General features: G+C 64.4%; 56 protein-coding genes (2 of these 56 cut by a window edge). 38 read left to right on the forward strand and 18 right to left on the reverse strand.

Annotated elements, in window-relative coordinates; all coding sequences use genetic code 11:
- The 5 genes in view from D0T21_RS01240 to ispF are tightly spaced (at most 33 nt apart) and all read left to right on the forward strand, a layout consistent with a single transcriptional unit that may run on beyond the window.
- A protein-coding gene (locus D0T21_RS01240; RefSeq protein WP_116988047.1) for a DUF2818 family protein crosses the window boundary here: on the forward strand, window positions 1–2 show a 2-nt sliver of it. 304 nt of this gene lie to the left of the window's left edge; just 2 of its 306 coding nucleotides fall inside the window; its start codon lies off the left edge, out of view; the stop codon is cut by the window's left edge — 2 of its three bases fall inside, at window positions 1–2.
- 33 nt (window positions 3–35) lie between these two features.
- A complete protein-coding gene (locus D0T21_RS01245; protein WP_116988048.1) occupies window positions 36–590 on the forward strand; it encodes an NUDIX domain-containing protein in 555 nt (184 codons plus the stop codon).
- A complete protein-coding gene (locus D0T21_RS01250) occupies window positions 587–1,279 on the forward strand; it encodes a hypothetical protein (RefSeq protein ID WP_116988049.1) in 693 nt (230 codons plus the stop codon). Before D0T21_RS01245 ends, D0T21_RS01250 begins: the two co-directional genes overlap by 4 nt.
- A gap of 9 nt (window positions 1,280–1,288) precedes the next feature.
- Window positions 1,289–2,002 (forward strand): 2-C-methyl-D-erythritol 4-phosphate cytidylyltransferase, encoded by a 714-nt coding sequence (gene ispD / locus D0T21_RS01255; protein ID WP_116994249.1) that lies wholly within the window; start codon window positions 1,289–1,291, stop codon window positions 2,000–2,002.
- Between the two features lie 14 nt (window positions 2,003–2,016).
- Entirely contained in the window at window positions 2,017–2,505 is a 489-nt protein-coding gene (ispF, locus tag D0T21_RS01260; protein WP_116988050.1) for a 2-C-methyl-D-erythritol 2,4-cyclodiphosphate synthase, read from the forward strand.
- Here ispF and D0T21_RS32155 read toward each other — a convergent pair.
- The 3 genes from D0T21_RS32155 to D0T21_RS01275 all read right to left on the reverse strand — a co-directional run bounded on the left by D0T21_RS32155 (window position 2,445) and on the right by D0T21_RS01275 (window position 4,015).
- Entirely contained in the window at window positions 2,445–2,948 is a 504-nt protein-coding gene (locus D0T21_RS32155) for a DUF433 domain-containing protein (protein ID WP_199538379.1), read from the reverse strand. The two genes, ispF and D0T21_RS32155, sit on opposite strands and share 61 nt — an antisense overlap.
- A complete protein-coding gene (locus D0T21_RS32825; protein WP_116988051.1) occupies window positions 2,872–3,147 on the reverse strand; it encodes a BrnT family toxin in 276 nt (91 codons plus the stop codon). Before D0T21_RS32825 ends, D0T21_RS32155 begins: the two co-directional genes overlap by 77 nt.
- A 109-nt stretch (window positions 3,148–3,256) precedes the next feature.
- Window positions 3,257–4,015: an SDR family oxidoreductase gene (locus D0T21_RS01275; protein ID WP_229211288.1), complete on the reverse strand. Its 759-nt coding sequence runs from the start codon at window positions 4,013–4,015 to the stop codon at window positions 3,257–3,259.
- A 108-nt stretch (window positions 4,016–4,123) separates the two neighbouring features.
- Between D0T21_RS01275 and D0T21_RS01280 the strand changes: the two genes are divergently transcribed.
- Together D0T21_RS01280 and D0T21_RS01285 are read left to right on the forward strand one after the other, a co-directional pair.
- Window positions 4,124–5,029 (forward strand): LysR family transcriptional regulator, encoded by a 906-nt coding sequence (locus D0T21_RS01280; protein ID WP_116988052.1) that lies wholly within the window; start codon window positions 4,124–4,126, stop codon window positions 5,027–5,029.
- Window positions 5,030–5,084: 55 nt separating this feature from the next.
- Complete coding sequence (locus D0T21_RS01285; RefSeq protein ID WP_116988053.1) at window positions 5,085–5,381, forward strand: hypothetical protein; 297 nt, start codon at window positions 5,085–5,087, stop codon at window positions 5,379–5,381.
- Here the strand turns inward: D0T21_RS01285 and D0T21_RS01290 are convergent, their stop codons facing one another.
- Entirely contained in the window at window positions 5,382–6,623 is a 1,242-nt protein-coding gene (locus D0T21_RS01290; protein ID WP_116988054.1) for an MFS transporter, read from the reverse strand.
- A gap of 103 nt (window positions 6,624–6,726) precedes the next feature.
- Here D0T21_RS01290 and D0T21_RS01295 point away from each other — a divergent pair, with 103 nt between their 5' ends.
- Together D0T21_RS01295 and D0T21_RS01300 are read left to right on the forward strand one after the other, a co-directional pair.
- Window positions 6,727–7,338: a TetR/AcrR family transcriptional regulator gene (locus D0T21_RS01295; protein WP_116988055.1), complete on the forward strand. Its 612-nt coding sequence runs from the start codon at window positions 6,727–6,729 to the stop codon at window positions 7,336–7,338.
- Between the two features lie 125 nt (window positions 7,339–7,463).
- Window positions 7,464–8,072: a choice-of-anchor C family PEP-CTERM protein gene (locus tag D0T21_RS01300; RefSeq protein ID WP_116988056.1), complete on the forward strand. Its 609-nt coding sequence runs from the start codon at window positions 7,464–7,466 to the stop codon at window positions 8,070–8,072.
- A gap of 165 nt (window positions 8,073–8,237) precedes the next feature.
- On the opposite strand, the gene D0T21_RS01305 is transcribed toward D0T21_RS01300, so the two are convergent.
- From D0T21_RS01305 to D0T21_RS01320, 4 genes are all read right to left on the reverse strand, one after another.
- Window positions 8,238–9,227, reverse strand: a complete 990-nt coding sequence (locus D0T21_RS01305; RefSeq protein WP_116988057.1) for an FHA domain-containing protein — start codon at window positions 9,225–9,227, stop codon at window positions 8,238–8,240.
- Window positions 9,224–10,657, reverse strand: coding sequence for a serine protease (locus D0T21_RS01310; RefSeq protein ID WP_116988058.1), 1,434 nt, complete (start codon window positions 10,655–10,657; stop codon window positions 9,224–9,226). Before D0T21_RS01310 ends, D0T21_RS01305 begins: the two co-directional genes overlap by 4 nt.
- A 33-nt stretch (window positions 10,658–10,690) precedes the next feature.
- On the reverse strand, window positions 10,691–11,344 hold the full coding sequence (ribA, locus tag D0T21_RS01315; RefSeq protein ID WP_116988059.1) for a GTP cyclohydrolase II: 654 nt from the start codon (window positions 11,342–11,344) through the stop codon (window positions 10,691–10,693).
- A 123-nt stretch (window positions 11,345–11,467) separates the two neighbouring features.
- Window positions 11,468–12,169, reverse strand: coding sequence for a pirin family protein (locus D0T21_RS01320; RefSeq protein ID WP_116988060.1), 702 nt, complete (start codon window positions 12,167–12,169; stop codon window positions 11,468–11,470).
- Between the two features lie 142 nt (window positions 12,170–12,311).
- Here D0T21_RS01320 and D0T21_RS01325 point away from each other — a divergent pair, with 142 nt between their 5' ends.
- The 9 genes from D0T21_RS01325 (at window position 12,312) to D0T21_RS01365 (ending at window position 20,790) form a co-directional block, all read left to right on the forward strand.
- Window positions 12,312–13,256, forward strand: coding sequence for a LysR substrate-binding domain-containing protein (locus D0T21_RS01325; RefSeq protein ID WP_116988061.1), 945 nt, complete (start codon window positions 12,312–12,314; stop codon window positions 13,254–13,256).
- Window positions 13,257–13,325: 69 nt separating this feature from the next.
- Window positions 13,326–14,330: an EAL and HDOD domain-containing protein gene (locus D0T21_RS01330; RefSeq protein WP_116988062.1), complete on the forward strand. Its 1,005-nt coding sequence runs from the start codon at window positions 13,326–13,328 to the stop codon at window positions 14,328–14,330.
- Window positions 14,323–16,485 carry a bifunctional diguanylate cyclase/phosphodiesterase gene (locus tag D0T21_RS01335; RefSeq protein WP_116988063.1) on the forward strand — a complete coding sequence of 721 codons (2,163 nt, stop codon included), beginning with the start codon at window positions 14,323–14,325 and terminating at the stop codon, window positions 16,483–16,485. The genes D0T21_RS01330 and D0T21_RS01335 overlap by 8 nt, the downstream gene beginning before the upstream one ends.
- A 78-nt stretch (window positions 16,486–16,563) precedes the next feature.
- On the forward strand, window positions 16,564–17,259 hold the full coding sequence (locus tag D0T21_RS01340) for a glutathione S-transferase N-terminal domain-containing protein (RefSeq protein WP_116988064.1): 696 nt from the start codon (window positions 16,564–16,566) through the stop codon (window positions 17,257–17,259).
- A 107-nt stretch (window positions 17,260–17,366) separates the two neighbouring features.
- Window positions 17,367–18,578, forward strand: coding sequence for a hypothetical protein (locus D0T21_RS01345; protein WP_229211289.1), 1,212 nt, complete (start codon window positions 17,367–17,369; stop codon window positions 18,576–18,578).
- Window positions 18,538–19,317, forward strand: a complete 780-nt coding sequence (locus D0T21_RS01350; RefSeq protein ID WP_147328014.1) for a hypothetical protein — start codon at window positions 18,538–18,540, stop codon at window positions 19,315–19,317. Before D0T21_RS01345 ends, D0T21_RS01350 begins: the two co-directional genes overlap by 41 nt.
- A 45-nt stretch (window positions 19,318–19,362) precedes the next feature.
- Window positions 19,363–19,950 carry a YSC84-related protein gene (locus tag D0T21_RS01355; RefSeq protein ID WP_116988066.1) on the forward strand — a complete coding sequence of 196 codons (588 nt, stop codon included), beginning with the start codon at window positions 19,363–19,365 and terminating at the stop codon, window positions 19,948–19,950.
- An 85-nt stretch (window positions 19,951–20,035) separates the two neighbouring features.
- A complete protein-coding gene (locus D0T21_RS01360) occupies window positions 20,036–20,401 on the forward strand; it encodes a glutaredoxin (protein WP_116988067.1) in 366 nt (121 codons plus the stop codon).
- Entirely contained in the window at window positions 20,401–20,790 is a 390-nt protein-coding gene (locus D0T21_RS01365) for a PPC domain-containing DNA-binding protein (protein WP_116988068.1), read from the forward strand. The genes D0T21_RS01360 and D0T21_RS01365 overlap by 1 nt, the downstream gene beginning before the upstream one ends.
- Here the strand turns inward: D0T21_RS01365 and D0T21_RS01370 are convergent.
- Both D0T21_RS01370 and D0T21_RS01375 read right to left on the reverse strand, forming a co-directional pair.
- Window positions 20,787–21,092: a protealysin inhibitor emfourin gene (locus D0T21_RS01370; RefSeq protein WP_199538380.1), complete on the reverse strand. Its 306-nt coding sequence runs from the start codon at window positions 21,090–21,092 to the stop codon at window positions 20,787–20,789. The two genes, D0T21_RS01365 and D0T21_RS01370, sit on opposite strands and share 4 nt — an antisense overlap.
- A 9-nt stretch (window positions 21,093–21,101) precedes the next feature.
- On the reverse strand, window positions 21,102–22,124 hold the full coding sequence (locus tag D0T21_RS01375) for a M4 family metallopeptidase (RefSeq protein WP_116988070.1): 1,023 nt from the start codon (window positions 22,122–22,124) through the stop codon (window positions 21,102–21,104).
- 184 nt (window positions 22,125–22,308) lie between these two features.
- Between D0T21_RS01375 and D0T21_RS01380 the strand changes: the two genes are divergently transcribed.
- Both D0T21_RS01380 and D0T21_RS01385 read left to right on the forward strand, forming a co-directional pair.
- On the forward strand, window positions 22,309–22,785 hold the full coding sequence (locus D0T21_RS01380) for a DUF4188 domain-containing protein (RefSeq protein ID WP_116988071.1): 477 nt from the start codon (window positions 22,309–22,311) through the stop codon (window positions 22,783–22,785).
- A 5-nt stretch (window positions 22,786–22,790) separates the two neighbouring features.
- Window positions 22,791–23,765: an alpha/beta hydrolase gene (locus D0T21_RS01385; protein WP_229211290.1), complete on the forward strand. Its 975-nt coding sequence runs from the start codon at window positions 22,791–22,793 to the stop codon at window positions 23,763–23,765.
- Window positions 23,766–23,772: 7 nt separating this feature from the next.
- Here the strand turns inward: D0T21_RS01385 and D0T21_RS01390 are convergent, their stop codons facing one another.
- Window positions 23,773–23,994: a DUF3820 family protein gene (locus D0T21_RS01390; protein ID WP_116988072.1), complete on the reverse strand. Its 222-nt coding sequence runs from the start codon at window positions 23,992–23,994 to the stop codon at window positions 23,773–23,775.
- Window positions 23,995–24,034: 40 nt separating this feature from the next.
- Between D0T21_RS01390 and D0T21_RS01395 the strand changes: the two genes are divergently transcribed.
- The 5 genes from D0T21_RS01395 to D0T21_RS01415 all read left to right on the forward strand — a co-directional run bounded on the left by D0T21_RS01395 (window position 24,035) and on the right by D0T21_RS01415 (window position 29,671).
- A complete protein-coding gene (locus D0T21_RS01395) occupies window positions 24,035–24,376 on the forward strand; it encodes a hypothetical protein (RefSeq protein WP_116988073.1) in 342 nt (113 codons plus the stop codon).
- A gap of 103 nt (window positions 24,377–24,479) precedes the next feature.
- Window positions 24,480–25,691: an MFS transporter gene (locus D0T21_RS01400; RefSeq protein WP_116988074.1), complete on the forward strand. Its 1,212-nt coding sequence runs from the start codon at window positions 24,480–24,482 to the stop codon at window positions 25,689–25,691.
- 73 nt (window positions 25,692–25,764) lie between these two features.
- Complete coding sequence (locus D0T21_RS01405; protein WP_116988075.1) at window positions 25,765–27,210, forward strand: sodium:solute symporter; 1,446 nt, start codon at window positions 25,765–25,767, stop codon at window positions 27,208–27,210.
- 51 nt (window positions 27,211–27,261) lie between these two features.
- Entirely contained in the window at window positions 27,262–29,133 is a 1,872-nt protein-coding gene (sppA, locus tag D0T21_RS01410; protein ID WP_116988076.1) for a signal peptide peptidase SppA, read from the forward strand.
- 1 nt (window position 29,134) lies between these two features.
- Window positions 29,135–29,671, forward strand: a complete 537-nt coding sequence (locus D0T21_RS01415) for an N-acetyltransferase (RefSeq protein WP_116988077.1) — start codon at window positions 29,135–29,137, stop codon at window positions 29,669–29,671.
- Here D0T21_RS01415 and D0T21_RS01420 read toward each other — a convergent pair.
- The 3 genes from D0T21_RS01420 to D0T21_RS01430 are packed head-to-tail and all read right to left on the reverse strand — an operon-like array spanning window position 29,640 to window position 32,165.
- Window positions 29,640–30,911, reverse strand: a complete 1,272-nt coding sequence (locus D0T21_RS01420) for a HAMP domain-containing sensor histidine kinase (protein ID WP_116988078.1) — start codon at window positions 30,909–30,911, stop codon at window positions 29,640–29,642. The genes D0T21_RS01415 and D0T21_RS01420 overlap by 32 nt on opposite strands.
- On the reverse strand, window positions 30,911–31,633 hold the full coding sequence (locus tag D0T21_RS01425; RefSeq protein ID WP_116988079.1) for a response regulator: 723 nt from the start codon (window positions 31,631–31,633) through the stop codon (window positions 30,911–30,913). Before D0T21_RS01425 ends, D0T21_RS01420 begins: the two co-directional genes overlap by 1 nt.
- Window positions 31,634–31,688: 55 nt before the next feature.
- The gene (locus D0T21_RS01430) at window positions 31,689–32,165 is read right to left on the reverse strand and encodes a Spy/CpxP family protein refolding chaperone (protein ID WP_116988080.1); all 477 of its coding nucleotides are present in this window, start codon (window positions 32,163–32,165) and stop codon (window positions 31,689–31,691) included.
- A 252-nt stretch (window positions 32,166–32,417) separates the two neighbouring features.
- Here D0T21_RS01430 and D0T21_RS01435 point away from each other — a divergent pair, with 252 nt between their 5' ends.
- The 6 genes from D0T21_RS01435 to D0T21_RS01460 all read left to right on the forward strand — a co-directional run bounded on the left by D0T21_RS01435 (window position 32,418) and on the right by D0T21_RS01460 (window position 46,147).
- Window positions 32,418–33,845, forward strand: a complete 1,428-nt coding sequence (locus tag D0T21_RS01435; RefSeq protein ID WP_116988081.1) for an efflux RND transporter periplasmic adaptor subunit — start codon at window positions 32,418–32,420, stop codon at window positions 33,843–33,845.
- Window positions 33,842–36,949 carry an efflux RND transporter permease subunit gene (locus D0T21_RS01440; protein WP_116988082.1) on the forward strand — a complete coding sequence of 1,036 codons (3,108 nt, stop codon included), beginning with the start codon at window positions 33,842–33,844 and terminating at the stop codon, window positions 36,947–36,949. Before D0T21_RS01435 ends, D0T21_RS01440 begins: the two co-directional genes overlap by 4 nt.
- Window positions 36,946–40,251, forward strand: a complete 3,306-nt coding sequence (locus D0T21_RS01445; RefSeq protein WP_116988083.1) for an efflux RND transporter permease subunit — start codon at window positions 36,946–36,948, stop codon at window positions 40,249–40,251. Before D0T21_RS01440 ends, D0T21_RS01445 begins: the two co-directional genes overlap by 4 nt.
- On the forward strand, window positions 40,248–41,675 hold the full coding sequence (locus tag D0T21_RS01450) for an efflux transporter outer membrane subunit (RefSeq protein WP_116988084.1): 1,428 nt from the start codon (window positions 40,248–40,250) through the stop codon (window positions 41,673–41,675). The genes D0T21_RS01445 and D0T21_RS01450 overlap by 4 nt, the downstream gene beginning before the upstream one ends.
- A 139-nt stretch (window positions 41,676–41,814) precedes the next feature.
- Window positions 41,815–44,394: a chemotaxis protein CheB gene (locus tag D0T21_RS01455; RefSeq protein ID WP_229211291.1), complete on the forward strand. Its 2,580-nt coding sequence runs from the start codon at window positions 41,815–41,817 to the stop codon at window positions 44,392–44,394.
- Between the two features lie 7 nt (window positions 44,395–44,401).
- Entirely contained in the window at window positions 44,402–46,147 is a 1,746-nt protein-coding gene (locus D0T21_RS01460) for a PAS domain-containing protein (RefSeq protein WP_116988085.1), read from the forward strand.
- A gap of 37 nt (window positions 46,148–46,184) precedes the next feature.
- On the opposite strand, the gene D0T21_RS01465 is transcribed toward D0T21_RS01460, so the two are convergent.
- Entirely contained in the window at window positions 46,185–46,616 is a 432-nt protein-coding gene (locus tag D0T21_RS01465; RefSeq protein WP_116988086.1) for a cupin domain-containing protein, read from the reverse strand.
- 30 nt (window positions 46,617–46,646) lie between these two features.
- On the reverse strand, window positions 46,647–47,681 hold the full coding sequence (locus D0T21_RS01470) for a porin (RefSeq protein WP_116988087.1): 1,035 nt from the start codon (window positions 47,679–47,681) through the stop codon (window positions 46,647–46,649).
- A 135-nt stretch (window positions 47,682–47,816) separates the two neighbouring features.
- Between D0T21_RS01470 and D0T21_RS01475 the strand changes: the two genes are divergently transcribed.
- Entirely contained in the window at window positions 47,817–49,262 is a 1,446-nt protein-coding gene (locus tag D0T21_RS01475; protein ID WP_116988088.1) for a PLP-dependent aminotransferase family protein, read from the forward strand.
- 39 nt (window positions 49,263–49,301) lie between these two features.
- Complete coding sequence (locus D0T21_RS01480; protein WP_116988089.1) at window positions 49,302–49,919, forward strand: DJ-1/PfpI family protein; 618 nt, start codon at window positions 49,302–49,304, stop codon at window positions 49,917–49,919.
- An 18-nt stretch (window positions 49,920–49,937) separates the two neighbouring features.
- Here D0T21_RS01480 and fos read toward each other — a convergent pair whose 3' ends face one another.
- Window positions 49,938–50,348, reverse strand: a complete 411-nt coding sequence (fos, locus tag D0T21_RS01485) for a fosfomycin resistance glutathione transferase (protein ID WP_116989315.1) — start codon at window positions 50,346–50,348, stop codon at window positions 49,938–49,940.
- Window positions 50,349–50,706: 358 nt separating this feature from the next.
- Between fos and D0T21_RS01490 the strand changes: the two genes are divergently transcribed.
- From D0T21_RS01490 to D0T21_RS01510, 5 genes are read left to right on the forward strand one after another with little or no spacing between them, the layout of a single operon-like run.
- Window positions 50,707–51,441, forward strand: a complete 735-nt coding sequence (locus tag D0T21_RS01490) for a CPBP family intramembrane glutamic endopeptidase (protein ID WP_158567945.1) — start codon at window positions 50,707–50,709, stop codon at window positions 51,439–51,441.
- Window positions 51,442–51,481: 40 nt separating this feature from the next.
- Complete coding sequence (locus D0T21_RS01495) at window positions 51,482–53,623, forward strand: S46 family peptidase (protein WP_373886645.1); 2,142 nt, start codon at window positions 51,482–51,484, stop codon at window positions 53,621–53,623.
- The gene (pnuC, locus tag D0T21_RS01500; protein WP_373886646.1) at window positions 53,623–54,270 is read left to right on the forward strand and encodes a nicotinamide riboside transporter PnuC; all 648 of its coding nucleotides are present in this window, start codon (window positions 53,623–53,625) and stop codon (window positions 54,268–54,270) included. The genes D0T21_RS01495 and pnuC overlap by 1 nt, the downstream gene beginning before the upstream one ends.
- On the forward strand, window positions 54,267–54,791 hold the full coding sequence (locus D0T21_RS01505) for an AAA family ATPase (protein ID WP_116988092.1): 525 nt from the start codon (window positions 54,267–54,269) through the stop codon (window positions 54,789–54,791). The genes pnuC and D0T21_RS01505 overlap by 4 nt, the downstream gene beginning before the upstream one ends.
- Window positions 54,788–55,513, forward strand: coding sequence for a hypothetical protein (locus D0T21_RS01510; RefSeq protein WP_116988093.1), 726 nt, complete (start codon window positions 54,788–54,790; stop codon window positions 55,511–55,513). The genes D0T21_RS01505 and D0T21_RS01510 overlap by 4 nt, the downstream gene beginning before the upstream one ends.
- Here D0T21_RS01510 and D0T21_RS01515 read toward each other — a convergent pair.
- On the reverse strand, window positions 55,510–55,761 hold the 3' portion of the coding sequence (locus tag D0T21_RS01515; protein WP_116988094.1) for a TonB-dependent siderophore receptor. Its footprint extends 1,905 nt past the window's final position; the window shows 252 of its 2,157 coding nt (coding positions 1,906–2,157); the start codon falls outside the window, past its right edge; the stop codon is at window positions 55,510–55,512. The genes D0T21_RS01510 and D0T21_RS01515 overlap by 4 nt on opposite strands.

Raw genomic sequence — 55,761 nt, forward strand, 5'->3', positions numbered from 1 at the left:
GATACACTATCGTTCTTCAACGACGTGGAACAGGCATGGACGAGCATCTGACAGAAACCCGTATCGACGGTGAATTGGTCTACAACGGCCACTTCCTCAAAGTCCAACGCGACACTATCTCACTCCCCGACGGCAAGCACACCGCGCGCGAATTCGTGCTGCACCCCGGCGCGGTGGTGATCCTGCCGTTGCTGGACGACGGCAGGGTGCTGATGGAACGCCAGTACCGCTATCCGCTGCATCAGGTGTTCATCGAATTCCCGGCCGGGAAAATCGATCACAATGAAGACCCGCTGGTCGCCGCCCACCGCGAACTGGAAGAGGAAACCGGCTACACCGCCACCGAGTGGCAGTTCGTCACCACTATCCACAACGCCATCGCCTATTCGGACGAGCACCTGGACCTGTACCTGGCGCGCGGCCTGAAGGCCGGCCCGCAGAAGCTGGACGACGGCGAGTTCCTCGAAACCTTCACCGCCACCATCGACGAACTGCTGCAATGGGTGCGCGAAGGGAAAGTCACCGACGTCAAAACCATCATCGGCATCTTCTGGCTGGACAAGCTGCGCGCGGGCGACTGGAAGCTATGAAGCTCGTCATCCTCGTCGGTCTGGGCCTGCTGGCCAGCGGCACGGCATACGCCGCCGCGCAGCGCACGCCGTTCCAGATCCGTTGCGAGGATACGATCGCGAAGACGGTGTCGGTGCTGTCGGCCAAACAGAACGGCTACACCATCAACAACCAGCTGCCTTACCGCGCGTTGACCGCGAAGTCCGGCAACATGGACAACAAGATGGTGACGCTGGGGCTGACCGTGACCAAGGGCCAGTATTCGGTCGACCTGGGCGGGCCGGTGTTGCAGGATCCGGTCAGCGGCTACGAATGCATCGCGCCGCGCGTGGACCTGAAGCTGAATTATTCGCCGGTGCTGATTTATGTCGGTAACGAGTTCGCGCCGGGCACCTGCGCGTACCAGGCGATCCTCGAACACGAACAGCGGCATCTGCAGGCCTACATGGAAAACCTGGCGCGTGTGGAGCAGGTGGTGCGCGAGGCCTTGAACAAACGCTTCGAAGCCAAGCCGCTGTACGCGCCGTCGGGCACGGCGATGTCGGCGCTGGAGCATGAGATCAACGGCACCTGGTTCCCCTTCATCCGCGATGAATTCGACAAGGGCAGGGCCAAACAGGCGGAGATCGATACGCCGGAAGAATACGCCCGCATGGGCAAGGTCTGCGACGGCGAGATCGCCGCCATCCTGCTGCGTCGCCATAAATAATTGAAGAATATGACTGCATCCAAACATACCCCGCGCTACTTTGCGCTGCTGCCCGCCGCCGGCGTCGGCGCGCGCATGGCGGCGGACGGACCCAAACAATACCTGACGGTAGGCGGCAAGCCGATGTTGCGCCATGCGGTCGACGCCTTCCGCGCCAGCGACCTGGTGGCGCATACCTACGTGGTGGTCAGCGCGGCCGACGGCCAGATCGACGGCGTGCTGCCGGCCGACCTGGACGGCGTGACGGTGCTGCGCTGCGGCGGCGCCACCCGCATGGACACGGTGCTCAACGCCCTGCGTGAGCTGCAGGGCGTGGTCGCCGGCGGCGACATGATCATGGTGCACGACGCCGCGCGTCCCGGCCTGACGCCGGCCCTGATCGCCAAGCTGATAGACGGCGTGGGCGACGACGCCGCAGGCGGCCTGCTGGCGCTGCCGGTGGTGGACACGGTCAAGCGCGCGACGGGCGTGGTGCCGGTGGCCGCGACGACGGTGTCGCGCAACGGCCTGTGGCTGGCGCAGACGCCGCAGATGTTCAGCTACGAGCTGCTGCTGCGCGCCTTGGGCAGCGCGCCGGACGCCAACGCCATCACCGACGACGCCAGCGCCGTCGAGATGCTGGGCCTGTCGCCGCGGCTGATTGAAGGCCATCCACGTAATTTGAAAGTCACGCTGCCGGCCGACATCCGCATCGCGGAAATGTATCTGGCCGCCGGCGAATAACACAGGATAGAAAAATGACCAAACTCCCATTCCGCATCGGCCAGGGCTATGATTGCCACGCACTGGTGGAAGGCCGCAAGCTGATTATCGGCGGCGTCGACATCCCGCATCATGTGGGCCTGCTGGGACACTCGGACGCCGACGTGCTGCTGCACGCGATCACCGATTCGATACTGGGCGCAGCGGCGCTGGGCGACATCGGCAAGCACTTCCCGGATACCGATCCGCAGTTCAAGGGCGCCGATTCGCGCACCCTGCTGAAGGAAGCCGCGCGGCGCGTGGTGGCCACCGGCTACAGCATCGGCAACATCGACGCCACCATCATCGCGCAGCGGCCGAAGATGGCGCCGCATATCGCCAGCATGTGCGCCAACATCGCGGAGGATTTGGGCGTGGCGGTCGGCCAGGTCAACATCAAGGCCAAGACCAACGAGAAGCTGGGTTACCTGGGCAGGGAAGAGGGGATCGCGGCCGAATCCATCGCCTTGCTGATATCTTCGTAAAATAAGGTCGTCGCGTTGTCCCTTACGCCGATGGCCATGTCTAGGGAAACCGACGGATAGTCTGCTAAAAAGTCATCCAGCGGTTTTCCCGCCAGCAGATAGTCGAACATCCGCTTGATTGGCACCTGTGTTCCTTTGAATACTGGTATGCCGCCCAGAACATCAGGCTCCATCTGTACCAGCGGCGTGATGGACTTCATATAGGCCAGCCATTCCGGGTCGAATGGATCTGTTGGCGATTTTCGGGGCGGAATAATCCTGCCCCTGAACTTATGCACGGGCTCGGTGAAGTATCTTGGATCGTATTCCGGTCCATCTTCGTCAATCACGATCTCGTCGTCATAGTCTGGCATTACATTTAGCCAGCTATCCGGGTCTTCTAAATATTTCGTTTGCTTCACGTTTCGTTGCTTTTCTAAATGAGATGATTCGTATTTCATCATTTTCCTCCGCGTAAGTGACGACAGCAGCATAAGTTTGGAAGTAGCTATATGCGTTATATCGACGTTCGCTGTATCGAAAGCGAACGTCCTCAACAGTGCTATACGCGCCCTCAATCACAGGCGGAGCATCGGCGAAATCCAGGCCATGCTTGCGCAGGTTGCTTAGGCGCTTGGTTTCGTCCCACGTGTACGTAGTCATTTCAGTTTAGTGGCTTAAAGATATCCTTCAAGCGCCACCAAATAAAAATACCAGTTCGCCAGGACATCGTTTCGATATCCTGTGCCTGGCATTCTCAACCGTCCTTCGATTAGATCAATAGTGCGCCGCCGTCGACGACGTGAACCTGGCCGGTGGCGTAGCCGCTGCTCATCAGGAACAGGTAGGCGGCGGCGACGTCTTCTGCTGAGCCTACGCGCCCGACCAGCAGCGCCTCACCGACGTCGGCAAACAACTGCTCGCGCTGCGCTTGCGGCATGTCCGCCCACAGATTCGTCGCGATCACCCCCGGCGATACTGCATTGACCCGCAGTGGCGCCAACTCCACCGCCAGCGCCCGCGTCAGCGCCTCCACCGCGCCGCACACGCTGGACATCAGCGACCATCCGCTCTGTGGACGCGCCGCCGCGATGCCGGTCGTGAAGGTGATCGAGCCACCAGCCCGGATATGGCGCGCGCCGTACTTGGCCGCCGCCAGCGCACCCCAGTAGCGCAAGTCAAACACCGAGCGCGCTGCCGCCAGGTCGAAGCCGGTCAAGGCGCCGATCGTGAGCGCGTCGCCCGCCGTATAAACCAGATGATCGAATTCGCCGGTGGTGGCGAAGAAGCGCTCGATGGCCCGTTCATCGTGCAGATCCAGCGCGCAACCCTGCGCCTTGCCGCCGAGGTATTCCAGCGCTTTCTCGACGCGCGAGATCTGGCTCGACACCACCAGCACCTCCGCCTGCTCGCGCAGGGCCTCGCGCGCCACCGCCAGCCCGATGCCCGAAGAAGCGCCGAGCACTATCACGCGTTGCCCAAGCAGGCGGCCGCCCGTGCCTGATTTAATTTCGTTCGTTGCATTCATCATGTTCTCCTTGAATAAGACGGAAAGTCCGCATGCAAGAATTCTGATGCAAAAACACTGATACTCCGATAGCATGGAACTCATATCATTCATGACAAATCGGCATACATCATGGCGTTCGACGAAAGGGTAGTAAATGGCATGCGCGTGCTGGCGGCGATCGTCGATGCCGGCAGTTTCGTGCGCGCGGGCGAGGCGTTGGAGATGTCGCAGTCCGGCGTCAGCCGCGCCATCGCCAAGCTGGAGGCGCGGCTCAACATCCGGCTGTTCGACCGCACCACGCGTAAGGTAACGTTGACGGACGAAGGCCGTCGCTTCTATGCGCAAATCGGGCCGCTGCTGGCAGGGCTGGAGGAGGCGGTGGCCTCGGCGGGAGAGGGGGCGGTCGTGGTGCGTGGGCGGCTGCGCGTCAACATCGAGCCGCTGCTGGCGCGGCTGCTGCTGGGCCCCAAACTGGGCGCCTTCCTGAAACGGCATCCGGAACTGGACCTGGACCTGGTGGCGCGCGACCAGTTGGGCGACATGGTGGGCGATGGCTTCGACCTGGCGATACGTTTCGGCGATCCGCAATCGTCATCGCTGATCGCCCGCAAGCTGATGGACACGCGCGTGCTGACCGTCGCCACACCGGCCTACCTGCGTCGCCACGGCGTGCCGAAGAAGCCGTCCGACCTGGAAGGCGAGGACCACACCTGCATCCACTTCCGCAATCCGGCGACGGGCCGGCCCTACGACTGGGAGTTCCATCGCGGCGGCAAAACCACGGTGGTCAACCCGCGCGGACAACTGACGCTGAACGACGCCGGCACCATGGAAAGCGTACTGCTGGCTGGCTACGGCCTGGCGCAGGTGATCGACCTGGCGGTGGAGCCGCTGCTGCGTTCAGGCGCGCTGACGCCGGTGTTGACGGCATGGCCTGACGAACGCTTCCCGATGTATGCCTACTACCCGTCGCGCTACCATCCGCCGGCGAAAACGCTGGCCTTCCTGGAGTTCGTTACTTCGCTGGTGGGATAGCCAGCATCGATAAACGATCTGCTACCATGGCGCTTTTGACGGCGAAGGATGGACGATGGCGCGTGATATCTACGCTTATCGGCAGGTGGCGGTGCATTCGGTGGAGCGCGCGGGCAGGGTGGAGATCCATCCGGTGCCGGGACAGGCCTTCTCGCCGGAGCTGCATGTGCAGTGTTCGCGCCGCATGAGCGACGAGTACCCGCTCGGCACCTGCTTCCTGCTCGATGCCAAGCTGACCGACCGCCTGGGCGGCACACCATATCTGTATGCCTGGCATGGCGATGAAATCACAGTGCTGTCAGCCAGGGAGACCAAGGCCTTCCTGGCTGAATTCAAACGCGGCCGGATCTGATCAGTGTACGGCGTGCAGCTTGGCCAGCGGCTTGCCGTCGTCCCGTGCCCACGCCGCGATGACGGCGGCCATCGCCAACGCAAACACGCCGCCAACCACCATCGCGCTCGACACGCCCAGATGGTCGACCGACACGCCGCCCACCAGCGCGCCGCTGGCCAGCGAGATCTGTGCGGTGGCGACGAATACTGCGCCGCCGCTTTCCATCGCATCCGGCGCGGCCTTGAACATCCAGGTCTGCACCGAGATCGGCATCATGCCGAAGGCCAGGCCCCAGATCACGATCAACACCGTTGCGCCGGCAGCCGTGGCGCCGAACAGCGGCATCGCCGCGGCGGACAGGCCCATGATCACACCGGTGGCGATCAGTGAATTCTTCACGCTTCGGGCCACCGCCCAGCCGCCGATCAGATTACCCACGAAACCCGCCGCGCCATAAATCAGCAGCAGCACGCTGATGGTCTTGGCGCTCAAGCCGGCGACCTGGCTCAGGAACGGCGTCACATAGGTGTAGGCGGCGAACTGGCCGATGAAGATCAGCAGCGTCGCCAGCATGCCCAGCCGCGCCTTCTGCACGCGCAGCAGCGCCGGCAGCTGGCCGAAGGTCAGGGCGGAGGTGGTCGGCAGCCGTGGCAGCAGCCACATTTGCGCCGCCAGCACCAGCAGCGACACCGCACTGGCTGTGAAGAAGGCCATGCGCCAGCCCACCATCTCACCGATCATCGCGCCGGCCGGTACGCCGGCCACGGTGCCCAGCGAGATGCCGGCAAAGATGATCGAGGTGGCGCGCGCGGCCGATGCCTCCGGCACCAGCCGGTTGCCCAGCGCTCCGCCGATGGCCCAGAAGCCGCCGACGCCTATGCCCAGCAGCGCGCGTCCGGCCAGCACCAGTGGATAGCTGTGCGACAGCGCGACGATCAGGTTGGAGGCGATCAGTGTGGCGGTCAGGCCCCAGATGACGTAGCGGCGGTCGGTCTTGCCGACGCCGATGGTGACCAGGATGGCGGCAAACGCGGCCACCAGGCCGGGGACGGTGACCATCATGCCGGCGATGCCTTCGGTCACGCCCAATTCGGCGGCGATGGACGGCAACAGGCCGACCGGCAGGAACTCCGTGGTCACCAGCGCGAACGAGCCGACGGCGACCGACAGCACGGCCAGCCAGGCGGCGCGGGTGGGTGTGGTAATGGGCGAGGGCGCGTCGTCGGGGAGGACGGCCTGGGCGTTGGTGTGGTTTTGCATATGAGTTATTCCCTATGAGCTGTAAAAATACTTGAGTTTTTTACTGATCGGTTCATAATGAAGTCCGCAAAGAACTTTGTCAATCAATTTTTAACCGATCGGTATGAAAGATATTTCTGCAACAGCTCGCAAGTCCGGCCGCCCGCGCACTTTTGACGCGGAGACGGCGCTGGACAAGGCCATGAAAGTGTTCTGGGAGAAGGGGTACGAAGGCAGCTCGCTGCCGGAGCTGACCGAGGCGATGGGCATGAACCGTCCCAGCCTGTACGCCGTGTTCGGCAACAAGGAAAACCTGTTCCGCTTGGCGCTGGAGCGCTACGGCGCTTCCCACGATCCGCTGTTCAATGCGGCGCTGGCGCAGCCGACCGCGCGCGCCGTGGTCGAGCATTTTTTGCGCGGCAATGCCGACGCCCAGACCGAATCCGAGAACCCGCATGGTTGCCTGGTGATCAACGGCGCGCTCGCTTGCAGCGACGATGCGTTGCCAATACGCGACTCTTTGATCGAACGCCGCGCCGCCAGCGAGGCCAAATTGCGCGCGCGCCTGGAGCGCGCCAAGGCCGACGGCGACCTGCCGGCCGACAGTTGCTCGGGCCAGATGGCGCGCTATGTGATGACGGTCTCCAATGGCATGGCAGTGCAGGCGGCGGCCGGCGCCACCCGCAAACAGCTACAGGAAGTGGTGGACCAGGTACTGCGCGGATGGCCTTCTTGAGGTTATGAAAATATTGCTTAAAAAATACATCTGATATTAAAATGAAATTTTAGTTGTGTCTTTGAAATTAGTCGGTAGAATAGCGTTATTGAGTCGCCGTTCCCCTCCTTTTTGAAAGTCATAACATGAAAATGTCCAAACTGATCCTGGCAGCAGCCATTGCCGCAGCAAGCGTTTCGGGCGCCGCATCGGCCGCCAACCTGATCCAGAACGGCGACTTTGAAATCGCCAGCGGCGTCAATCTGAACAACTACACCGTGGTGGGCGCAGGCGATGGCGCGATCGCCTACTGGACCGTCGGCGGTAACTCGGTCGACATCATCAACAACAGCTACAACGCGATTTCGGGCAACAGCATCGACATGCTGGGTTCGCCGGGTCCTGGCGTACTGTCGCAATCGTTCAACGCAGTTGTCGGCGCCACTTACACGCTGTCGTTCGACCTGACCCACAATCCAAACTCGCACGGCGCCGGCATGGATGTGTTCGTTGGTGGCAACCACTACGCGTTCGACGGCAGCACCCCGGTCACCAATTACACCTTCAACTTCACCGCCACCAGCGGTTCGCAAGCGCTGGTGTTCAGTAGTGTCGGTGGCGACGGCTGGTCGGGCGCCGTGCTGGACAATGTGTCCGTCACCGCCGCCGTACCTGAGCCGGAAACCTACGCCATGATGCTGGCCGGCCTGGGCCTGGTAGGCGTCATCGCCCGCCGCCGCAAAGCAGCCAAGTAACAGACAGCACGTAAAAAAGCCCGCCGGCACTGAGCGCATTCTTAAGCGCGTTCAGGCCGGCGGGCTTTTTTTATCCGGGGTCAGGTCTGACATTCGGACACGAGCTCTGCCGTAGCGCCTAGTACGGCAGAGCTCGTGTCCGAATGTCAGACCTGACCCCGGGGGTTATTCGTCGCCGTCGTCGTCGTCGGTTTCCGGCGTGCCGTCCTTGACCGCGCGGACGCGGGCGGCGTCGGCGCCGGTTTTGAGCTTGGCGGCATCGGCCATGAACTGGTCGACGCTGCGGTCGGGACTGTGCCGCACTTCCGGCGGCAGCAGCACCGACATGTACAGCTCATCCGAGGCGCGTCCCGTGCTTTGCAGATTGGTCATCAACATCAGGCCGGCGCCGCCCACCAGCATCACCCAGCAGCTGATCGCAAAGCGACGCGGATGGTGGGGCTTGATGGTGATCAGGTGGAAGAACAGCATGCCACAGGCGATCGCCAGCGTGACCAGGTTGCCGTAGCGGGTGAACGCTTCGGCCGACCACGCATACGCCAGCGCCGCGCCGCCGACCCGCCACACACCCAGCACGGCCAGGCCGCTGCCGAGGATGAACAAGTGCCGGCCCAGCCGCGCGTGGCTGCCGAACAGGCGGTTGGCCAGCGCCCACACGCCGCTCCACAGCAGGCCTGCGGCCAGGCTGCTTGCCAGCACCAGCAGGTAGCGTATCAACGCGAACGGTTCGACGTCGGACAGCCAGGTTTCCAAGCAGGTGCAGATGGCGATCAGCGCCAGGCCGATGGTGGCCGGCGCCGCGCCTTCCCAGCCGTGCATGGTGGTGTCCGCCACTTCGGCGGCGACCGGAAAGTCGGCCGCGCGCACCCGCAGCCGCGTGTGGCCCAGGCGCACCATGGTGTCGCCCTCCAGCACCACGCTGGTCTGGCGCTTGCCTTGCAGGTAGGTGCCGTTCTTGCTGCCCAGGTCGCGCAGCACCAGCTCGCCTTCCTCGTTGGCGTCGACCACGGCGTGGGCGGCGGCGCTGTGGGCGTCGTCGAGGATGACGTCGTTATCGTAGCTGCGGCCCAGGCGGATCGGCAGTGCGGCTACTTTGTGACGGTGCAGCACGTCGCCGTTGCGAGCCAGGATTTCGATGAAGTAGGGGGCTTTCATTGCTTGCCTCCCTTGGCTGGAGCGGCCGCCACGACAGGCTTCTTGACCACCGGCGCCAGGCCCAGCGATTCGATGAACACGCGCGACAGGCGCAAGCCGTTTTCATACGAGACGCCGCGCGCATCGAGCCGGCTTTGCAGGCTCATCAAACCCTGGTCGGTGCTGGCGGTCAGCAGCGCGAAATCGTACAGGCCGGCGAACTTGCGGTAGGCGCGCACGCACAGCACGGCGCGCAGCGGCAGGTCCTTGTTCTTGACGAAGTCCTCGGTGCACTGCGGGCCGGTCAGGCGGGTGTCCTTGCTGGTGCCGAAGTGCTCGTTCTTGAACGAAGAGCTGGCCAGTTGCGCGAAGCGCAGCTTGTCCAGGCCGGTGCTGCGCAGGTACTGGTGGCGTATGCTCAGCTGGCCTGTCTGCAGCGAGCCGCTGACGAAGATCGCCGACTCCATCGCGCAGCTGGCGTCATCCACCGTGAACGGCTTGTCGGCCTTGACATTGGAGCGGCCCCAGCAGCGCATCTGCTCGGACTCGCGCACCGGCACCTGATACGGGCCCATCGGTTTCAGGGTCAGCGGGCTGGCCAGCAGCTGGTCGACCATGGCGCGCTGATGGTTCAGCAACTGGGCGGCGACCACGGCGGTGAAGTCGGTCGGCGTTTTCTTTTGCTGCTCCACGCGCTTGAGCAAGTCCTGCGCAAAGCGGGCCGGCACCAGGAAGCTGACCAGTTCGCCATCGAGGCGCTTGGAGACGTTGACGCCGGCCACCGCACCGTCCACCGTCACGCTGGGGCCGCCGCTCATGCCGGAGTTGATCGGGCCGGTGAACATCAGCTGGTCGTAGAAGCTGCGCGCGATCACGCCGTTGTAGGCGCCTTCGGAAATGGCGAAGCCCAGGTCGAGCGGATTGCCCAGCGAGTACAGGTACTGGCCCTGCGTCAGCTTGGCCAGCTGTTCGGGGATCTTGAAGAAGCCGGTACCGTTGCGGCTCACGCGCAGCACGGCCAGGTCGTGCAGCACGTCTACCGCCAGCAGTTCGACGTTGCCGCGCTGGCCGCTGGTGTCCACCCATTCGCCGACGTAGGTGTCGGGATCGAGCGCGAACTGCGAGACCACGTGGTAGTTGGTGACCACCAGGTTGCTGGTGCCGATCAAAAATCCCGAGCCGACCGACGATTGCGTGCGGCCGCTCTTGAGCAGCGAGCGCACTTGCAGGATGTCGTTTTTGGCGGAACCGTAGAGATGCTGGGCCGCGGTGGAGGGTGGCGGCAGCGGGGCGGCGTCGGCGTTGTCGGCGTCGGGCGCCGAGGCCTTGGCGGAAGACTGCGCGGCGGCCAGTTGCGGCAGCTTGGCCGGCGCATTCGCGGCCGGTGCCGCCAGCGCGGCGGCGTAGACCCAGCTCAGGGCGATGACAATAGCAAGCTTGTTAAATTTCATGCAGTCCTTAAAATCAAGCTTTAAAAACTCACCTTACAGCGCGCCATCCTCCACCGGCGCCGGCGTCAGCGGCGTCATCATGTGGCCCAGCTTGGCTGCCTTGGTGTTCAGGTAGTGCTGGTTGAAGGCGTTGCGGTTGACCAGCAGCGGAACGCGCTCGGCCACCTCGATGCCCAGTTTGGTCATGGCATCGATCTTACGCGGATTATTGGTCATCAGGCGTAAGCTTTTGACACCGAACTGCGCCAGCATCGGTTGCACCAGGCCATAGGTGCGCTGGTCCGGCTTGAAGCCCAGCTGCTCGTTGGCCTGCACCGTGTCGGCGCCGGCTTCCTGCAGGCGGTAGGCGCGGATCTTGTTAATCAGGCCGATGCCGCGGCCTTCCTGGCGCAGATACAGCAGCACGCCGCGGCCTTCGGCGGCGATCTTCTTCAGCGCGCCTTCCAGCTGGGCGCCGCAGTCGCAGCGCTGCGAGAACAGCACGTCGCCGGTCAGGCACTCGGAATGCACGCGCGCCAGCACCGGCTCGCCGTTGCCGATGTCGCCCAGCACCATCGCCAGGTGTTCCTTGCCGGTTGCCTTTTCGACAAAGGCGTGCAGCGTGAACTGGGCCCAAGGGGTCGGCAGGGCGCAGGAGGTCATGTAATCCAGTTCGTCTGTTGCCGGGGTTGCTGCGCTCTGCGACATAGCTATGCTCTTCAATTAATTGATATTCAAGGTAAAAAAGGCGCGCCGGGCTGTTCGAACAGACCCGGCGCGCCCTTCATGATACCAAAACTGGCGGAAAGTTTTTTTAGGCCGGCCTCTAGCTTAAGCGGGCAGGTCGAACACCAGTACTTCGGCCGCTTTGGCGTCCTGCAGTGTCACCTGCGTTTCGCCGGTGATTTTCAGCGCATCGCCGCCTTTGAGCGCGGTGCCGTTGACCGTCACCTCGCCACGGATCACGTGGACATAGGACTGGCGCCCTTGGGCCAGCTCATGCTTCAGGCTGTCGCCGGCCGTCATGATGGTGGCGTAGATCGCCGCATCCTGGTGGATCAGCACCGAGCCTTCGCGGCCGTCGTTGGAGGCGATCAGGCGCAGCTGGCCCAGCTTGCTCTCCGGCGTGAAGTGCTTTTCCTCGTAGCTCGGCGGAATGCCGGTCTGGTTGGGCTGGATCCAGATTTGCAGGAAATGCACCTGTTCGTTCGGCGAATGGTTAAACTCGCTGTGACGCACGCCGTTGCCTGCGCTCATGCGCTGGACGTCGCCGTAATGCAGCACCGAACCGGTGCCCATGCTGTCCTTGTGTTCCAGCGCGCCGCTGAGCACGTAGGAAATGATTTCCATGTCGCGGTGGCCGTGGGTGCCGAAACCCTGGCCGCCGAGCACCTGGTCTTCGTTGATGACCAGCAGCGGGCCGAAACCGGTGTGCTTCGGATCGTGATAGCTGCCGAACGAGAAGGTGTGGCGCGATTGCAGCCAGCCGTGGTTGGCGACGCCGCGTTCTTCACTTTTACGAATTTGCAACATGGTAGGGCTCCGTTTCTTGTAAGTTAATGTGCGATAATTTTGAAAGCTGTTTTCTTATCGCTGCATCCATGAATCACAGTATAAGCGGGTGCTACGGAATAAAAAAACGGAAAATTTACCGCTTTACTATCGAAAAAATCGAATGCTCAGACTCAGCCTCGAAGCCCTGCAAATCGTCGACGCCATCGACCGCCGTGGATCGTTCTCCGCCGCCGGCAAGGAGCTGCACCGCGTGCCCTCGACCATTTCCTACACCGTCGGCAAGCTGGAGGACGACCTCGGCGTGCAGGTGTTCGAGCGCAACGGCCCGCGCGTGGTGCTGACGGCGGCCGGCGTCGAGCTGCTGAAGGAGGGGCGTTACCTGCTGAAAGCCGCGCAAGACCTGGAGCACCGCGTGCGCCGGGTGGCCTCCGGCTGGGAGACCGAGCTGGCGGTCGGCATGGATTCGATGTTCTCGGCCTGCATGTTCCACGACGATATCAAGGCCTTCTACCAGGTCGCCCAGCAGACCCGGCTGCGCATCGTGCAGGAAGCCCTGTCCGGCGCCTGGGAAGCGCTGCTGGACCGCCGCGCAGACCTGCTGGTGGGCGTGGCGGGCGACGGCCCGGCCGGTGGCGGCTACGTCTCCCTGCCGATCGGCAAGATCGGTTTCGTGTTCGCAGTGGCGCCGTCGCATCCGCTGGCGGCGGTGGAAGGCCGGCTGGACCGCGTGCAATTGCAGCAACACCGCGCCGTCAGCGTGGCCGATTCGGCACGCCAGATGGCGCCGCGCACCGTCGGCCTGTTGCTGGGCCAGGACACGCTGACCGTGCCCGACATGGCCACCAAGTTCCAGTATCAGCTGGCCGGCATGGGGTTCGGCTTCCTGCCGGAGCCGTGCGCGCGCGCCGCCATCGCCGCCGGCCTGCTGGTGGAGAAGCAGGTGGAGGAGCCCAAACCGGCCGAAACCTTCTACCTGGCCTGGCGCAGCGGCGAGCACGGCGCCGCGCTGCAGTGGTGGCTGGACCGCATGAAACAGCCGGGACTGTTCGAGCGCCTGGTCGGACATTTGCCGCACCGCTTGATATTGCCCGTCTCGGCAGCATAATGTTGGCCGACGCCAATAATTTCGGAGTACCATAGCGGGATCACCGACCGCTTTCGCTGGACACGCTCAATGACTGCTACGACTGCCATGCCGCCTGTGTTTTTGCATCCTTTGGCCGACCGCAACGGCGTGCCATCGGCGTTGCTGCTCGATGCCAGTGGCTTGCAGGTCGATATGGTGCCCGCCAGCGTGTTGCAGGAGCTGGCTTCCGGCAGCATGAGCTGCTACTACCGCCTCCGCCTTGGCGTTGGCCAGGCCGACGCCAAGGCGGAGGCCGTCCATCAATTGCTGAACGAGGCCGGCTGGAAGGCGCTGCCCGCCAATAAAGTCCACCACTGCGACAGCGTGCTCGGCGCCGACCTGCCCACCGGTGTGTCGTGGATCGAGGGCGACTGGTTCCTGGCGCCGCCGCCCAAGCCGGTCGGCAGCCAGGCCGCCTCGCGCGCGCTGGCGCTGAAGCTGGTGCAACTGGTCTCGGCCGACGCCGACACCCACGAAATCGAAGCGCTGCTGCGCCAGGACCCGACGCTGTCCTATCACCTGCTGCGGCTGGTGAACTCGCTGGGCATGGGCACCGGCCGCCGCGTCACCAGCTTTTCGCAAGCCATTTTGATCCTGGGCCGCTCGCAGCTGCGCCGCTGGCTCAACCTGATGCTGTTCTCGTCGCGCGAGGCCGACCAGCGCTCGGCCATGCTGCTGGCGCGCGTGTCGGTGCGGGCGCGGGCGATGGAGCTGCTGTCCAAGGCCGCCGGCTATGACAAGCCGCACCAGGAGCAGGCCTTCATGGCCGGCATGTTCTCGCTGCTGGGCGTGTTGTTCGGCATGCCGCTGGCCGAGGTGCTGAAACCGCTGACCATCAGCGAAGCCGTGCAACTGGCGCTGCTGTCGCGCGAAGGCGAGCTGGGCCAGCTGCTCAGCGTGGTCGAAGCCGCCGAACACGACGATGTCGCGGCGCTGACGCAAGGCTTGCAGGCGCTACAGATCGACAACGCCGGCTTCAATCAGATCCTGGCCGACGCCTACTTGTGGATGCAGGGCGTATCGGCGGGCAAGGCGGGTACTCCCCATGCATGACGCGATCGAGCGTTGCCTCGCGCTGAGCCGGCAGGCGCGCAGCGAATCGGGCGAGGCGCTGGCGGCGACGCTGGCCCAGCTCGATGCCGCGCTGGCCGAAGCCGGCGTCGGCGCGTCCGCCAAGGCGGCGGCCCCGGCGGATGCGGAACTGGAACTGGACCTGGCCGGCTACCTGACCGGCTGGAACGCCGGCGCCCAGCAGATGTTCGGCTACACCGCCGCGGAAGCCATGGGCCAGCACGTGCTGTTCCTGTACGCCGAGGGCGATGACGACGGCAACATCGCCGAGCTGTTCTTCGAGACCGACGGCAACCCGGCCGGCGGCGCACACACCGAGGTGCGCCGGCGCAAGAAGAATGGCGAGCTGATCTGGGTGAACCTGCACATCCTGCTGCGCCACGATGACGGCGGCGATCCGGTCGGCATGCTGATCAAGCTCACCAAGGTCAACGAAGCCTTGTCGGAGGAGGACAAGCTCAACCTGCACGCCCGCATCATCGAGGACAGCGACCAGGGCGTGCTGATCACCGACGCCCACGAGCGCATCGTCTCGATCAATTCCTCGTTCACCCGCATCACCGGCTACACGCCGGAAGAATCGATCGGCAAGACGCCCGACCTGTTGCGCTCCGGCGTGCACGACGCCGAGTTCCGCGCCAAGGTGCGCTCGGCCATGCAGGGCCAGGGCCCGTGGCGCGGCGAGATCATCGGCAAGCGCAAGAACGGCGAGCTGTTCCCGCAATCGGTGACCATCAGCGTGGTGCGCGACGAGCAGGGCAAGATCAGCCACACCTTCTCGCTGTTCTCCGACATCAGCGTGCACAAGGACGCCGAGGCGCGCATGCAGCGCATGGCCAACTACGACACGCTGACCGGCCTGCCCAACCTGTGCCTGCTGAACCAGCTGGTCGGCCAGGCGCTGACCGAGACCAAGCGCTCGCAGGAACACGGCGCGCTGCTGGTGATCGAGATCACCCGCATCGGCGCCATCAGCGACACGCTGGGCCACGATATCGGCAACGGCCTGCTGTGCGAAATCGGCCGCCTGTTCCGGCTGTCGCTGCGCGAGGCCGACGTGCTGGCGCGGCTGGACGGCCACAAGTTCGCGGTCGCGCTGCTGCACATCGAAAAGCGTGAACACGCGGCCATCGTCGCGCAAAAGCTGCTGGCCGCGCTGGTCGCGCCCATCGTCATTGGCGGCCATAGCCTGCAGGTCGGCGCCCACATCGGCATCACCGTCTACACCGAGGACGGCACCGAAGTCTCGACCCTGATCCGCTATGCCGACGTGGCGATGAGCAAGGCCGCGCAGAATATCGAATCGGCCTTCCTGTTCTACAGCGAGGAGATGAACCAGCGCGCCAAGGAGCACCTGCGCATCGAGAGCGAGCTGCGCCAGGCGCTCAGCAACAACGAGCTGATGCTGTACTACCAGCCCAAGGTGAGCTTGCGCAGCGGCCGCATCGTCGGCGCCGAGGCGCTGCTGCGCTGGCGCCATCCGGTGCGCGGGCTGGTGTCGCCGGGCGTGTTCATCCCGGTGGCGGAAGAGACCGGCCTGATCCTCGACCTCGGCACCTGGGTGCTGGAAGAAGCCTGCCGCCAGGTGCGCGAGTGGAAGGACGCCAACCTGATCATGCCGCCGATCGCCGTCAACCTGTCTGCGCGGCAGTTCGACAACCAGCTGCCCAAGCGCATCGCGGCGGTGCTGGAGCGGCACGGCGTGCAGCCCGACCAGATCAACCTGGAAATCACCGAGAGCCTGCTGGTGCGCGGCACCGACAATGTGATCGCCATCATGAACGAGCTGGTGGCGATGGGCATGGCGCTGGCGTTGGACGACTTCGGCACCGGCTATTCCAGCCTGGCCTACCTGAAGAAATTCCCGATCAGCACCCTGAAGATCGACCGCTCCTTCGTCATCGGCCTGCCGTACGAAGAAAACGATTGCGCCATCGCGCGCGCCATCGTCACCATGGCGCAGCAACTGCGCCAGGAGATCGTGGCCGAAGGGGTGGAGACGGCCGAGCAGATGAGCTTCCTGCGCGAGCTGGGCTGCGACCAGCTGCAAGGCTATCTGTTCAGCCAGCCGATCCCGGCGGCCGACTTCGCCGGCATGCTGCGCGAAGGCAAACGCCTGGCTTTCGGCGGCCGCTGAAGTGCGCCCTGATTGGCCTCCTGAAAAATCCCGCGATTGGCATCCCGCCGGCGGGCCGTCCCCGTGCACAATAAAACCATGATAGATCTCTACTACGCCGCCACCCCCAACGGCTTAAAAATGACCATGTATCTGGAAGAGGCCGGTCTCGACTACCGGCTGATCCGCGTGAACATCGGCAAGGGGGAACAGTTTGCGCCGGAGTACCTGCGCATTTCGCCGAACAACAAGATCCCGGCGCTGGTGGATCACGCGCCGGCCGACGGCGGTCCGCCGCTGAGCATGTTCGAGTCCGGCGCCATGCTGCAATACCTGGCCGACAAGAGCGGCTTCGGCCTGCCGCGCGATCCGCGCGCGCGGCTGGAGGCGCTGCAATGGCTGACCTGGCAGGTGGCCGGGCTGGGGCCGATGGCGGGGCAGATCGGCCACTTCAACATCTACGCGCCGGAGACCGTGCCTTACGCCATCGACCGCTACACGCGCGAGACCAGCCGCCTGTACGGCGTGCTGGACAAGCAGCTGCGAGGCCGCGACTTCATCGCCGGCGAATTCTCGATCGCCGACATCGCCTGCTATCCGTGGATCGTGCCGCACGAGGGACACGGGCAGACGCTGGCCGATTTTCCCGACCTGCAACGCTGGTTCGAAGCGATGCGCGCGCGGCCGGCCACCGTCAAGGCCTACGTCGGCGTGGAGAATGTCTACGCCCGCAAGGAGCGCAGCATGTCGGCCGAAGAGCGCGCCATTTTGTTCGGGCAGGGCACAAAAGCTTAGTAATTTCTGATTGTTGTAATTTGAGCACCGCCCGGGCGGTTGCAGATGCTACGCTGGTCGACGCCGAAAACCGGCGACAACTCGATCAGGAGGTGCATGTGCAACGCATGAAACTGACTTTGTTCTGCATCGCCGCCCTGGTGGCGGCCGCCAGCCAGGCCGCACCGGCGGCCATGCAGTCCGCCACCAAGCTCACCTTTGGCGACGCGAAAACCTTGTTCGTGGCGGACTGGAAGGGCGCGCGCATCTACGCTCTGCCGGTGGCCGCGCCGGCCAAGGCCGCCGGTAAGCCGTTCAACCTGATGGATGTGCAGGCCCCCATCGCCAGGCTGCTCGGCGTGGCGCCGGCGGCCTTGCGCTTCGAAGACCTGGCGGTGCAGCCCGACAGCGAGATCGCCTACGTCGCGCTGACGGTGCGCGGCGCCAAGGGCAAGACCTCGCCCGCCATCGTGCGCATCGACGCCGCCGGCAAGCTGAGTCGCATCGACCTGGGCAAGGTAGCCAGCTCGGCCGCGATCACCGATGCGCCGGCGGCCGACCTGGCCTTCTGGCGCGACCTGCCGGCGCAGACGCTGACCGTCACCGACATGCGCTTCCACCAAAACAAGCTGTACGTGGCCGGCCTGTCGAACCGCAGCTTCGCTTCGACCTTGCGGGTGTACGACTATCCGTTCAGCGGCAAGGCCCAGGCCACCACCATCGAGATGTACCACCCGGTGCATAACGAGGTCGAGACGCGGGCGCCGATCCGCAGCATGGCGGTGATGACCATCGCCGGCGAACCGACGCTGGTGGCCGCCTACACCTGCACGCCGCTGGTGACGATAGCGCTCAAGGACCTGAAGGACGGCGCCCACATCGTTGCCAAGACGGTGGGCGAGATGGGTTGGGGCAGCGCGCCGAACGGACTGGTCACGTTCAAACAGGGCGAGGCGGAATTCGCGCTGCTGGTCAACTCCAGCCGCTCGGCCGATTTGCTGAGCGCCGCCGACCTCAGCGCCGGCGCGGCGGCGCCCGGGCTGACCACGCCTATCGACTGGCCGTCCAAGCCCTACCTGGGCGTCAAGGCCACGATGACGCCGTTGTCGGCGGTGCTGCGCATCGATAACCTCAATCCGCAATTGCTGCTGGCGCTGCGGCGCGACGATGCCGGCGGCAATATGCAGCTGGTGTCGATTCCCAAGGGCGCCTATCTGCGGCTGAGCGACTTCGTCAACGAATATGATTTCCCCGACTACAAATATCCGGAAGGGGACAAGTTCCGCGAATTCCACAAATATGCACGCGGGCTGGAGGGCTATCCTGAATTGGCGCGTTAGCTGCGGGCAGCTGGCGCTGCTGGCCTTGAGTCCCTTGCTGGCGCTGGCCGGCCCGAGGGTGACGCCGTCGGGGCCGGAAGTGCCGGAAAATCTGCTGCGCATCGAACTGCATCTCGACACGCCCTTGGCCGCGCCGCTGGACCTGCGCCATGTGACCTTGTCCGATGGCGACGGCACACCCATCGCCGGCGCCTTTCTCGACCTGCCGCTGGCCGATGCGGACGGCCTGGGCGTGGCGCTGCTGCTGCATCCAGGGCGCATCAAGACCGGCGTCGGACCGAATCTTGCGCTGGGACCGGCGCTGCGGCCGGGGCAGACGGTGGTGTTGCGGATAGACGACCCCCAACTGGGCCGGGTGGTGGAAAAACGCTGGCGCGTGGGACCGCCTTTGCGCCAACGCATCGACCCGCAAGGCTGGACGGTGCATGCTGTCAAACGGGGCAGCCGGCAGCCGCTGCGGGTGGACTTTCCTGATGCCGTCGATGGCGATGCGGCACCGCTGTTGGCGCTGCAAGGACCGGATGGCCGGCGCCTGGCGGGCGCCGTGCAGTTGCTGGCGGGCGAGCGCGAGTGGCGCTTCACGCCGGCGCTCGCTTGGCGGCCCGGCACTCATCTGCTGCGCGTGCATCCGAGGCTGGAAGACCCGCAGGGCAACCGCCTGTGTTCGGCGTTCGAGCAAGCCGGACAAAGCGCTCAGCCGTGCGACGACGAAGGACGACGCGAGTTTATAATCGATTAACATCATTTGGTCACGCCGCGACCGCGGCACTTTTGGGAGACAGCTATGCAAAAACGTACTTTCCTGGTTCGTACCACGGTGGCGCTGGCGTTTGCTGGCCTGGGCCTCGGCATCAGCGGTTGCACCACCACCACCTCGGCTGGCAAGGCAGATTCGGCCTCCGTGCGCACCGAGATCGAGCAGGGTTCCTACTCGACGCTGGAGCGCCTGTATTCGGAAGTGAAGGGTTCGCGCGAGCTGGTGCGTAAATCGGCCGGCGTGCTGGTGTTCCCGCGCGTGCTGGCGGCGGGCCTGGTGGTGGGCGGCGAATACGGCAAGGGCGTGCTGCGCACCGGCGGCCAGTCGGTCGACTACTACAGCGTGGCATCGGTGTCGGTCGGCTTCCAGGCTGGCGCGCAGTCGAAGGCCGTGGTGCTGCTGTTCATGACCAGGGAAGCGCTGGATAAATTCCGCGCCAGCAAAGGCTGGACGGCCGGCGTCGATGGCTCGGTGGCCTTGCTGAAAGTGGGCGCCAACGGCGAGATCGATACCAACACCGCCAACAATCCGGTGCAGGCGCTGGTGCTGACCAACGCCGGCCTGATGGCCAACCTCAACCTCGAAGGCACCAAGATCTCCAAGCTGGAGCTCTGATCCTTCACGCCGGCGCGGAAAAGGCTATGCCGCCGCGCCGGTTGCGGCTACTCTTACGCTCATCAATCATTCATGAGGAATACCGATGAGCCGTAACATCCTGGACGAAGCCCACATCCACCCAGCCGTGCGCGAGCGCGTCGGCGGCTATCACCGCGACCTGGTGGCCGAAGTGCAGGCCGCCGTGGCCGCCAATGCCGTGGTGGTGGTCGGCATGGGCTTGAATCCTTTCCCGCGCAAGGCCCGCAAAATCCTCGACGGCCTGGGCACTCCCTACCAGTACCTGAGCTATGGCAGCTACCTGTCCGAATGGCGACCGCGTACGGCGCTGAAGATGTGGACCGGCTGGCCGAGCTTCCCGATGATCTTCGTGAAAGGCACGCTGATCGGCGGCGCCGACGATCTGCAAAAGCTGGTCGAGCAGGGCGAATTCGCGCGCATGGTGGCCTGATGCAAACGCTGGCGTTGCGTCTCGATCCCGGCGACGATCTGCGCGCGGCGGTGGTGGCGGCGCTGGTCGCCAGCGGCCATCAGGCGGGCTTCGTGTTGCAGGGCATCGGCAGCCTGAACGTGGCGCAGTTGCGCTACGCCGGCGTGCCGCAGCCGGACGAACTGCGCGGCGACCTGGAGATCCTGACCCTGGCCGGATCGATTTCGGCCGACGGCGCGCATCTGCATATGTCGGTGTCGGATGCGCAGGGGCGGGTGCTGGGCGGCCATGTGTGCGCGGGCTGCACCGTGCGCACCACGGCGGAACTGCTGCTGGCGCTGCTGCCCGGCCAACGCTTCACGCGCGAGCTCGATCCGCGCACCGGCTATCCGGAATTGAAGATAGGCTAGTCGGGATCGGCTTCGGAGAGCTTGTCGGTCAGTTCCTTGAGCGGCGCCGGCGCGGCGTCCAGGTGGTAGCGGATGCAGTGCGCCTGCTGGCCCTGGTCCACCTTGAGGTCGTACAGAAAATCCGACGAGCAGGGCGCCGGCTTGAGCAGCTGGTCCGGCAGCGCGAAAAAATCGCTGGCCGTCAGCAAGTGTTCCAGCTCATGCGCCTGATGCGGCGGCAGCAGCGACAGGTCGACGGTGCGCGTTTGCGCGCCGGCCGGGCCGGTAAATCCTCCGGTGCATCGCAACGATAATCGTGTCATATCACTCTCCTAAACGACGCCGACTCCTGTCCACGCCGCCTGCACCGCATGCTGCTCGGCTGAATCGGCGCCATACAGCAGCACGGCCGCCTGCGCGGTGGCCTTGGCCATGTCGGCAAAGGTGGCATTCGATGTCAACAGGCCGAGCGCCTTGTACCAGACCGGTCCGGCCTTGTCCCACGAGTTGCCCTTGAGCGCCATGGCCGCCGCGTGAAAAGCATGGTTGGGTATGCCCGAATTGAAGTGCACATCGCCGCCTTCCACATATCCTGCCATGGTTTTCGGTTGATCGTCGCCCGACCAGGTTAATTCCTTGTTGCCGGGATCTGCCATCGAGCGCAGCGCCTTGCCGACGCCGGGCGCAAGGATGCCGGCGCCGATCAGCCAGTCGGCCTGGTCGACGCTCTGCTTGAGCTTCCATTGTTTGACGATACTGCCGAACACGTCCGAGATCGATTCGTTCAGCGCGCCGCTCTGGTTTTCGTAGACCAGGCCGCCGGGCACGGCATGTTGGGTCACGCCGTGGGTCAGTTCGTGCGCGATGACGTCGAGCGCGCCGGTGAAGCCGAGGAACAGCTTGCCGTCGCCGTCGCCGTAGACCATTTGCTGGCCGTTCCAGAAGGCGTTGTTGAACTTGCTCAGGTAGTGGACGGTGGAATCGATGCGCAAGCCCTTGTTGTCGATGGAGTTGCGCTTGAGGACTTCGCGATAGAAATCGTAGGTGGCGCCGGCGCCGTCGTAGGCCTGGTTGACGGAGGCATCGGCCACCGCCAGGCCGCCTTCGCTGCGCGCCAGCTTGCCGGGCAGGGTGGATTTGTGGTGGGCGTCGAAGATCGTACGGCGTTTCTCGCCGACCGAGGCGATGCCGGCCACGACCGGCGTGATCGAGCGCTGGCCCCGCAGGTAGGCCGAGGTTTCGCACTGGTCCAGCAGCAGGCTACGGTCCGCCGGCGAGGCGGCGGCATCTGCCAGTTTGCGCAGCATATTGGACGGGATGATGAAGCAAGTGCAGCTGTGCGGCTCGGTCGCCATGACGTTCTCCTTCGGAGTTGCAATAGTGCCTTCTTTATACACTTGTTTGCAGGGGCGGGACGGTACGATTGCCCGTGCAAAATGAGGCGCGCCCGTCTTCTTGTTGTGGAAATGATATTCTTGGGGCAGTATGGGTATGTGGGCAAATAAATGAAAACCGACGTATGCACAGGGGGAATTTTAGATGATACGGCCCGAACGGCTAACTGCTCAATTGGATGGGGATTTCGTGGTCTTCCTGATTGGCATGCGCATCAATAAGCTATGGAAAATTCACAAGTGGTTTCCGGTGATGAGTGCGATGCCTCGGATGTTGCGCGAACTCGCGAGCACGTCCGACTCGGGTCTGCTCTCCTACGAAATGTGGTTCGGTCGCACGATCATCCTGGTTCAATACTGGCGCTCGGCTGAGCAGTTGCTTTCCTACGCGACGAACAAAGACGCTGAACATCTTCCGGCATGGAAGAAATTTAACCAATCCGTGGGAACCTCCGGCGATGTCGGTATCTGGCACGAGACATATAAAATCTCGCCAGGTTCATCCGAGAATGTTTATGTCAACATGCCGCCTTTCGGACTGGGTAAAGCCGGGACCTTATATCCCGCATCCGGCAAGAGGTTCAGCGCCAGAGACCGCTTTCGAGGCGAGGAGCAGACTTAGCCGTGGTGAATGAAATCAAAACAGCGGGCGCATTGAACGTAGCGACCTGGTTCAAATCGCCCAGATCCAGCATCATCTCGTTTGTGTTGGTTCTATTGATCGGAAACACTCCGGTACAGGCCGAGACCTGGCAACCGTCGTCGGGACAGGTGCAGGTGCCGATCTGGCCTGGCGCGGTACCTGATGCGATATCCGCTCCGAAGGCGGAGTCTGTTGCTCCCGGCGCCGGACACGGAGGATGGATCCAGGCTCGCGATGTCAACCAACCGACCATGACGGTGTACGCGCCCAAGGGCCAGAGCACCGGGGCGGCGGTGGTGGTATTTCCCGGCGGCGGATTCAAGGTGCTGGCCATGGATTTGGAGGGCACGGAAATCTGCGACTGGCTGACATCGCGCGGCATCACCTGCGTGCTGCTCAAGTACCGCGTCCCCAACGGTAACCATTACTGGGACGAGAAATGCCATTGCCACGTGACGCCCAAGGTTCCGCGCGCGCTGCAGGACGCGCAGAGGACGATCAAGCTGGTTCGGTCCAGGGCTGAGGAGCTGCACATCAATCCCGGCAAAATCGGCGTGATCGGCTTCTCGGCAGGCGGCTATCTGGTGGCGCAGACCAGCAACATTTTGGCGCCGATTTACAAGCCGGTCGATGAGATTGACAAGGTCAGCAGCCATCCCGACTTTGCCATTGCGCTGTATCCGGGCCACCTGTGCCGCGCCGGCGGCAAGTTCGATTCCGGCATCCGCGTCACCGGGCAGGCGCCGCCGACGTTCCTGTTGCAAGCCTGGGATGATCCCGTCGATCCGATCTGCAACAGCACGCTCTATGCGCAGAAGCTAGACCAGGCGGGCGTATCGACTGAGGTCCATCTGTTCGCCAAGGGCGGGCACGCCTTCGGCCTCAGGGATAAAGACCATCCGGTGTCGTCGTGGCCGTCGCTGGTGGAAAACTGGCTCAAGGATATCGGCATCCTGTAAGGGCAGCTCAGCGCGACCGGGCCTGGCGCAGCGGATCGAGCAGGCTGCGCAGGTCGTTGTGGTCGAGCTCGTACATCAGCGCGATCAGGCCGCCCAGTTCGCCGGAGGGAAAGCCCTCGCGCGCGAACCAGCCCAGGTAGTGGCCGGGCAGGTCGGCGATGACGCGGCCTTTGTATTTACCGTAGGGCATTTCACGCGTCAGCAGCAGGGCAAGTTTTTCAGAATTCATGCTATTTTAACTATCTTAACTCTGACCGAAGAGGACTGTCATGTCATTCAAAGCCGTTTTGTTGGTGTGCGCCCTGGCCGCGCCGATGGTGGCGCAAGCCGATCCACAGCCTATCCCGGCCGCCAAGCGCGCCTACATCGGCGACTGGAAGGGCAAGGACATGGAGCTTAACATCGAAGCCGGCGGCAAGCTGCATTACAAGCGCAACCAGCCGGGCAAGAACCTCGATCTCAATGTCGATATCCTGGAGTTCAATGGCGATAACTTCGACGTTGGCGTCGGCATCCTCCGCAGCACCTTCGTCGTCACCCAGCCGCCACATCTGCAAGACAAAAAGATGAAGATGACCGTCGACGGCGTGGAACTGACCAAGGTGGAATGATTATTGTTGCCTGAGGATCAAAAATCTTTGCTATTTTCGAGTCTTTTTCTCATCAAAGAAAGTCCCGATACTGCATGACATCAACTTTTCAGGAGTGAATGTCATGCCTATTGCCTTGCTGGCGCTGACCATCAGCGCTTTTGCCATCGGGACCACCGAATTTGTCATCGTCGGCCTGTTGCCGACCATCGCCGCCGATCTGGGCGTGAACCTGCCGTCGGCCGGCCTGCTGGTCAGCCTGTATGCGCTGGGCGTGGCCGTCGGCGCGCCGGTGCTGACCGCGCTGACCGGCAAGGTGCCGCGCAAGGCGTTGCTGGTGTCGCTGATGGTGTTGTTCACCCTCGGCAATCTGCTGGCGTGGAAAGCGCCCGGCTACGAATCGCTGGTGATCGCCCGCATCCTGACCGGCCTGGCGCATGGCGTGTTCTTCTCGATCGGCTCGACCATCGCCACCTCGCTGGTGCCGAAGGAAAAGGCCGCCAGTGCGATCGCCATCATGTTCACCGGCCTGACCGTGGCGCTGGTGACCGGCGTGCCGCTGGGCACCTTCATCGGCCAGCACTTCGGCTGGCGCGAGACTTTCCTGGCCGTGTCCGCGCTGGGCGTGCTGGCCTTCGTCGGCAGCCTGCTGTTCGTGCCGTCGACCATCAAGCACAGCAAGCCGGCCTCGCTGCTGCAACAGGTGAAGGTACTGGGTGAGCCGCGCCTGCTGCTGGTGTATGCGATCACCGCGCTGGGCTATGGCGGTTCCTTCACCGCCTTCACCTACCTCGCGCCGATCCTGCAGGACGTCACCGGTTTCAGCGCCAATACCGTGGGCCTGGTGATGCTGGTGTACGGCGTCTCCGTCGCTGTGGGCAATATCTGGGGCGGCAAGCTGGCCGATAAGCGCGGCCCGATCGGCGCGCTGAAGATCATCTTCCTCGGCCTGGCCGCCGTGCTGTTCGTGCTGAGCGTTGCCGCGCCGTACAAATGGCTGGTGCTGGCGACCGTGCTGGCGTGGGGCGCCGTGGCCTTCGGTAATGTCGCTGGCTTGCAAGTGTATGTGGTGCAGCAGGCCGAGCACTTCACGCCGCGCGCCGTCGACGTGGCTTCCGGCTTGAACATCGCCGCCTTCAACGTCGGCATCGCCGGCGGCGCCTGGGGCGGAGGCCTGATCGTCGATCACTTCGGCCTGGTGCATACCGGATGGGTCGGCGGCCTGGTGGTGCTGGGCGCGTTGGGACTGACCGTGCTGAGCGGCCGCCTGGACCGCCTGAATCCGCGTCCCGCCAGCGTCGGCGGCGAGAAATCGCTGCATGCGGTAGCCCACTAAAAAAGGGGACCGGCCGCGCAGCCAGCGCAGCCGGTGTATATTGGCGGCGAATTGAATCATTGGATCGCCCCTCATGTCTGCTGTTTCCCTGTTCTGTCTGGTCTTCGCCTATTTCGCCTTGCTGCTGGCCGTGGCCTGGCGCACCTCCCGCAACGCCACCAACGACAGCTTCTTCATCGGTAACAAGCGCAGCAACTGGATGCTGGTCGCGTTCGGCATGGTCGGCACCACGCTGAGCGGGGTCACCTTCATCAGCGTGCCCGGCGCCGTCGGCCGCGACGGCTTCGGCTACCTGCAAGTGATACTCGGCTATGTGCTCGGCTACATCGCCGTCGCTTACATTCTGCTGCCGCTGTACTACCGCCTCAAGCTGACCTCGATCTACAGCTATCTCGACCAGCGGCTGGGTCATCGCTCCTACCAGAGCGGCGCAGCGTTCTTCATCCTGTCGCGCACCCTGAGCGCGTCGGCGCGGCTGTACCTGGTGGTCAACATCCTGCAGGCGACCATCCTCGACAGCCTGGGTGTACCGTTCTGGCTGACCACGCTGGTGATCCTGACCATGATCCTGCTGTACACCTACGAAGGCGGCGTCAGGACCATCGTCTGGACCGACACGCTGCAAACCGCCGGCATGCTGCTGGGCCTGGTGATCTGCGCCGGCTGGCTGCTGGGCCAACTGGACCTGAGCCTGCCCGCCAGCCTGGCGGCGATGGAAGCGCGCGGGCTGACCCACGTTGTCACCACCTCGGTCGACAGCCCCGCGTATTTCTGGAAGCAGTTGCTGGCCGGCTTCTTCATCGTGCTGGCGATGACCGGCATGGACCAAGAGATCATGCAGAAAAACATCTCCGTCCAGACGCTGCGCGATTCGCAAAAGAACATGCTGCTGCTGACCGTGATCCTGACCGGCGTGCTGCTGCTGTTCATGTTCCTCGGCGGCCTGCTGAGCCTGTACGCGCCCACGGTGGGCCTGGCGGCGACCGGCGACAAGCTGTTCCCGGCCGTGGTGATGCAGCACATGCCGGCCGCCGTGCAGCTGATCTTCTTCATCGGCCTGGTCTCCGCGCTGTTCCCCAGCGCGGACGGCGCCATGACCGCGCTGACCTCGAGCTTCTGCATCGACATCCTCGGCATGCAGCGCCGCGCCGACCTGCCGGAAGCGGCCAAGGTGGGCCTGCGCCACCGCATCCACCTGGGCTTCGGCGCGCTGTTCCTGCTGCTGGTGCTGCTGTTCAAATGGCTGGACAACGCCAGCATGATCGGCCTTGTACTGAAGCTGACCGGCTATACCTATGGCCCATTGCTAGGCCTGTTCGCCTTCGGCATCCTGACCCGCCGCAGCGTGCGCGACCGCTGGGTACCGCTGGTGGCGCTGGCCGGGCCGACCCTGTGCTATGTTATTGATTACAATCAACAATTGCTGTTTGGCAGCTATCGTCTGGGCCTGGAGCTGCTTATCATGAACGGATTGCTGGTGTTCACCGGGTTGCTGCTGATATCCAAACCGAGACAGTAACGATGGCATGCAGTATCATTCTTGCAAATTACGCAATCACTTGGAGTACAAATGAGCAGATCCCCGTTTTCCTACATTCGTAGCGGCTTCGCCTTTTGCTGGCGCGCGCTGGACACCGGCCGCCGCGCGGTGCTGAACCTGTTGTTCCTGCTGGTGCTGATTATTCTGCTGTACGCCATCTTCGGCGGCGGCGCCAAGCCGCTGTCGCCCAAGACCACGCTGGTGCTGAACCTGAAGGGCCAGCTGGTCGAACAGTCCAACACCAACGCGCGCGACGCGTTGCTGACCAGCGTGCGCGGCGGCGAGACCCACAAGATGATGCAGCTGCGCGACGTGCTGTCCGTGCTGGAGACGGCCGCCAAGGATCCCGAGATCACCGGCGCCGTGCTGTTGACCGACGAGATGGAAGGCGGCGGCCAGGCCATGCTGCGCGAAGTGGCGGCCGGCATCGAGCGCTTCAAGGCCTCCGGCAAGCCGGTGGTGGCTTGGGGCTCCAGCTACGACCAACGCCAGTACCTGCTGGCCGCGCACGCCAGCGAGGTGTATCTGCACCCGATGGGCATGGTGCTGCTGGAAGGCTTCGGCCGCTATCGCAACTACTACCGTGATGCGCTCGACAAACTGGGCGTGACGGTCAATCTGCTGCGCGTCGGCACCTACAAGAGCTTCGGCGAACCGTACATCGCCAACGGCCCGTCGCCGGCGGCGGTCGAGGCGGAGTCCTACCTGAACAACGCGCTGTGGGCTTCCTACACCGGCGACATCGAGAAGGCGCGCAAGCTGCCGGACGGCCAGGTCATGAAGACCATCAACGACCTGCCTGCACAAGTGGCCGCAGTCAATGGCGACCTGGCCAAGCTGACGCTGTCGGCCAAGCTGGTCGACGGCCTGAAAACCAAGGACGAAGTGCGCGACATGATGATCAAGCGCGGCGCGCGCGACACCGAAGGCAAGAGCTTCCGCCAGATCAGCTTTGACGACTACCTGGCCCGCGTGCACACCAAGTTCACCGGCGACGCCATCGGCGTGATCGTGGCGCAGGGCGAGATCAGCGACGGCACCGCCGGTCCGGGCGCCATCGGCGGCGACTCCACCTCCAAGCTGATACGCGCCGCGCGCGAGGACGACCATATCAAGGCCGTGGTGCTGCGCGTCGATTCGCCTGGCGGCAGCGCCTTCGCTTCGGAACTGATCCGCCGCGAGCTGGAACTGACCCGCGCCGCCGGCAAGCCGGTGGTGGTCTCGATGGGTAACGTCGCCGCATCCGGCGGCTACTGGATCTCGATGTCGTCGGACGAAGTGATCGCCGACCCGAACACCATCACCGGCTCGATCGGCGTGTTCGCCATCCTGCCGACCGCCGACAAGGTGATCGACAAGCTGGGCATCCACACCGCCGGCCAGCCGACCACCTGGCTGGGCGACGCCGGCAATCCACTGCGTCCGCTGGACCCGCGCTTCGGCCAGGTGATCCAGGGCAGCATCAACCACATCTACGCCGAGTTCACCGGCCGCGCCGCCAAGGCCCGCAAGACCACGCCGGAGAAAATCGACGCCGTGGCGCAGGGCCGCGTATGGACCGGCGCGCAAGCCAAGGAGCGTGGCCTGGTCGACACGCTGGGCAGCTACAACGACGCGCTCAAATCGGCCGCCAAGCGCGCCAAGCTGACCGACTACCGCGTGGTGTATATCGAACGCGAAGCCAGCAAGTTTGATCGCATCATCGAAATGGTCGGTGGTTCGGCTGCGCAGGCGGTGGCGCAGGCCATCGGCGCGCAGGTCAAGCTGGGCGTGACCGCCAGCACCGGCCTGCCGCCTAATGCGGCGGCCGGCATCGTCAACGACCTGGGTTGGCTGTCGGAGATCACGGCGGCGCACAAGCCGTTCACCGCGATCACCCACTGCCTGTGCGAATCGCCTTGATATGAGCGGCGAGATCGCCATCCGCGCCGCAATGCGCGGCGACGAGGAGGCCTTGTCCGCAGTGGGCAAGGCCAGCTTCCTCGAAGCGTTTGCCGGCATCCTCGATGGCGGCGACATCATCGCCCACTGCGAGCGTCAGCACGCAACGTCCGTCTACCGCGACTGGCTGGCCGACGACACCATGCGCATCTGGCTGGCGGAAGCCACGCCGGGCAGGGCGCCGATAGGCTATCTGGTGCTGGCGCCGGCCAAGCTGCCGGTGGCCGATCCGCGCGCGGACGACCTGGAAATCAAACGCATCTACCTGCTGCACCGTTTTCACGGACAGCGTGTCGGCAAGCGCTTGATGGATGCGGCGGTGGCGGAGGCGCGCGCACGCGGCGCGGGCCGCGTGCTGCTGGGCGTCTATGCCGGTAACCACGATGCGCTGGCGTTCTACCAGCGCTGCGGCTTTGAACGTATCGGCCAACGCACCTTCCGCGTCGGCGATACCGATTACGACGACATCATGCTGGCGTTGTCGCTAACGGCAGCGTAATTTCGAAACTGCTGCGGCCATCGGGCATCAGCACGCAACGGGCCTCGCCGTCGTGACGGCGGGCGATCTGGCGCACCAGCGCCAGGCCGAGGCCCGCACCGCTGTTGTCGCGCGTGCCGCGCCGGCGATAGAACGGTTCAAACACCCGCTCGAATTCCGCTTCCGGTATCCCCGGACCACTATCCCAAACCGCCAGCGTGGCCAGCCCCTCGTCGCAGGCGATGGTGACTTGCGCCGGCGGCACGCCGTGGCGGTGCGCGTTCTCCAGCAGGTTGCGCAGCAGCCGGCGCAGCAAGCGCGGGTCGCCCTGCATCACGGCGGAGGCGCCGTTGAGCACCGCGTCGTCGTAGCGCGCGCATTCCTCGGCGGCCAGCGCCAACAGATCCAGTTCTTCCAGTTCCGCGTTGTCGCAGACGGCGCCGAGGCGGCTGGCCAGCAGGATCTCGTCCAGCAGGTCGTTCAACTCGGCGATGTCCTGTTCCAATCCGGCGCGGCGCTTGGGATCGACGCCGTCCTTGATCAGCTCCAGCGCCAGGCGGATGCGCGCCAGCGGCGTGCGCAGCTCGTGCGAGGCGTTGGCCAGCAGCGTCTTGTGCGCGCCGACCAGTTGTTCGATCTGGTCGGCGGCGCGGTTGAAGCTTTGCGCCAGCCGCGCGATTTCGTCCTTGCCTTCGACCGGCACGCGCGCCGTCAGGTCGCCGGCGCCCAGCGATTCCACGCCTTGCTGCAAGCGCTCCAGCCGCTTGGTCAGCCGTCGCACCAGCGGGAAGGCGGCGATGCCTATGCCCAGCGCCAGCAGCAGCAAGGCGTTGTGCAGCATGGCCTTGGGCCGCGTGAAGCCCAGCGGTTCGCTGGATAGCAAGCGGCGGCCGTCCGGCAGGTGCACATAGGATTCGGGCGGCGGTCCGCCCATGCTGTGCTGTTTCCAATGATGCGAGGAGATGGGCATGCCGACCACCGCCAATTGCTCCCAGTTGCGGGTGTAGAGCGTCATGTGCGCATCCAGGCCGGCGGCCATGCGCTCCAGCGCGGCCTGCTGTTCGGCCGGCGGCGCACTGGCCGGCGCCAGCGAATTCTGGATCACCATTGCCAGCGTGGCGTTGGAGCGTTCCAGCGGCCCGCCGCTGCGGTTCCATACCAGCACCACCGCCAGCGCGAACAGCAGCAGGCTGAAAAGCAGGGCCACGTAAAAGCGGAAGTAGAGGCGCGGCAGGCCCCAGCTGAAGCGCGAGGCGGCCATCAGTCCTGCACCTTGGCGAACAGGTAGCCGGCGCCGCGCACGGTGATGATGCGGCGCGGTTTCTTGGGATCGTCCTCGACGGCGGCGCGGATGCGCGACATGTGGACGTCGATCGAGCGGTCGAAGGCCTCCAGCGGTTCGCCCTTGAGCAGCTCCATCAGGCTGTCGCGCGACAGCACGCGGCCGGCGTGGCGGGCCAGCACCAGCAGCAGGTCGAACTGGTAGGAGGTCAGCTCGCAGGATGCGCCGTCCAGCCGCGCGGCGTGCGCGGCGGGGTCGATCTCCAGCCGGCCGAAGCGCAGGAACTCGGCGTCGCGCTGGGCCGCGCCGTCGGGCTGGTGGCGATGCTCGACGCGGCGGCGCAGGATGGCGCGCAAGCGGGCCAGCAGCTCACGCGGTTCGAAGGGTTTGGGCAGGTAATCGTCGGCGCCGATTTCCAGGCCGATGATGCGGTCGATGGCGTCGCCGCGCGCGGTCAGCATCAGCACCGGAACGTCGGACACGGCGCGCAGCTGGCGGCAGACATCGAGGCCGTCCATATCGGGCAGCATCAGGTCCAGGATCACGGCGTCGACGTCGCCGGCCGTGATGTGCTCCAGCGCCGCGCGGCCGTTGGGCGCGTGCGTGACGCGAAAAGCCGCCTGGCTCAGATACTCGGTGAGCATCTCGGCCAGGCGGGGGTCGTCTTCGACCAGCAGGATATGGTCAGGCATGGGGTTCATGGTTGAGGTTCACGCGGACCATTCTACGGACAGGCGACCCGCTTCACAAGACGGCTTAGCCGTGATGGCCGCCGCGTTCGTGCATCTTGCCCAGATGGTCGGCCAGTTTCTGGCGCTGGGCAGGCGTAAGGGTATCACCTACGTCAGCCAGCAGCTGCACGATGCGCTTCGATGCCTGGTCGGCCAGCGCCAGGCCCGAGGCGCGGGTGGTTTCCAGCGCCGAGCGGTCGATGGTGGCGGCGGACATCTGCTGGATCAGCTGCGCATGGAGCTGGTGTACCTGCTCGTGCAGAGGCTTGATATCGGCCATGGCGGCCTTGAGCAGCGGTTCGATCTTGGCCTTCTGCGCATCGGTGGCGTCGACTTCGACGTACAGGTGCTTGAGCATGTGATCCATATGGGCGCTGCTGTCGATGGCGGCGTGCGACCCGCCCATGCCCATGTGGCGTTCGACAGCGAAGGCGCCGACGCCCACGACCAGCGTGGAACCCAGCAGGAATGCGGCGACGGTTTGGCGGTTAAAGATACTCATGTTTTATCCTCGTTTGGTGAATGTGGGAGACAACGAGGCCAGTGTGCGCCGCCCGCGTGAAGCGGCGATGTCGCGCCGGTAAAGATATGTAAAGCTACTTTAACGCCAGGTGCGCAAAGTCCTTGATTTGTATCGAGTTTGTAACCTCCGGTGAGCCATGACTGACAGCGGCGGGGTGCCTGTGCTAGAGTCCACGCATTGATCGCCATGGTGTATTTGCCATGGACACGCACGCATAAAAAAAGGACCAAGATGGAATCGCAAGCCAAGCCGAGTTTGAATGCCACCCCACCGCAGCGCAGCCGCCGTTCCAAAGTCATCGGCAGCGTCATCGCCGTTGCCGCCATGGCGGGGCTGGGCGGCCTGGCGTGGTACCTGACGCACCAGGCGCCAAGCACCGGCGCGCCCGGTGCGCAAGGCGCGGGCGGTCCTCCCGGTCCCGGCGGCCCTGGTGGTCCCGGCGGCGCGGGCGGTCGACGCGGCGGCGCGGCCACCACGGTAGGCGTGGCGACTGCGGACAAAGCTGACATTCCGGTCACGCTGGAGGCGCTGGGCACGGTGACCGCCGCGGCCACCACCACAGTACGTCCGCAAGTGTCGGGCATTCTGCAGCAGGTGCTGTTCAAGGAAGGCCAGATGGTCAAGGCCGGGCAGGTGCTGGCGCAGATCGATCCGCGCCAGTTCGAAATGGCGCTGTTGCAGTCTTCCGGCAACCGCCAGCGCGACGAGGCACAGCTGGAAAACGCCAAGCTGACACTGAACCGCTATCGCACGCTGCTGGGCCAGGACTCGATCGCCCGCCAGGACGTCGATACGCAGGCGGCGCTGGTCAAGCAGCTGGAAGGCACGGTCATGACCGACCGCGCGCAGGAAGGCACGGCCAGGCTGAATCTGGGCTACACCAAAGTGATCGCGCCGATCACCGGCCGCGTGGGCTTGCGCGTGGTCGATATCGGTAACCTGGTCAGCTCCGGCGACGCCAACGGCCTTGCCGTGATTACCCAGCTGTCGCCTATCGATGTTGAATTCTCGATCCCGCAGGACAGCGTGCCGATGGTGATGCAGCAGGTGAACGGCGGCGCACAGCTGCCGGCCATCGCGCTCGATCGCACCCGCACCAATGCGCTGGACAACGGCAAATTCGCGGCCATGGACAACCAGGTCGACGTGCAGACCGGCACCGTGAAGGCCAAGGCGCGCTTCGCCAACGCCAAATCGGCGCTGTTCCCGAGCCAGTTCGTCAACGTGCGGCTGGAGCTGCGCACCATCAAGGATGCGGTGATGGTGCCGGTGACGGCGGTGCGCCACGGCGCGACCGGCGATTTCGTCTACGTGCTCAAGGAAGACAAGACCGTCACCGTCCGCCCGGTCACGCGCGGCCAGGCCACGGTCGATAAAGTGCAGATTGCCAGCGGCCTGCAAGTGGGCGAGCAGGTCATCACCGAGGGCGGCGACCGCCTGAAGGAAGGCGCCAAGGTTACGCTGCCGGGCGCCGGCGGCGGCAAGGGTAAGCACGACGGCGCCGCCGGCGGTGCGGGCGGCTGGAAGGGCAAGCGCGATGGCGCGCCGGCCGACGCTGCGGCGTCGGCGCCGGCCGCTTCGGCCGCCGATGCCGCCTCCGCTCCTGCGGACGGTGAGCGTCGTCATCATCGCAAAGAACAGGGCGCGGCACAACAATGAGTCCATCAGCACCATTCATCCAGCGGCCGGTAGCGACATCGCTGCTGATGCTGGCGATCGTCCTCGCGGGCATCGTCGGCTTCAAGTTCCTGCCGCTGTCCGCGCTGCCGCAGGTTGACTTCCCCACCATCCAGGTGCAAACGCTGTACCCCGGCGGCAGCCCCGAAGTGATGGGCCAGACCGTGACCGCGCCGCTGGAGCGCCAGTTCGGCCAGATGGCCGGCTTGCAGCGCATGAGTTCCACCAGCGCCGCCGGCGTTTCCATCATCACCCTGCAGTTTGGCCTGGGCCAGACGCTGGACGTGGCCGAGCAGGAAGTGCAGGCCGCGATCAACGCCGGCGCCTCGCTGCTGCCGACCGACCTGCCGGCGCCGCCGGTGTACGCCAAGGTCAACCCGGCCGACGCGCCGGTGCTGACGCTGGCCATCACTTCGGACACGATGCCGCTGACCGAAGTGCAGAACGTGGTCAACACCCGCCTGGCGCTGAAGATCAGCCAGGTCTCCGGCGTCGGCCTGGTCACGCTCAGCGGCGGCCAGCGTCCCGCCGTGCGCATCCAGGCAGACACCAACGCGCTGGCGTCCTACGGCCTCGGGCTGGACACGCTGCGCACCGCGATCACCGCCGCCAACGCCAACGGCGCCAAGGGCAGCTTCGACGGTCCTACCCGCGCCTACAGCATCAACGCCAACGACCAGCTGGTGACCGCCAAGGATTACAAGGACCTGATCCTGGCCTACAAGAACGGCGCCCCGGTGCGCCTGGCCGATGTCGCCACCGTCAAGGACAGCGCCGAAAACGTCGAACTGGGCGCATGGTCCGGCAACAAGAAGGCCATCATCCTCAACGTGCAGCGCCAACCGGGCGCCAACGTCATCGCCACCGTCGATGCGATCAAGGCCCGCCTGCCGGAGCTGCAAGCCGGCCTGCCCGGCGCGATGAAGGTCGAGGTGCTGAGCGACCGCACCACCGGCATCCGCGCCTCGGTCGAACACGTGGAGATGGAGCTGCTGCTGGCCGTGGTGCTGGTGGTGCTGGTGATCTTCGCCTTCCTGCATAGCCTGCGCGCCACCGTGATCGCCAGCCTGTCGGTGCCGATTTCGCTGATCGGCACCTGCGGCGTGATGTATTTGCTCGGCTATAGCCTGAACAACCTGTCGCTGATGGCGCTGACCATCGCCACCGGCTTCGTGGTCGACGATGCGATCGTCATGATCGAGAACATCGCCCGCTACATCGAAGAGGGCGAAACGCCGATGGCTGCCGCGCTCAAGGGCGCCAAGCAGATCGGCTTCACCATCATCTCGCTGACGGTGTCGCTGATCGCCGTGCTGATCCCGCTGCTGTTCATGGGCGACGTGGTGGGGCGCCTGTTCCGCGAATTCGCGATCTCGCTGGCGATTACCATCCTGATCTCCGCCGTGGTGTCGCTGACGCTGGTGCCGATGATGTCGGCGCGCTGGCTCAAGAGCCACGCCGAGGAAAAGCCGAGCCGCTTCGCCCGCCGCTTCCAGCAGTTCTTCGACTGGGTGATCAACCACTACGACCGTTCGCTGACCTGGGTGCTGAACCACGCCGGCCTGACGCTGCTGGTCGCATTGGGCACGATGGCGCTGACGGTGTTGCTGTACGTGGTGATCCCGAAAGGCCTGTTCCCGACCCAGGACACCGGCCAGCTGCAAGCGCGCCTGGAGACCGGCAAGGCCGTCTCCTACGCCAAGATGGCGGACCTGCAGCAGCAGGCCGCGCGCCTGATCCTGGAAGATCCCGACGTCGGCACGCTCAGCTCCGTGGTCGGCGTGGACGCCGCCAACAACACCATGCTCCACACCGGCAGCATGCTGATCAACCTGAAGCACCAGCGCAGCGGCAGCCAGCAGGAGACCATGGACCGCCTGCGCCAGCGCGTGTCGCAGATCCCCGGCCTGACCTTGTACCTGCAACCGACCCAGGACTTGACCATCGACGCCGAATCCGGCCCGACCCAGTTCCGCGTGTCGATCGAAGGCGCGGACAACGCCACCGTCAACCAGTGGGCCACCAAGCTGGCGGAGCAGATGCGCACCAAGCACGAGCTGCGCAACGTGGTGTCGGACGTCGGCGCCAGCGCCAACGCGGCCTACGTCAGCGTGGACCGCGACAGCGCCTCGCGCATGTCGATCACCGCCGCCTCCATCGACGACGCCTTGTACAGCGCCTTCGGCCAGCGCATCGTATCGACCATCTTCACCGAGACCAACCAGTACCGCGTGATCCTGGAAGCGCGCCGCGACGACATCACCACCCCGGCCGACCTGGGCAACCTGCAGATCCGCACCGGCTCCGGCAAGGCCACGCCGCTGTCGGCGGTGGCCACCATCAGCGAGCGCGCCGCGCCGCTGCAGGTGACGCACGTGGCGCAGTACCCGGCCACCACGCTGGGCTTCGACACGGCGCCCGGCGTTTCGCTGGGCACGGCAGTGGACTCCATCAAGCAGGCCGCCGCCGAGATCAAGTTCCCGGCCTCGGTCACGCTGACCTTCCTCGGCGCGTCCGGCGCCTACCAGGCTTCGCTGTCGAATCAACTGTGGCTGATCCTGGCCGCCGTGATCTGCGTTTACATCGTGCTGGGCGTGCTGTATGAAAGCTATATCCATCCGCTGACGATTTTGTCGACGCTGCCGTCGGCCGGCGTCGGCGCCTTGCTGGCGCTGCTGGTCAGCGGACAGGACCTGGGCGTGATCGGCATCATCGGCATCATCCTGCTGATCGGTATCGTCAAGAAGAACGCCATCATGATGATCGACTTCGCCATCGAGGCGGAGCGGGAAGAGGGCAAACCGCCGCGCGAAGCGATCCACCAGGCGGCACTGCTGCGCTTCCGTCCGATCCTGATGACGACGCTGGCCGCGCTGTTTGCCGCCGTGCCGCTGATGCTGGGCTGGGGCGAGGGCGCCGAACTGCGCCGCCCCCTGGGCTTGGCCATCTTCGGCGGCTTGATCGTCAGCCAGATGCTGACGCTATTCACCACGCCGGTGATCTACCTGGGCTTCGACAGCCTGGCGCGCCGCTTCGGCCGCAAGGCCGCCAACCCGCCGGCGCAGATTGAAGGTGGTGTGCTGTGAATCTGTCGTCACCCTTCGTCAAGCGTCCGATCGCCACCGTCCTGCTGACGTGCGGCCTGGCGCTGGCCGGCATCGGCGCGTTCTTCGTGCTGCCGGTGGCGCCGCTGCCGCAGGTGGATTTCCCGGTCATCTCGGTCAACGCCAACCTGCCGGGCGCCAGCCCTGCGACCATGGCCACCAGCGTCTCCACGCCGCTGGAGCGCCACCTGGGCGTGATCGCCGGCGTCAACGAGATGACGTCGCAATCGAACACCGGCTCCTCCAGCGTGACCTTGCAGTTCGACTTGAACCGCAACGTCGACTCGGTCGCGCGCGAGGTGCAGGCGGCGATCAACGCCAGCCGCGTCGACCTGCCGGCCACGCTGCGCAGCAATCCGACCTACCGCAAGGCCAATACCTCCGGCATCCCGGTGATGATCCTGGCGCTGACGTCGGACACCCGCACGCCTGGCCAGATCTTCGACGCCGTCTCCAACACCGTGCTGCAACGCCTGTCGCAAGTGACCGGCGTGGGCGACGTGGAACTGGGCGGCAGCTCGCTGCCGGCGGTGCGGGTCGAACTGAATCCGTATGCGCTGAACCGCTACGGCCTGTCGGCGGAAGACGTGCGCGCGGCCATCCAGGCCACCAACGCCAACCGCCCGCGCGGCGCCTTGCAGGGCAATGGCCGCCGCTTGCAGATCTATTCCGTCTCGGCCAACGCCAGCGGCGGACGCTCCGCCGCCGACTACCGCAACCTGGTGGTCGGCTGGCGCAACGACACCGCGATCCGCTTGCAGGACGTGGCGCAGGTGATCGATGGCGTCGAGGACAACAACAACCTTGGCCTGTTCAACGGCAAGCCGGCGATCATCGTCATCCTGCGTTCGCAGGCCGGCGCCAACGTCATCGAAACCGTCAACAGCGTGCGCGCGCAGCTGCCGCAGTTGCAGGCGCAGTTGCCGTCGGACGTCAAGATCGACGTCGCCAGCGACAGCACCAATTCGATCCGCTCGTCGCTGCACGAGATCGAGATCACACTGATCATTTCCATCCTGCTGGTGGTGCTGGTGGTCAGCGCCTTCCTGCGCAGCGTGCGCGCCACCATCGTGCCGGCGGTGGCGACCATCGTCTCGCTGCTGGGCACCTTCGGCGCCATGTATCTGCTGGGCTTCAGCCTGAACAACCTGTCGCTGATGGCGCTGACGGTGGCCACCGGCTTCGTCGTCGACGACGCCATCGTGGTGCTGGAAAATACCACCCGCCATATCGAGGCCGGCATGGACCGCTTCGAGGCGGCGCTGCTGGGTGCGCGCGAGGTGGGTTTCACCGTGCTGTCGATCAGCCTCTCGCTGATCGCCGTGTTCATTCCGCTGCTGTTCATGGGCGGCCAGTTCGGCGCGCTGTTCAAGGAGTTCGCCGTCACGCTGTCGGCGGCGGTGATGATTTCGCTGGTGATCTCGCTGACCACCACGCCGATGATGTGCGCGTGGCTGCTCAAGCCCGGCCATGTCCACGCCAAGCCGCCGGGCCGCATCGCCCGTTTCTTCGAGCGCGGTTTCGACTTTATCCTCAAGGGCTACGAGCATAGCCTGGACTGGGCGCTGTCGAGCGTCTGGCTGGTGATGTTGAGCCTTGTGTTCGTGATCGGCCTGAACTTCTACCTGTTCGCGGCGATACCGAAGGGCGGCTTCCCGCAGCAGGACACGGGCCAGATCAACGGTGGCATCCGCGCTGACCAGAGCATCTCGTTCCAGGCCATGCAGGGCAAGCTGAAACAGCTGGTCAACATCATCAAGGACGATCCCGATGTCGCCACGGTGGTCGGCTTTACCGGCGGCCGCCGCGCCGGCGGTGGCTTCATGTTCATCAACCTGAAGCCGGCCAACCAGCGCTCCGTGGCAGGGCAGGCGGTGATCGCGCGCCTGCGTCCCAAGCTGGCCAGGGTGACGGGTGTGAGCCTGTTCCTGAGCCCCGTGCAGGATCTGCGGGCCGGCGGACGCCAGGCCAATTCGAACTACCAGTACACGCTCAAGAGCGACAACCAGGCCGATTTGAAGAAGTGGGCCAGCCGTCTGGCCGATGCGATGAAGGGCCAGAAAGCGCTGACCGACGTCGATACCGACCAGGCGGACAACGGTGTCGAGACCTTCGTCACCATCGACAAGAGCAGCGCCTCGCGCCTCGGCCTGTCGGCGCGCGATGTGGACAACGCCTTGTACAACAGCTTCGGCCAGCGGCAGGTTGCCACCATCTATGATGAGCTGAACCAGTATCACGTCATCATGGAAGTGCCGCGCGAGTATGCCAAGAGCCCGGAGGCGCTGAACGATGTGTATGTGCCGTCGAAAGGCCTGCCGGCGCCGAGCGCCAGCAATCCTAACGGCGCGCCGGTGGCGGTGTCGGTGGCTGCTACCGGCGGCACGGGCAGCACCTCCAGCGCGAGCAGCACCGCCAGCACCGCCAGCGCCACCCCGGCCAACGTGGCCGCGCCGGCGGTCAAGGATGCGTCGTCCGGCTCCGCGTTGAGCACCAAGGCCACCACCATGGTGCCGCTTTCGGCGCTGGCCAGCTTCGCCGAAAGCTCGGCGCCGACCTCGATCAACCACCAGGACGGCGAACTGGCGACCACCATCGCCTTCAACCTGCAACCGGGTACCAGCCTGTCCGATGCGGCGGAGCAGATCAAGGCGGCCGAAGCGGAAATCGGCATGCCGAACAATGTGCGCGGCAGCTTCCAGGGCTCGGCCAAGGCCGCGCAGGACAGCAACAAATCGCTGCCGCTGCTGATCCTGGCCGCCATCGTGGTGATCTACATCGTGCTGGGCATCCTGTACGAAAGCCTGGTGCATCCGGTCACCGTGCTGACCACGCTGCCGTCGGCGGGCGTGGGCGCGGTGCTGGCGCTGCTGATCTTCAAGATGGAGTTCTCGACCATTTCGCTGATCGGCATCTTCCTGCTGATCGGTATCGTCAAGAAGAACGCCATCCTGATCATCGACTTCGCGCTGGAGGCGGAACGTTCGCGCGGCCTGACGCCGTTGCAGGCGGTGCGCGAGGCGTGCCTGCTGCGCTTCCGTCCGATCCTGATGACGACCCTGGCCGCCGCGCTGGGCGCGCTGCCGCTGGCGATCGGCTTCGGCGAAGGCTCCGAGCTGCGCCAGCCGCTGGGCGTGGCCATCATCGGCGGTCTGATCGCCAGCCAAGTATTGACGTTGCTGACCACGCCGGTGGTCTACATCCTGATGGACAAGCTGCGTCGCCGCGGCACGTCCGAACAACATTTAAGCCGCATCCACAGCGAAGCGCCAAGCACACCATGAACAACTACGCACCATCCTTCCGTTACTCCCTGATCGCAATGGCGGTGCTGCTGGCCAGCGGCTGCGCGGTCGGCCCGGCCTACCAGCTGCCGTCCACGCCGCAGCCGTCGGCCTACAAGGAAACCGCCAGCGAGGCCGAGAAGGTCGCCGCCGGCTGGACCGCCGCCGCGCCGGCCGACACGCTGGAACGCGGCCCGTGGTGGCAGCTGTTCGGCGATCCGTTGCTGAACCAGATGGCCGACAGCGTCGAGGTCTCGAACCAGAACGTCGCCGCCGCCGTCGCCAACTACGCGCAGGCGCGCGCGCTGGTCGAGCAGCAGCGCGCCTCTCTGTTCCCGTCGGCGACGCTGAACGGCAGCGCCAACCGCTCCGGCGGCGGTGGCAACACTCCGACCGGCAACCAGTACCGTGCCAACATCGGCGGCAGCTGGGAACCGGACGTCTGGGGCAAGCTGCGCGCCGGCACCAACAACGCCAAGGCCAGCATGCAGGCCAACGCCGCCGAACTGGCCGCCGCGCGCCTGTCGGCGCAGGGCGAGCTGGCCACCAACTACTTCTCGTTGCGCCAGACCGACGCCCAAAAGGCGCTGCTGGACGCCACCACCGAAGGCTATGCGCGCGTACTGCAAATCACGCAGAACCGCTTCGACGCCGGCATCGCCGCCAAGTCCGACCTGCTGCAGGCGCAAACCCAGCTGGCCAACGCCCGCATCGACCAGGTCACGCTGGGCCGCCAGCGCGCCACGCTGGAGCATGCGATCGCGGTCCTGCTGGGCAAGGCCGCCAGCGATTTCACGCTGCCGCCGGCGCCGTGGAATGTGGTGGTGCCCGATGTGCCGACCGGCGTGCCATCGACGCTGCTGCAGCGTCGCCCCGACATCGCCGCCGCCGAGCGCCGCGTGGCCGCCGCCAATGAGCAGATCGGCGTGGCCCGCAGCGCCTACTTCCCGAGCTTGAACCTGACTGGCTCCTTTGGTTACGGTTCCAGCTCCACCGGCGGCTTGTTCAACGCCTCCAACAACTTGTGGTCGCTGGGACTGTCGGCCGCGCAGACGCTGTTCGACGCCGGCGCCACCAAGGCCCGCGTCAGCGGCGCCGAGGCCGCGCGCGACGCCGCCATCGCCCAGTACCGCCAGACGGTGCTGAGCGCCTTTGCCGACGTCGAGAACCAACTGGCCGCGACGCGCGCGCTGGCCCAGCAGCAGGACCTGCGCAAGATCGCCTCCGAGGCGGCCGACCAGGTCGAGGCGCAGATGCTCAACCGCTACCGTGCCGGCCAGGTTGGTTACAGCGACGTGGTAACCGCGCAGAACACGGCGTTGGCGGCGCGCCGCGCGCTGGTGCAATCGCAGGCCGACCGCCAGACCACGGCGGTGGCGCTGATCCAGTCGCTGGGCGGCGGCTGGCATGCGGCAAGCGAGTAGGGCGGTGTAGCGCGGGCGACACAGTTTGGCGTTTGGGTGCGGTGTTTGTATAATCATCTGGCAAGATGTCAACAATTACCACTTTTCCCGAAACGCCTGACCGCCAGTGCAGGGTTGTTCCGGCGGTCGCCTAGCCACAATGACGAAACAAACCGCTCATGCAGCCGCTGTCGCCGCCATCGATACCCCGACGGCGAAGTCCGCCCACGGCCTGGTGCCGGTGGTGGGCATCGGCGCGTCCGCGGGCGGCCTCGATCCGATCTGCGAATTCCTGGTCAGCGTGCCGCCGGCCAGCGGCTTCGCCTATGTTGTCGTGCAGCACCTCGATCCGACCCACAAGGCCATGCTGCCGGAGCTGCTGCAGCGGGTCACGCGCATGCGGGTGCACGAGATCGAGGACGGCATGCCGGTCGAAGCCGACCATGTGTATGTGATCCCGCCCGGCCATGACCTCGGATTCGACGGCGCCGATTTCGCCGTGCTGCCCGCTTCCGGTGCGCGCGGCCACCACTTCCCGATCGACAGCTTCTTCCACGCGCTGGCCGCGCGCAGCCGCGAGCATGCGGTGGCCGTGATATTTTCCGGCATGGGCGCCGACGGTACACGGGGCATGGCCGCGGTGCGCGAGGCCGGCGGCCTGACGCTGGCGCAGCAGCCGGCGTCGGCGCGCTTCGATCCCATGCCGCTCAGCGCCATCGCCGCCGATCTGGTCGACATCGTGGCGCTGCCGGGCGAGATGGCGGCGCTGGTGATCAGCTGGTGGAGCAGCCACGAATCCAGCTTGCCGGCCCAGGCGATCGCCCAGCGCGACGCGCTGCGCCAGCTGTTCCAGCTGCTGCTCAAGCAGACCGGCGCCAATTTTTCCGACTACAAGCTGAGCACTGTGCTGCGCCGCATCGAGCGCCGCATGAAGGTGCGCCAGTGCCAGACGCTGGCCGATTATGTCGTCTTCCTGCGCGCCAATCCGGCCGAGGTCGAGCTGCTGTTCAAGGAACTGCTGATCGGTGTGACCAACTTCTTCCGCGACCCCAAGGTGTGGGACTATCTGATGGCGACCGCGCTGCCGCAGCTGCTGGAGGCGCACCCCGACGGCGCCGCCTTCAAGGCCTGGGTGCCGGCCTGCTCGACCGGCGAAGAGGCATATTCGCTGGCGATCGCCTTCAACGAGGTGCTGGAGCGGCTGCGGCCGGCGGCGCGCTACACGCTGCAAATCTTCGCCACCGATCTTGATGACGACGCCATCGAGCGCGCACGCCTGGGCGTGTTCGGCGACGGCGTCGAGGCGGAAATGCCGCCGGAACTGCTGCAACGCTACTTCATGCCGGCCGAGAAGGGCGGCTACCGCGTCCGCAAAGATGTGCGCAACACCATCATCTTCGCACGCCAGAACATCATTTCCGATCCGCCGTTCACCAAGCTCGATATACTGTGTTGTCGCAACCTGCTGATTTATTTCACGGCCAAATTGCAGGAGCAGCTGATCCCGCTGTTCCACTATGCGCTGAAGCCGGAGGGACTGCTGATGCTGGGCAGCGCCGACACGCCCGGCAATTTTCACGAGCTGTTCGCGCCGGCAACCAGCGCGGGGCGCATTTACCGGCGCCTGGATGCGTCCATCCACCGCGTCGCCAATTATTTTCCGACCCGCGTCAACACCGCGTCGATTTCCACCGCCAGCGAACCTCAGCCATCATCCATGAACGGTAACCTCCAAACCCAGGTCGAACAGCAGCTGCTCAAGAAGCACACGCCGGCCGCCGTGCTGCTCAACGCCCATGGCGACATCCTGTACATCCACGGCCGCACCGGCGCCTACCTGGAGCCGGCCGCCGGCAAGGCCAACTGGAACATTCATGCGATGGCGCGCGAGGGCCTGCGGCACGAGCTGGCCGACCTGCTCAAGCGCGCGAGCCAGGGCGAAGGCCAGATCACCGTGCGCGGCCTGATCCAGCGCGACGACGCCGGCAAGCCCTTGCAGGCGCTGGAACTGACGGCCGAGCCCATGCCTGGCGAAGGCCCGCTGGCCGGCACCGTCCTGCTGACGCTGGCCGGCGCGCCGCTGCCGCCGGAAAAGCGCCGCATCCGCACCAGCAATCCGCAGTTGCTGGAACTGGAGCAGCAGCTGGCGCAGGCGCGGCTGGAGATCCAGGCGGTGTGCGCCGAGATGCAGACCTCGCGCGAGGAGCTCAAGTCGGCCAACGAGGAGCTCCAGTCCACCAACGAGGAACTGCAATCGGCCAACGAGGAACTGACCACCTCCAAGGAAGAGATGCAATCGCTGAACGAGGAGCTGTACACCGTCAACGCCGAGCTGCAATCGAAGGTCGACGACCTGTCGGTGGTGAACGGCGACATGAAGAATCTGCTCAACAGCACCGACGTCGCCACCATCTTCCTCGACGGCGAGCTGCGCATCCGCCGCTTCACGGACCAGAGCAAGCAGATCTACAAGCTGATACCGGGCGACGTGCACCGGCCGCTGAGCGACATCGTCAACGATTTGCAGTATCCCGAGCTGGAGGACGACGCGCGCGAAGTGCTGCGCACGCTGATATTCCGCGAACGCCAGATCCCCACCAATAGCGGCGGCTGGTACACGGTGCGCATCATGCCTTACCGGACCGTGGACAATGTGATCGATGGTGTTGTCGTCACCTTCATCAACATCACCGAGTCGAAGCTGCTGGAGGCTCAGCTGCGTTCGATGCAGAAAGGATAGGATTAGCATGAAAAAGCGCCAGCGCCCCGAACTCGATCCCGTCCAGCTGCGTGAGATCGCCGAACAGACGGTGGCGGCGCTGCCGAAAGTGAAGCCGCCGGCGGACGGCGCCGGCAGCGATGAACTCAAGCGCTGGCATGAACTCCAGGTCAGCCAGATCGAGCTGGATATGCAGAACCTGGCGCTGGCCGAGTTGCAGATTGAGCGCGACCTGGCCGAGGAGGGCCGCGACAGCTACGCCGCGCTGTACGACCAGGCGCCGGCCGGCTACCTGTCGCTCGATGCCGACGGCCGCATCACGCGCGCCAACCAGGCCGCCGCCGTGCTGCTGGCGCGCCCGATGTCCGAGCTGGCGGGCCGGCGCTTCGAGCAGTTCGTGGCGCCGCAGTCGCAGGCGCTGTTGCGCGGCTTCCTGCTCGACCTGCTCGACAGCGGCGGGCGCGGAGTGCTGGAAGCGCCGCTGTTCGATTCCTACACCCGCAGCGCCATGCGCGGACTGCGCCAGGTCCGCATCGAAGCCAATATGGATGCGGCGGGGCGCTCCTGCCGCATGATCCTGACCGACATCGGCACCGAAGATGTGCGCGAGGATGCGCGGCGGCGCGCCTTCCAGGTACTCGACAGCATCAACGAGGCGGTGCTGGTGTGCGACGCCGAACAGAACATCGTCTTCGTCAATCCCGCCTTCACCACGCTGACCGGCTACGCGGTGGAGGAGGCGCTGGGTCGCAATCCGCGCTTCCTGGGCCGGCCCGGCGCCCATCCGGTCGGCTATCACGCGGAGGCGCTGCGCTGCCTGCGCAGCTACGGCAAATGGCAGGGTGAGGTGTACAACCGGCGGCGCGACGGCACGCCGTATGTGGCCTCGATGTCGCTGACGGTGGTGCGCGACGACGACGGTTCGATCAGTCATTTCATCGGCGTGTTCTCCGACGTCACGGCGCGCCAGCAGGCCGAGGCGGCGTTGCTGAAGCTGTCGCGCGAGCTCGATGCGCGGGTGGCGGCGCGCACCGCCGAACTGACCGAGGCCAATCGCCAGCTGATGCTGGAAGTGGTGGAGCGCAAACGCACCGAGGCGGCGCTGCACGAATCGCGCGAGCAGCTGCGCAAACTGGCCGAGCACATGGAGACGGTCAAGGAAAGCGAACGTACCCGCATCGCCCGCGACATCCACGACGAGCTGGGACAAAACCTGATGGCGCTGCGTATCGATATCTCCATGCTCAGCGCCCGCACCAGCGAGCGCCACGCGCGCCTGCACCAGCGGGTCGACGCGGTGCTGGAGAACGTCGATACCACCATCAGCAGCGTGCGCGGGATCATGAACGAGCTGCGGCCGGCGGTGCTGGACCTGGGCTTGCAGGCGGCGCTGGAGTGGCAGGCGGGTGAGTTCCGCAAGCGCAGCGGCCTGGCCTGCGCGCTGACGCTGCCGGAGGATGCGGTGTTTGCCGCCATCGCGCCGGAGATGGAGATAGTGCTGTTCCGCAGTTTGCAGGAGGCGCTGAGCAATGTGCGGCGCCATGCGGGCGCCAGCCGGGTCGAGGTGCTGCTGGCGCGGCGCGCCGGCCGGCTGGTGTTCAGCGTCAGCGACAACGGCGTCGGCATCGCGCCGCATAACCGCGACAAGAGCGAGTCGTTCGGCTTGATGGGCATGGCGCAGCGCGTGGAATCGTTGGGTGGACGGCTCGATATCGGCCAGTACGCGCCGGGGCGCGGCTGCACGCTGACGATGGACTTCGCGCTGCCCGCGTGAAAGGCCATCGGCATGATCAAATCTGAGCGACGTCAGATTAGTCCAACAGAACCGGCCGTAGTCCCTGCGCGGCGCAGTGGCGCAGATAATCCTGTCTCCGGTCCTGCACGGTAATCCGGCGCAGTACGGAGCCATCCGGCGCCAGGTACTCCACCGCGCCGGTGACCACCACAAAGACCACCAATGGTGTGTCGCCTATGGCCTGCCACCAGTCGACATTTCCCTCTGGCTCGTACACATAGGCGTGCGGGCCGAGCTGTTCGCCCGTTCCCAGTTGCCGGTACCCTTCCAGATTGAAGGCGTGCACATGGCCGGTATGCCGGTGCAGCCCCAACTTTACGCCAGGCGCCAGCCGCATCAGTTCCACCCAGCCCGTGTCGCCCGGCAGGAATTGCAGCGGTTGCGACCATTTTCCTTCCCCTTCAACGATCCACTCGGGGCCCAGCGTTGTGCTTTGTTCGGTTTTCATGTTCCAGCCTTTCAGAAAAATAATGGGACGTCAGAAGGTATAGATCAGGCCGCCGTTGACGGTGTGTTGCGTCGCACCGGGGGCCGGCAAGTCTTGCCAGTAGGCCGCCACCGGGAACGCGGCCTCGCGGCTGTTGCGCACCACGGCGGCCGTGGCCCACAGCGTGAGCGCCGGGGCGAAGCTGTGTTCCCAGCCACCGCTCAACAGCAGGCCGCGAGAGTCGGTCACATTGGTGCGCGCGCCGTAGATGCCGAGGCGCAGCAGATCGCGGGCGCCGACCTTGCGGTTGACCCCGGCCCACACATGCTGCATCGACGTGTCGCTGCCGGCCGCGGCATCGGGCGCGCGCACGATGTTGTAGGCGGCAAACCAGGAGTTGGCGCCTTGCTCATAGCGGGCTCCCACGATCAATTCGCGCGAGGCATCAAACAGGTCTGACAGATGTCCCTGGCTGTCGCGCGTTTCATCGTAAATCGCGCGGAAATCCAGGCCGCCCCGTTGGTAGCTGAGCACGCCCGCAGTGCTGCGGCAGGCGCGCTCGCCCACGGTGGTCTGCAAGCCGATGGCTAGGCCGCCAAGCTCTGCGCTGCGATAGCCGACGGTATGGCTCCACGCGTTCCAGCTATGGCCTTTGGTCAGCGTGGCGGAGCCGGACCAGTTCAGGCCCATCGGATCGATATACCAGACGTCGTTGCTGTAAGCCATGGAGCGGCCGGCTTCCAGCTTGCCCCAGGTTTTGCTCTCCACGCCGAGCGTGGCATAGCGGCTGAACAGCATGCCGTCGCTGCCGACGGTGCCGGTGGCGGTGTTGAAGCCGCTCTCCAGCCGGGTGAGCAGTTGCAGGTCGGGCGTCAAGGCTTCGGCCACTTGCATGCCGATCAGGCTGGTGCCCCATTCGCTGTTCGAGGCGCGCACCACGTGCTCGTTGTTGGCGCCGATGTGGTCGATGTAGGACAGCCCGGCGGTCACCGTGCCGTACAGGACGGGGCCATCCGCGGCGTGGCCGGGCATCGTCGCTATCAGCAGCGCGGCGCTGGCAATGAGGCGGAGCAGGCGTGATGGCATGATGTTGGTGAATGAAGTGAAGAGGTGTACAGTGTCGCAAGCTTGGGCAATGGCCAACAGAGCCAGTCCGGGCAAACTTCAGGGTGCCGGTTGGGACGCTTCCGTACCGGTTTTTTTCAGCCATTACAGGTCCCGATGGAGCCAGTTCTTCCGATTACCCTTGCGCTGCCGGAGCGTGGCTCCCGGCAAATCCTGCGTTCCATGCACCAGCAGATGCGGACCGCCATCGTCGATGGCCGGCTGTCGGCCGGTTTGCGATTGCCTGGCTCGCGCACGCTGGCGGAGCAATGCGGCGTGTCGCGCAATTGCGCCATGGCGGTGTACGACTTGCTGCTGAGCGAAGGACTGGTCGCGGCGCGAGCCGGCGGTGGGACTTTCGTGTCCGATATCTACCTGGCCGATCCGCCCCGCGCGGCGGCAGACCGGACTTCCTTGCTGCTGCCGCGCTGGCGCCACGCACCAACCGTGCTGCGGCCGTCGGCGGCCGCGCAGTTCGATTATGATTTTGTGGTGGGCCTGCCCGACACCACCCAGTTCCCGTTCGATACCTGGCGGCGCCTGGACGCGCGCTCCTTGCGCCAGCTGGAGCGCGCGCCGGCCGAATATGCAGCGCCGGAAGGACGGGCTGCGCTGCGGGCCGCCATCGCCAAGCATGTGTCGTTTGCCCGCGCCGTGGCCTGCAGTGGTACCGACGTGCTGGTGACGTCCGGCGCGCAGCAGGCCTTCGATCTGCTGGCGCGCATCTTCATCGAGCCGGGCGTGACCAGGGTGGCGATCGAGGATCCGGGCTATCCGCCGTTGCGCTGGGCGCTGGAAAGCTCCGGCGCCGTGCTGGTGCCGGTGCCGGTCGACGCCGAAGGCATGGTGGTGGATCGCATTCCGGCCGACGCGCGGCTGATTTGCGTGACGCCGTCCCACCAGTTCCCGATGGGACCGGCCATGTCGCTGCAGCGCCGCATGGCCTTGCTGGCGTTCGCGCGCGAACATGGCAGCCTGATCATCGAAGACGATTACGATGGTGAGTTCAGCCATTCGTCGCAGCCGCTGGATGCGTTGAAAAGCCTGGACCGCGCCGACTCGGTGTTTTATGTTGGCACCTTCTCCAAGAGCCTGTTTCCAGGTCTGAGGCTGGGCTATGTCATCGCGCCGGCATGGGCACGCGCCGCCCTGGTTGGCGCGAAGCAGCGCAGCGACTGGCACGGCGCGGTAGCGGCGCAGGACACGCTGGCGGCCTTCATCGACGATGGCGACCTCGCGCGCCATATCCGCAAAATGCGCCAGGTCTACAGCCAGCGCAAGCAGATTCTGGTGCAGGCCTTGCAGCGCCATCTGCCGGGCAAGTTGTCGGTGATCCCGTCCGAAGGAGGGCTGCATATCGCTGCGCTGCTAGGCGATGAAGACCAGGCCATGCAGGTCGTCGCGGCCGCGGCGGAGGCGGGCATCCGCGTCGAGCCGCTCAGCCAGTATGCGCTGGCCGCCGCGCCGCCGAACGGGCTGGTGTTTGGACTGGGCCTGATACCCACGCACCTGATCGATCAAGCCGTGCTGCGCCTGACCCTGAGCCCTCCATCCGGCCAATAACGGACAACCTTGCATCGCCTCCCATGGAACTCAAGCACTATGCATATCACAATACTCACCTTTGAAGGTTTCAACGAACTCGATTCATTTATTGCGCTCGGCATCCTCAATCGCGTTAAGAGGCCGGACTGGCGCGTCTCCATTACTTGCCCAACGACGCGTGTCAAATCAATGAATGGCGTTGTTCTTGAAGCCCAGGCGCCACTATCTGAGGCAGCTGGCGCCGACGTTGTACTTGTTGGCAGCGGGATACAGACGAGGGAGATAGTGGCGGATTCACGATTGATGGCACAACTGAAACTAGACCCTCAACGGCAGTTACTTGGCGCTCAGTGTTCAGGCGCTTTAATTCTGGCTAAGCTTGGATTGCTTGATGCGATTCCCGCGTGTACAGACTTAACCACTAAGCCGTGGGTACAAGAGGCTGGCGTGAAGGTTCTCAATCAACCTTTCTTCGCACAAGATAATATTGCTACAGCGGGTGGGTGTTTGGGAGCTCAGTACTTGGCCTGTTGGGTTATTGCGCGCTTGGAAGGCATTGAAGCGGCGAAGGCTGCGATGCACTACGTCGCGCCGGTAGGGGAAAAAGATGAGTATGTTGAAAGGATGTTACGCAATATCACCCCCTACTTAAACGGTATTAGTGGTGTCAGCTGACGATGGACTTTGAGCGGATCAAGTGAAGAATTGCATGCCCTTGTAGGGTCTCTCTTTGCATTCGGCTAGCCGGGAACTCAGGGAGCCTACGTGAGCTTCCAATTGATGGCCATCAGGGTCCAGGAAATAGAACGAGTCGCCCTCGCTTTGGTTCTGCTGCCATTCAGTCACTCCGTTATTCCTGAGCTTTTGCCTGAATTCCTGGAAGTCCGCTTGCTGGATCGAAAATGCGTAGTGGGTGTAAGTTGAGGAGCCTTTGGCGCCGTTCGTCTTGTCTAATGACAGGCATAGCCATAGTTCTCCCAGCGTGAGGTAGGCGCCAGTGTCCCAAGTGGCGGCAGGCCGAAAATTCAGAAGGCGTGAGTAAAAATCGAAGCTACTCGACAGGTCTGTAACGGACAGAGTCAGATGATTAAAACCGGTAAGCACTAAAGACCTCATGCGGGCTTGAAAGATGCTATCTTATCAAATTGGCAGCTCTGATTACTGTGGAGAGAGAACAATGGTGGTGGCGAAATCGTGTGCGGAATGTGGCAATCATGAGCATTTCTCGAGGGAAGTCGCTCCTGGGGAGCTACTCCCGGTGGGTGGTCTCCATGGCGCTAAATACCGAGTCGTTGTCTGCGGAGCTTGTGGATTTACTCGATGGTTCGTCGCGGAGCGATTTCTGCCGCTTGTGAAAGAAAAATTTGAAGCATTAGAGTGAATTGAGCTCGAAGCCCAACTGGCCTCGTCCCGATGCCGATTGGCGATATTTTATTACCTTGTTTTGATGGGCCCAACAGGAATGACACTGCAATTTTTAACTCACTCTATCCCTGACATAATCTTCACGTTGTATTTGCTGGTGTACTTTCCTGCCGATAGCATTTGGCGCGGTTTATCCAAGACGCCACCCAAGCCAAAACTCCCCAATTTGCAGAGCTACTGGCGGCAGGGGCGTTTTGTTCTGGTACTCCTCGCTGCGTTTATGCTGGTTAAGTGGTCGGGAAATCACTCGGCCAGTCAGCTTGGCTTGGATATCCCGCTATCGCCCGGTGGGACTTGGGGGCTGGTGATCGTTACCGTTTTCATGGCGGTTATGCATGTTCTGGGCAAGCGGGCGGAATCCAAAATGACTCCGGAAGATCGCCTCAAGCAAGAGGACAAACTACGAGAGTTGCAGATTTCAATGCCACAGACGCGCATTGAAATCGCGGCGTACTTCGTGACCATGGTCGGCATGACCGCGACTTGGGAGCTGTTATTCCGGGGCTATTTGCTGCTTGTGCTCACGCCGCTCACTGGATTGCCGCTCGCAGTCGCACTGGCTGCTATTTCTTATGGAGCCGGACACGGTTTTAAGAACTTCAAGCAATTCTTTACCTCTATCGTTGTAGCGTTTGCGTTCACAATTGGATATGCGCTAACAGGTAGTTTGTGGTGGCTGATGGTGCTGCACGCAGCTGTGCCGATAACGATGTTCTATACCGCGCGTAAGTTGGGGCCCTCCGAACAAAAGCATTTTCAGCTTTCCCCATAAGGAATATACTGCCGCCAGAACTCAAACTGGGGTGTATATCTTGTTAAAATATCTAGTACTTCCGGTGGCCCTGATGGGCGCCGCTGCGGCCCAGGCCGACGAAGGTCAATGGCAGCCATACCAGCTGCCGCAGCTGAAATCCGAATTGAAGCGCATCGGCATCACCATCCCTGCCGAGAAATTGTCCGATCTGTCCAAGCATCCGATGAGCGCCATCGTTTCGCTGGGCGGCTGCTCGGCATCGTTCGTGTCGGACGCCGGCCTGGTCGTGACCAATCACCATTGCGCATATAGCGCGATCCAGCGCAACGCCACTCCTGAGCACAATTACATCGTCGACGGCTACCTGGCCAAGACCCGCGCCGAAGAGCTGCCGGGCGGCCCGAACACGCTGGTCTACGTGACCGACAAGGTCGAAAACGTCACCGATCGCGTACTCAAAGGCGTGAGCGACACCATGAGCGGCAAGCAGCGCCACGACGCCGTGGAAAAATCGATCAAGGCGCTGATCGCCGAATGCGAGAGCGACAAGTTCTACCGCTGCTCGGTGCCTGCCTTCCACCGCGGCCTGGAGTACTACCGCATCCGCCAGATGATGATACGCGACGTGCGCCTGGTGTACGCGCCGGCCGACATGATCGGTAACTTCGGCGGCGACATCGACAACTACGAATGGCCACGCCAGGGCGGCGACTACTCCTTCCTGCGCGCCTACGTGGGCAAGGACGGCCGCCCGGCCGATCCGTCGCCGGACAACGTGCCTTACCACTCCAAGGACTTCCTGGTGGTCTCCGCCGCCGGCCTGAAAAACGGCGACCCGGTGCTGCTGGCCGGTTATCCGGGCCGCACCAGCCGCTACAAGCTGCCGTCGGAAATCCGCGCAGCGCGCGACTCGGCCTATCCGGCCAAGGTGGCCGAGATCCAGGCCGACCTGGACGTGATCGCCGCCGCCACCAAGGGCAATGCCGCCGCCGCCGTGCGTTACGCCAGCGTCGACAAGAGCATGAACAACGTGATGAAGAAAACCCAGGGCCTGCTGGACGGCTTTGAGCGCAAGGACATCGCCGCCATCAAGGACGTGCAGGACGCGGAGTTCCGCGCCTGGTACGCCAAACAGCCGGGCGTATCGAAAACCCTGCTGGCCGAACTGGATGCGGTGATCGCCGCCGACCTGGCGCTGAGCGACGAGGAATTCGGCTACAGCGTCGCCACCACCGGCGATCTGCTGAAGAGCGGGACCACCCTGTACCGCCTGGCGCGCGAAGCCGCCAAGCCGGACGCGGAACGCGAAACCGGCTACCAGGAGCGCGACCTGACCTTCATCAAGGCCCGCCTGAACCGCCTGGAGCAGTCGTATGTGGGCAGCGTCGACCAGGCGCGCTTTGTGGCCGCCTTGCAGCGCTACGCCAAGCTGCCGAAGTCCATGCACGTCCTCGGCATGGATGGTTTGCTGCCGGCCGTCGAGACGGTGCCGGCCCTGTACCTCAAGTCGTCGCTGGGCGATACCGCCAAGCGCCTGGCGTGGGTGGGCAAGGACGCCGCCGCGCTGGCCGCGTCGGACGACGCGTTCCTGCAACTGGCCGTCAAGCTGGACGGCGTGACGCAGTCGCTGATCGAACGCCGCAAGGAACTGGACGGCAACCTGGAACGCGTGATCCCGCAATACATGCAGGCCGTGATCGCATGGAAGAAGTCGCAGGGCAAGCCGGTCTACCCGGATGCGAATTCGACGCTGCGCGTGACCTACGGCACGGTGTCGCCTTACTCGCCTAAGGACGGCATCACCAAGGGCCCGTTCACCACGATCGAAGGCATCGTCGAGAAGAACACCGGCAAGGATCCGTTCAACGCACCGCAAAAGCTGCTCGATGCGATCAAGGCCAAGCGCTATGGCCAGTTCATGGATCCGATCCTGGGCACGGTGCCGGTCGACTTCCTGACCAGTGCCGACACCACCGGCGGCAATTCCGGCTCGGCGGTGATGAACAAGAACGGCGAGTTGATCGGCCTGAATTTCGATTCGACCTACGAGTCCATCACCAAGGACTGGTACTTCGACACCGCCATCACCCGCGCCATCCACATGGATATCCGCTATATGCTGTGGGTGATGGCCGAAGTGGACCACGCTGATAACGTGCTCAAAGAGCTGACCATCAAGTATCCGGCCAAGAAAAAATAATGAACGAGCTATCGGTTCTCCTGGGGTACCTGAACATGCCGTGGCACCTGGCAGGCGTGGCCACGTCCCCGCTGGAACTGGTGTCCTTCATTTTGTCGGTGGTCACGGTGTGGCTCAACATCCGCCAGAGCCATTGGGGCTGGCTGTTCGCCATCATCTCGTCGGCCACCTACGGGCTGGTGTTCTTCGGTTCGCGGCTGTATGGCGACATGGGCTTGCAGCTGGTGTTCATCGCCGTGTCGTTCTTCGGCTGGTACCAGTGGCTGCATGGCGATGATAGCCACGATAGGCTGCCCGTCTCCACGCTGGACACGCGCGGCCGCTGGTGGGCCGCAGGCGGCTGGCTGGCTGGCTTCGCGCTGCTGGCCTGGTTCCTCAAGTCCTATACCGATACCGATGTGCCCAACTCCGACGGTTTCCTGACCGCCGGCAGCCTGGTCGGGCAGCTGCTGCTGTCGCGTAAGAAGGTCGAGAACTGGCATGTGTGGATCATCGTCGACGTGCTGTACGTAGCGCTGTACCTGCACAAGCACCTGGTGCTGACGGCGGTGCTGTACGCGGTATTCGTCGGCATGGCGGTGATCGGCCTGCGCGCCTGGAGCCACGACCATACGGGCGGCCGCAACGGCCGCATGGCGCTGGAATGAGCGCGCACGCGCCGCTGCGGGTGGCCATACTGGGCACCACGTCGTCCGGCAAGTCGACGCTGGCGGCGGCGCTGGCCGAGCACTATCAAACGCTGTGGGTGCCCGAGTACCTGCGCGAGTTCGTCGACACCGAGGCCAGGATACCGGTGGCGGCGGACCAGTTCCACATCGCCGAGACGCAGCGCGACCGCGAGGATGCGGCCGTGCCGCGCGCCAACAAGTATCTTTTTTGCGACACCGCGCCGCTGATGACGGTGGTCTATGGCCGCCATTATTTCGGCGGCATCGACGAGCAATTGGCCACGCTGGCGGCACAGCACCAGCAGGACTATGCCTGCACGCTGGTGACGGCGCCGGACATCCCCTGGGTGGCCGACGGCTTGCAGCGTGAATCCGAGGAAGTGAGCGTCATCATCAACCGCATGCTGCTGGACGAGCTGGCCACGCGTGGGATACCCTATCTGCTGGTGTCGGGCGATCCCGACGAGCGACTATCCCAAGTGAAGCGGCATCTACCATGAAGCAACGGCTGGCGGCGATATTGATGTGTGTGTCCCCGCTGGCGTTGGCCGATACCGGCTACTACCTGGTCTCCACCTACGACGTGGAAGGCCAGGCATCCCTCGATTACAAATACTGGAACGCCCACTACAAGGGCTTTACCGTGGCGGCGCCGGAAATCGGCATCGGCTACGGCGTCACGTCGCGCTGGTACACCGAGGTGTACGCCAAGTGGACCAAATTCAACGGCGGCGCCAGTCACTGGGTGGAAACGGCCTGGCAGAACGACTACCTGCTGACGCAAGGCCAGTATCCCTTCGACCTGGCGCTGCACACCAAAGTGGAAAAGGCGCGCGACAACGCCGAGGGCTACGCGTTTGAATGGGGCCCGGTGCTGCAAACGGAAATCGGCCGCACGCAGTTCAACGCCAACCTGTTTTTCCAGCGCGACTATCGCGTGGCGCCGGGCGGCGGCGAGCATCCGATGGAGCTGACTTACCAGCTGCAAGTCAAACATAACTGGAAGCCGTGGCTGCAGCCTGGCGTGCAGGCGTTCGGCGAAGTGGGGAAGTGGAACGACTGGCTGCCATACCGGCAGCAGTCGCACCGCGCCGGACCGGCGGTGTTCGGACACCGCGATATCGGCCGGCAGGAGATCAAGTACGAATTCGCTTACCTGATCGGCAGGAATTCGGCACGCGCAGCGAAGAGTTTTTCGATGCGCGTGCAGCTGGTCTTTTAAAGGTCGAACTGGGCCGACACGCGGAAGGTGCGTGAGGCGCCCGGCATCAGGTAACCACCCAGTTCCGGCGTGACGTCGCGCCAGTAGAACTTGTCGAAGGCGTTGTCGATGCTGGCGCGCAGCGTGGTCTGGACGCCGCCGATACGGGTGGCGTAGGCGCCGCCCAGGTTCATCACATGGTAGCTCGGCACGAACACCTGGTTCGCGTTGTCGAACGCCTTCTTGCCCGAATAGATCCAGTTGGCGCT

The sequence above is a fragment of the Duganella sp. BJB476 genome (genome assembly GCF_003416895.1).
Classification (GTDB): domain Bacteria; phylum Pseudomonadota; class Gammaproteobacteria; order Burkholderiales; family Burkholderiaceae_D; genus Rugamonas.

Coding starts and splice junctions, on each gene's coding strand:
- D0T21_RS01245 (WP_116988048.1), top strand. CDS start 36: ATGGACGAGCATCTGACAGAAACCCGTATCGACGGTGAATTGGTCTAC.
- D0T21_RS01250 (WP_116988049.1), top strand. CDS start 587: ATGAAGCTCGTCATCCTCGTCGGTCTGGGCCTGCTGGCCAGCGGCACG.
- ispD (WP_116994249.1), top strand. CDS start 1,289: ATGACTGCATCCAAACATACCCCGCGCTACTTTGCGCTGCTGCCCGCC.
- ispF (WP_116988050.1), top strand. CDS start 2,017: ATGACCAAACTCCCATTCCGCATCGGCCAGGGCTATGATTGCCACGCA.
- D0T21_RS32155 (WP_199538379.1), bottom strand. CDS start 2,948: ATGATGAAATACGAATCATCTCATTTAGAAAAGCAACGAAACGTGAAG.
- D0T21_RS32825 (WP_116988051.1), bottom strand. CDS start 3,147: ATGACTACGTACACGTGGGACGAAACCAAGCGCCTAAGCAACCTGCGC.
- D0T21_RS01275 (WP_229211288.1), bottom strand. CDS start 4,015: ATGATGAATGCAACGAACGAAATTAAATCAGGCACGGGCGGCCGCCTG.
- D0T21_RS01280 (WP_116988052.1), top strand. CDS start 4,124: ATGGCGTTCGACGAAAGGGTAGTAAATGGCATGCGCGTGCTGGCGGCG.
- D0T21_RS01285 (WP_116988053.1), top strand. CDS start 5,085: ATGGCGCGTGATATCTACGCTTATCGGCAGGTGGCGGTGCATTCGGTG.
- D0T21_RS01290 (WP_116988054.1), bottom strand. CDS start 6,623: ATGCAAAACCACACCAACGCCCAGGCCGTCCTCCCCGACGACGCGCCC.
- D0T21_RS01295 (WP_116988055.1), top strand. CDS start 6,727: ATGAAAGATATTTCTGCAACAGCTCGCAAGTCCGGCCGCCCGCGCACT.
- D0T21_RS01300 (WP_116988056.1), top strand. CDS start 7,464: ATGAAAATGTCCAAACTGATCCTGGCAGCAGCCATTGCCGCAGCAAGC.
- D0T21_RS01305 (WP_116988057.1), bottom strand. CDS start 9,227: ATGAAAGCCCCCTACTTCATCGAAATCCTGGCTCGCAACGGCGACGTG.
- D0T21_RS01310 (WP_116988058.1), bottom strand. CDS start 10,657: ATGAAATTTAACAAGCTTGCTATTGTCATCGCCCTGAGCTGGGTCTAC.
- ribA (WP_116988059.1), bottom strand. CDS start 11,344: ATGTCGCAGAGCGCAGCAACCCCGGCAACAGACGAACTGGATTACATG.
- D0T21_RS01320 (WP_116988060.1), bottom strand. CDS start 12,169: ATGTTGCAAATTCGTAAAAGTGAAGAACGCGGCGTCGCCAACCACGGC.
- D0T21_RS01325 (WP_116988061.1), top strand. CDS start 12,312: ATGCTCAGACTCAGCCTCGAAGCCCTGCAAATCGTCGACGCCATCGAC.
- D0T21_RS01330 (WP_116988062.1), top strand. CDS start 13,326: ATGACTGCTACGACTGCCATGCCGCCTGTGTTTTTGCATCCTTTGGCC.
- D0T21_RS01335 (WP_116988063.1), top strand. CDS start 14,323: ATGCATGACGCGATCGAGCGTTGCCTCGCGCTGAGCCGGCAGGCGCGC.
- D0T21_RS01340 (WP_116988064.1), top strand. CDS start 16,564: ATGATAGATCTCTACTACGCCGCCACCCCCAACGGCTTAAAAATGACC.
- D0T21_RS01345 (WP_229211289.1), top strand. CDS start 17,367: ATGAAACTGACTTTGTTCTGCATCGCCGCCCTGGTGGCGGCCGCCAGC.
- D0T21_RS01350 (WP_147328014.1), top strand. CDS start 18,538: ATGCACGCGGGCTGGAGGGCTATCCTGAATTGGCGCGTTAGCTGCGGG.
- D0T21_RS01355 (WP_116988066.1), top strand. CDS start 19,363: ATGCAAAAACGTACTTTCCTGGTTCGTACCACGGTGGCGCTGGCGTTT.
- D0T21_RS01360 (WP_116988067.1), top strand. CDS start 20,036: ATGAGCCGTAACATCCTGGACGAAGCCCACATCCACCCAGCCGTGCGC.
- D0T21_RS01365 (WP_116988068.1), top strand. CDS start 20,401: ATGCAAACGCTGGCGTTGCGTCTCGATCCCGGCGACGATCTGCGCGCG.
- D0T21_RS01370 (WP_199538380.1), bottom strand. CDS start 21,092: ATGACACGATTATCGTTGCGATGCACCGGAGGATTTACCGGCCCGGCC.
- D0T21_RS01375 (WP_116988070.1), bottom strand. CDS start 22,124: ATGGCGACCGAGCCGCACAGCTGCACTTGCTTCATCATCCCGTCCAAT.
- D0T21_RS01380 (WP_116988071.1), top strand. CDS start 22,309: ATGATACGGCCCGAACGGCTAACTGCTCAATTGGATGGGGATTTCGTG.
- D0T21_RS01390 (WP_116988072.1), bottom strand. CDS start 23,994: ATGAATTCTGAAAAACTTGCCCTGCTGCTGACGCGTGAAATGCCCTAC.
- D0T21_RS01395 (WP_116988073.1), top strand. CDS start 24,035: ATGTCATTCAAAGCCGTTTTGTTGGTGTGCGCCCTGGCCGCGCCGATG.
- D0T21_RS01400 (WP_116988074.1), top strand. CDS start 24,480: ATGCCTATTGCCTTGCTGGCGCTGACCATCAGCGCTTTTGCCATCGGG.
- D0T21_RS01405 (WP_116988075.1), top strand. CDS start 25,765: ATGTCTGCTGTTTCCCTGTTCTGTCTGGTCTTCGCCTATTTCGCCTTG.
- sppA (WP_116988076.1), top strand. CDS start 27,262: ATGAGCAGATCCCCGTTTTCCTACATTCGTAGCGGCTTCGCCTTTTGC.
- D0T21_RS01415 (WP_116988077.1), top strand. CDS start 29,135: ATGAGCGGCGAGATCGCCATCCGCGCCGCAATGCGCGGCGACGAGGAG.
- D0T21_RS01420 (WP_116988078.1), bottom strand. CDS start 30,911: ATGGCCGCCTCGCGCTTCAGCTGGGGCCTGCCGCGCCTCTACTTCCGC.
- D0T21_RS01425 (WP_116988079.1), bottom strand. CDS start 31,633: ATGAACCCCATGCCTGACCATATCCTGCTGGTCGAAGACGACCCCCGC.
- D0T21_RS01430 (WP_116988080.1), bottom strand. CDS start 32,165: ATGAGTATCTTTAACCGCCAAACCGTCGCCGCATTCCTGCTGGGTTCC.
- D0T21_RS01435 (WP_116988081.1), top strand. CDS start 32,418: ATGGAATCGCAAGCCAAGCCGAGTTTGAATGCCACCCCACCGCAGCGC.
- D0T21_RS01440 (WP_116988082.1), top strand. CDS start 33,842: ATGAGTCCATCAGCACCATTCATCCAGCGGCCGGTAGCGACATCGCTG.
- D0T21_RS01450 (WP_116988084.1), top strand. CDS start 40,248: ATGAACAACTACGCACCATCCTTCCGTTACTCCCTGATCGCAATGGCG.
- D0T21_RS01455 (WP_229211291.1), top strand. CDS start 41,815: ATGACGAAACAAACCGCTCATGCAGCCGCTGTCGCCGCCATCGATACC.
- D0T21_RS01460 (WP_116988085.1), top strand. CDS start 44,402: ATGAAAAAGCGCCAGCGCCCCGAACTCGATCCCGTCCAGCTGCGTGAG.
- D0T21_RS01465 (WP_116988086.1), bottom strand. CDS start 46,616: ATGAAAACCGAACAAAGCACAACGCTGGGCCCCGAGTGGATCGTTGAA.
- D0T21_RS01470 (WP_116988087.1), bottom strand. CDS start 47,681: ATGCCATCACGCCTGCTCCGCCTCATTGCCAGCGCCGCGCTGCTGATA.
- D0T21_RS01475 (WP_116988088.1), top strand. CDS start 47,817: ATGGAGCCAGTTCTTCCGATTACCCTTGCGCTGCCGGAGCGTGGCTCC.
- D0T21_RS01480 (WP_116988089.1), top strand. CDS start 49,302: ATGCATATCACAATACTCACCTTTGAAGGTTTCAACGAACTCGATTCA.
- D0T21_RS01490 (WP_158567945.1), top strand. CDS start 50,707: ATGACACTGCAATTTTTAACTCACTCTATCCCTGACATAATCTTCACG.
- pnuC (WP_373886646.1), top strand. CDS start 53,623: ATGAACGAGCTATCGGTTCTCCTGGGGTACCTGAACATGCCGTGGCAC.
- D0T21_RS01505 (WP_116988092.1), top strand. CDS start 54,267: ATGAGCGCGCACGCGCCGCTGCGGGTGGCCATACTGGGCACCACGTCG.
- D0T21_RS01510 (WP_116988093.1), top strand. CDS start 54,788: ATGAAGCAACGGCTGGCGGCGATATTGATGTGTGTGTCCCCGCTGGCG.